Here is a 57671-nt window from a genome sequence, read left to right on the forward strand (position 1 = left end):
GAGGTCTCAAAAACGCAAATGATAATTTTATACGCTTATGCACTGAATATATTGAAATAATGATTCGATGGATTGACATCCAAATATCCTATAATCAGATAGTTACAAAATATCTTCGGCTTTAGTAATAGCCAAGTACATCGTTTATAAAGAAACGCTCGTTGATTCGGTAGAAAATTTTTGGTCATTTGCCGGCGCTTTTTTGGGGGTAGGCCTGATCGCTTTTCTACAAAGCGCCCTCTCCGAAACGGACAATTTGTTTTTAATTGGCTCGTTTGGGGCGTCTGCGGTACTCATTTTCGGTGCCATCCAAAGTCCGTTGGCCCAACCCCGCAATCTGGTGGGCGGGCATCTCATTTCGGCGTTGTTGGGGGTCACCATCTACCAACTTTTCCCCAATATCATCTGGCTTACGGCTCCGCTTGCGGTAGGGCTGTCTATCATCAGTATGCAAATCACCAAGACGTTGCACCCGCCTGGTGGGGCTACGGCGTTGATCGCAGTCATTGGTTCAGAAAAAGTAAAAGACCTTGGTTATTGGTTTGTGCTGACGCCCGTCGCTTCGGGGGTGTTCATCCTTCTGGTGGTGGCGCTTGTTTTCAACAACCTCACGCCCAACCGAAAATACCCTACCAACCGCCGATATTCAAGAACATTCAAATGGGCCATCATTCCAACCAAAAGGATATTGAAAAGGGTGCGAGGCAAGCGATACGTCATTGCAAGCATTTTGCAACACCGGCAAAGCAAATAACGGTAAGCCCTGAGGTCTGTTAGCAGTCGTCACGGCTCGGGCGATTCCGTATTCAGAGCCAAGCGACTGCGGAAAAATAGGACATATACAAATTTGTATATATACAAACTTGTATATACTTTGATAAAAACAAAAGGAAGTCGGCTGCGTTTGTAGCCGACTTCTCAGGGAAAAGAACCAAACTTTTACATTTAAAATTTTACATTCAAACTTTTTCGGTTCTAATAAGTCCTTACTTCAATCCACCCACCATATCTTCAGGACGAACCCATTCGTCAAACTGCTCGGACGTCATGTGTGTGAAATCCAAGCCTTTCAATTCAAATTCGAGAGAAGCCTGTTTGAGCGTAATGCCGCGCTTGTGCGCGTCTTGGGCAATTGCGGCCGCGTTGTAATATCCGATTTTGGGGTTCAGTGCCGTTACCAACATCAGTGAATTATTGACGTGTTTGCGGATATTTTCGGTCAATGGCTCGATACCTACCGCACATTTGTCATTGAACGCCACGCACACATCGCCGATCAAACGGGCCGAGTGCAGGAAGTTATAGATCATCACCGGCTTGAACACGTTCAACTCAAAGTGACCGTTGGAGCCGCCGATGTTGATGGCTACGTCGTTGCCCATCACCTGACAGGCCACCATGGTCATGGCTTCGCACTGCGTGGGGTTTACTTTGCCCGGCATGATAGAGCTGCCCGGTTCGTTGTCGGGAATGTGAATTTCGCCGATACCCGCACGCGGGCCCGACGAGAGCATCCGAACGTCATTGGCGATTTTCATCAAACTTACCGCCACGGTTTTCAAGGCACCGTGCGCTTCAACGATGGCATCGTGGGCAGCAAGGGCTTCAAATTTGTTCTCAGCCGTAATGAAAGGCAAGCCCGTCAACGCCGCAATATGTGCCGCTACATTTTCTGAATAACCTTTGGGTGTATTGATACCCGTACCAACCGCCGTACCGCCCAACGCCAACTCCGACAAGTGAGCTAAGGTGTTTTTAATGGCACGAAGTCCGTGGTTCAATTGTGACACATAGCCCGAAAATTCCTGACCGAGGGTCAGCGGTGTAGCGTCCATAAAGTGGGTACGACCGATTTTTACGACATCTTTGAAAGCTTCCGACTTGGCTTGGAGCGTATCACGAAGTTTTTCAATGCCCGGAATGGTGATTTCGCTCAAAATCTGATACGCCGCAATGTGCATCGCGGTTGGGAAAGTATCATTCGACGATTGCGATTTGTTGACGTCGTCGTTGGGGTTCAAGTATTTCTTTTCATCCAAAAGCGACCCGCCATTGATGACGTGTGCGCGGTAGGCAATCACCTCATTACAGTTCATGTTGGACTGAGTTCCGGAGCCAGTTTGCCACACCACCAACGGAAATTGGTCGTTGAGTTTACCGTCCAAAATTTCGTCACATACTTTGGCAATCAAGTTTTTCTTGTCTTCGGGAAGGATTCCTGCCTCAAAATTGGTGATGGCGGCGGCTTTTTTCAGGTATGCAAACGCCCGAATGATTTCTTTGGGCATTTTGTTAATATCTTGCGCAATCGGGAAATTCATGATAGAGCGCTGGGTTTGCGCGCCCCAATACACGTGAGCCGGTACTTCTACCTTGCCCATGGTGTCTTTTTCGATACGGTATTCCATTATTGTGATTGGATTTGAGATTATGGGAATCTTACATCAAGATTGGTAGCGCAAAAGTAAACACAAAACGCTGAATCGCTTTTGATAGAAGTCATAATCTCTCTAAATTTACCAAAAAAACAAAAGGCAATGGCTGCAACAGCAACTCTCCGAAAACAACGTCTTATGCTGGACATTGAAGTCACATTAAAACAAAAGAAGGCTTTGATGAGTGTACTTAAAGCATTGGATATTGAAATAAAGCAACGCGAGCTTACGGAAGAAGAAGAGGATACTGCCCTGTATTTGGCAATGGAGGAGGGAAAGAAAGAAGGGCGAGCTACTGAGAAAGAGAAAGAAGACTTTGAAAAATGGCTTTTTCAGAAATAACCGCATGAAATACGACTATGAGAATGCCTATTTGAGAGATGCCCAAAAGTTGCCTGAAGCCCTAAGATTATTGCTTCAAGAAGTGGTATTGTCAGTCAGAGAAGCCAAAACACTTCAAAATATCCCCAATCTCAAAAAACTTTCGGGTTATAAAAATGCCTACAGAATCCGGATAGGTGACTACCGCATTGGCCTTTATTTTGAAGGTGATGTACTCGTATTTGCCCGAATTTTACCCCGAAAAGAGATTTATCGCTTTTTCCCATAACTTATTTGATATGTTACATAAAGTCTTAAAAGTAAACTCCAACGATAACGTTATTGTGGCCCTGCGCGATTTGCCGGCGGGAGAAGTCGTTGATTTTGAGGGCGAAAGCTACCTGTTACCCTATACCGTTTACGCCAAACATAAATTTGTTACCCAAGACCTAGCCATCGGCGATGCCGTCATGATGTATGGTGTGTTGGTGGGTCGTGCTTCGCAACCCATCAAGCGCGGGGAACCCGTTACGACTTATAATTTAAAACATGATTCCGAGCCTTACAGTACAGCCAAGCGCCAACCTTACAGTTGGACTCCGCCTGATGTGAGCAAGTGGGTAGGCAGGACGTTTAAAGGCTACCGTCGTTCGGATGGCAAAGTGGGGACGTATAATTATTGGTTAGTAATACCGCTGGTATTTTGCGAGAACCGCAACGTGTTGACGCTGAAAGATGCTTTTGAACGCGAATTGGGCTATGCCCAACCCGATCTTTACCGCGATCAGGTGCGGGAATTTTTGCATTTGTACCAAAACGGGCAAATGGATGTCCTAAAGAAAATTGAGCCTTTTGTTAGCGTTGCTGCTCCAAGTACAGATGCCTCTGGCATGACAAAAAGACCTTTCAAAAACGTCGATGGCATCAAATTCCTTACGCACGAAGGCGGTTGCGGTGGTACGCGGCAGGATGCGCATACCCTGTGCTCGTTGTTTGCATCATATGCGGTGCACCCCAATGTGGCTGGAATTACGGTGTTGAGTTTGGGTTGTCAAAACTCCGAAGAGAAGATTTTGATGGACGAAATTCACAAGCGCAGCCCTTATTTTGATAAACCGTTGTACATTTTTGAACAACAGCAGGGCACCGAAGCACAGATGATGTCGATGGCCATAAAACAGACGTTTTTGGGCCTCATCAAAGCCGACAAACACGAGCGCGAAGACGTGCCCATTACCGAGCTGGTCGTGGGTTTGAAATGCGGCGGCTCGGACGGTTTCTCGGGCATTTCGGCCAATCCCGTTTTAGGTCAAGTCTCGGATATTTTGGTGGCCTTGGGTGGAAAAACGTTACTGGCTGAGTTTCCTGAACTCCACGGCGTGGAGCAGGAGTTGTTAAACCGTTGCGTTACGGAAGAAAAAGCGGCCAAGTTTGAAAGACTTATGCGCGATTATTCGGGCAAGGCCGATGCGGTCGGGTCGGCATTTGCGTTCAATCCTTCGCCCGGCAATATCAAAGATGGGCTCATTACCGATGCCATCAAATCAGCGGGTGCGGCCAAAAAAGGCGGCTCGGCCCCGATTCAGGACGTGACCAATTATACCGAAATATCATCCGAAAAAGGACTGCAACTTGTTTGCACGCCCGGCAATGACGTTGAAGCCACCACTGGTAAAACAGCCGCCGGCGCCACCGTAATTTTGTTTACGACCGGTTTGGGAACTCCCACGGGCAACCCGATTTGTCCCGTCATGAAAGTGTCTACCAACTCTACTTTGGCCCAAAAAATGTCAGATGTGATTGATTTTGACTGCGGCCCCGTCGTGACGGGCGAACAAACCATTGCCCAAAATGCCGATGCGTTGTTGGAAGAAATCATTCAGGTAGCGAGTGGCAAACTTACCCACGCCCAACGTTTGGCTCAAGATGATTTTATCCCCTGGAAACGAGGCGTTTCGTTGTAGCGTTCTGCTATCCGTCTGACGGAGTGGCCGTTTCCGTTCAAAACCGTCGGACGGGTATAGATTTATGCTAATCCCATTATTTTAATTGCATTTAAGCCGATGTTGGTGGAAAAACACCAACATCCCTTCGCTGGTCAGACTTCGCGGTTGTGCTGTTTGGTGTTTTCACCAAACAGGGCAGCAGCAACAGATTTTTAACGGTCAGTCGGTTTTAAATCTGCTGACCGTTAACTTTGCCGCATTATGTTACAGAAAACAGCCACACTTTATCGAAATGCCTACGGCGGTATCTCCCGCGAAATCTGGCTTTTGGCCTTTGTGATGTTCATCAATCGTTCGGGTACGATGGTGATTCCCTTCATGAGCGTATACTTGACCCAAGCCCTTCATTTCAGCCTGCCCAATGCCGGTTTGGTAGTGAGTTGTGCGGGGGCTGGTGGGATATTGGGGACGTATTTCGGCGGTAAACTGACCGATAAAGTAGGGCATTACTACGTTCAAATGGCAAGTTTGGCGTTGGGCGGTTTGATGTTTTTTGTGCTGATGCAAATGCGTACGCTGCCCGCTTTATGCGTCTCTACGTTTTGTTTGAGTCTGGTGGGAGAAGCTTTTCGCCCCGCCAATTCTACTTCTATTGCCTTTTACAGCACGCCCGAAAATCGCACGCGGGCGTATGCCATCAACCGTTTGGCCATCAATATCGGTTGGGCCATTGGGCCGGCGCTGGGTGGTTTTTTTGCTACCATTGGCTACAAATATTTATTCATCGCTGATGGCATTACCAATATTTCGGCGGCAGTGGTGCTGGCTTTATTGGTTAAAAATCGGGACAAAACCCACGCTGCCGAGTACGACAAAGATGCCGTAACGGTACCGGCTCAATCGGCTTTTCGGGATGGTATTTATATGCGTTTTGCGGTGTTTACCATTCTGTTTGCTATTGGATTTATGCAGTTTTTCAGCATTGTACCTGTATTTTGGAAGACAGAACTGCACGTCAACGAATTTTACATTGGCTTGCTTCTCGGGGCCAACGGACTGCTGGTAGCGGCCTTTGAAATGATTTTGATTTACTACATTGAGCCGTTACGTCCTAAACTCACCTTTATCAGTTGGGGGGTGCTTTTTTGCGGGTTTAGCTATTTGTTATTCATTGTTTTTCAAGGTTTTGTCTGGATTTTGCCGATTGCTGTAATGATCATCACACTCAGCGAAATGTTGGCTATGCCGTTCATGAACTCTTTCACAATGGAGCGCTCTACCCCGCAAAACAGAGGGCAGTATTCGGCATTGTATTCCATGTGCTACGCCATTGCCCAAGTGGCTGCTCCGGTGTTGGGCGGGCAAATTGCCGCCACTTACGGCTATTATGCCCTTTGGTGTGTTATTATTGGGTGTATGCTGGCGGCTTTTGTGGGCTTTCGTTGGGTACAGACCCTGATTGAGCAGGAGAAGCAGTAGTGCAGGCGGGTTCTCAAACCCGCTTTTGGCTCGGGATGTGAGTATCCCTTGGCACAAAAAAAATGCCGACCCTCTCCAAAGTCGGCATTCATTTGCAAACACTGTTTCACTTCAACCCCTAGATACGAATCACGCTCGTATCCGTTGATTCTTTAATGGCGGTCGGCAGTACTGCCCATAAAATGATGTAAATCATGACAGTAGGAAAGCCTGCGGTAAAGAAAAAAGCCAGCACAAACAGGATGCGTACCAGTGCGCGGTCTATCCCGAAATGATGCGCCATTCCAGCAGCAACTCCCCCGATAACTGATTGATTAGTAATGCGATATAATCTGTTTGTTTCCATGGCTATTTCAGTATTTTAATGCTTTGTTGATTATTCTTGGCTGTTTTGATGGGTCAAATGTAGGGGTGCTGTTGAAACTTGCCAAGGGGATTATAACCAACGGAAAAGGGGCTTGATGAATGGATGTTTTTGAAGATGGCCCGACTGATGGCCCGCAGAAATCAGTCAAATATGGCGGCCAATTCAATCTCAAAATCAGGAAAAACGCGTGAGATAAGTGTATCTTCGTCGGTGAGAGGGTGTAGGCCAATGTAAATCCCTTCTTCGTTTAATACGTACTGAAAAACGTTACGGTCGTCGGGCTGAACGAGCCAATATTCTTTAACCCCTGCTTCTTGGTAGGCATCAAATTTTTGCTTCATTTCTTTTTTTGTATTGCCTGGCGAAAGAATCTCTACCACCAAATCGGGGGCACCTACGCAGCCACGGTCGTCGAGCTTTTCGAGGTCGCAAATAACACACAGGTCGGGTTGTACTACCGTAAAGGTTTGCTTATCGCTGATTGCCCCTTTTTTTGGTAAGCGCACATCAAAAGGTGCCTGATATACTTTGCAGGGTCCTTTTTTGAATTTCTCCCAAAAAATACCCGATACATTCCAGACTATCTGTTGATGCTTTCGTGCTGGGGCGGGCGACATTTTGTAAACATAGCCCTTGATTAGTTCCAAACGCTCCTGAAACTGCCACGTCAGATAATCGGCGTAGCTGTATTGCTGGGTTAGGTCTAAGTCTTCAAATTTGGTAATCATGGTTTTTGCTTTTTAGGTGCTGCAAAGATACAGATTAAACCTCACCTGTTTTGAAAACCTGTGAGGTTTAGCGCGCCCCTCTACCACCGCTATCTCCTCCACCGACAGCCCGTAGAGGGCATACACGAGTGCGTCTATCTCAGCCTCTCACGCACTCGTATCCTCGCCGTTTTTCTTGCCTTCAATGATTCTTTTTCCTTGGGCTGTATATTCGGCAATCCACTCATAGACTTTCTTATTTTGGTTTTCGTTGTCTAAAAGCATAAAACGAGACTTTGATAAATAAAGGCTTCCTTTCAAATATAGGCAAACTTCAACCCAATCGTGTTTCAATATTTTAATTCAAATAACAGTAATTCAAAATTTAGTTTTCTTTTAAAGAAAAGCCATTACACCATTAGTTTATGTCTTACTTTAACATAGATTCCATCAAAGAACGCACCGGTGCGACGAATCGCTTCGACGCCATCGTCATCGGTACCGGTATCAGCGGAGGCTGGGCCGCCAAAGAACTGACCGGAAAAGGATTGCGCACGCTCGTTTTGGAGCGTGGGCGCGATGTAAAGCACATTACAGATTATCCAACGGCGATGAAAAATCCGTGGGAATTTCCGCATTTGGGTCAAGTGCCGCTTGAATTGAAACAAAAAAGCCCCGCGTCGAGCGGTCATTATATATTTAAAGAAGAAACGCTGCACTTTGTGGTGAAAGATTTTGAGCACCCGTTTGTGCAAGAGAAACCGTTTTCGTGGATGCGCGGCTATCAAGTGGGCGGACGCTCGTTGCTGTGGGCGAGGCAAACACAGCGCTGGTCGGATTTTGATTTTGAAGGCCCCGCTCGTGACGGTTTTGCGGTGGACTGGCCCATTCGCTACGATGACATTGCGCCTTGGTACAGCTACGTTGAGAAATTTGCGGGTATTTCGGGCAACAAAGACGGTTTGCCTAACCTACCCGACGGGGAGTTTTTGACGCCGCACGAAATGAGTTGTGTCGAAAAACATTTTAGTCAACAGGTCGCTAAAAACTACACCGACCGTCATATCATCATCGGTCGTACGGCCAATCTCACCGATCCCAAGCCGATTCATTACCAACAAGGCCGGGCTAAGTGCCAACACCGGGTGCTTTGTGAGCGCGGTTGCCCGTACGGCGGGTATTTTAGCACCAATGCGTCTACTTTGCCGTGGGCGGAGCGAACAGGCAAAATGACCCTGAAAACGCATTCGGTGGTGCATTCAATCATTTACGATGAACAAAAACAACGGGCAACGGGGGTGCGGGTAATAGATGCCAACACGAAGGAGATGACCGAATACTACGCCAAAATCATCTTTCTGAATGCCTCGGCGCTGAACTCCAATTTGATTCTGCTTAATTCAACCTCGAATCGTTTTCCTAATGGTTTCGGCAACGACAGCGGCGTGTTGGGAAAATACATTGGATTCCATAACTACCGTGGTCGAGTTTCTGCCGAATACGACGGTTTTCACGATACCACCACCGAGGGCAAACGGCCAAACGGTGCTTATGTGCCGCGTTTTAGGAATGTCTATAAACAAGAAACGGACTTTTTGAGGGGCTATGCGGCTTCGATGGGCTCGTCTAAATTGGGTGTTCCGACCGATGGAATGTTTGGGGAGGAACTCAAAGACCAGCTGTCCAAACCCTCCGAAGAGGGCTGGAATATCAGTGCCAATATGATGGGTGAGGTGCTGGCCAAAGAAAGCAATCATGTACGCCTTGACCCGAATCTGAAAGACGATTGGGGTATTCCGCAGTTGCGTATGTCGGTCGATTTTGATGACAATGACATGAAAATGGTAAAGGATTTTTACGAGCAATTTACCGAAATGTTCACCAAAGCAGGCTTCACCAATATCAAAACGATAGACACGAAGCGCGTGCCAGGCAACGAAAACCACGAAATGGGTGGTATCCGGATGGGCAAAGACCCCAAGACGTCGATGCTCAATAAATGGAACCAAATGCACGCCTGCAAAAATGTATTCGTGACCGACGGCGGTTGTATGACTTCAACAGCCACCCAAAATCCATCCCTGACCTACATGGCCCTGACGGCCCGGGCGGTCGATTATGCCGTGAAGGAAATGCGGAAGGGGAATATATAAATAATTTTGAATGTGGATAAAGAGGAATCGAAAACATTTTAGTCATTCTTCGCCCCTTGCAAAATCCATTTTTGGACTACTAATAATTGGCAATCCGTCAATTTTCCAGTCGGGGGCATGGGTGAGTAGCCTTGTTGCGAACTCATTGTGCCAAAAAGTCGTTGGTTGTCAACGTAAATTTTTACCCCTGTATAACTGTCTAATAGTACACTTCCTGAGGCAGCACCTGTTTTGTGGCAACCCACACAATAGGTGTCCAACAGGGGCTTCACTGATTTTGAGAAGGTTACATTGGTCGTATCCACGCTTACATTGCAGATTGTTTCCTTCGCGCCTTGTTGAATCCATTTAAGAAACAAGTCGGTTTGGGCCTTGGAGAGAGGCGCAGAAGGGGGCATTCGGTCTTTTCCTGTATCAATCATTACTTGGTATAGCTTGCTGCTGAGGGGCTTGCTGATATTGATGCCTTTGCTAGTGATGGTTTTATAGCTCGTTAATTCATATCCGTCTTCCTTACTTTTGGCATCATGGCAGCCGCTTGTGGCGCAATTGCTCACAATCAGCGGAAGGATTTGGGTATTGAAACAGACTTGGTCACTTGCCGTCGTGTTTGGAACAATCGTGCAGGTCAGGGCGATACCCGTAGCAGTATTTGTACCATTTGAGGGATTGGCCGGGTCGGGTGTAGTGGTTGACGTGGTTTCGGGGGTAGGTTTTTCGTAAAGGCAGGAGCCAAGCACCCCGATAATGCCAATAAAGAGGAGAAATTTAAGTGGTTCCATGGCTTTATTTTTTTTGGGTAAAGACAAAATGGTTTTTGACGGTCAGCGACTCGGCGATTTTGGCCATCACCAACGTCGGGATTTCTATTTTATGGTCAGCAAGTTTTACGTCGAAGTTACCGACAAAGGTTAATTGCTCTTTTCCAACCGTTAGTTTCCCCTTAATGACTCGTTCTTGTTTTACCCCGTGCATCTCTAAAATGCCCTTGGCAGATACATCATATACCCCTTCTTTTTTGAAATCAATCACTTCTTGAATCTTCCCTTTAAACGTCGAATTGGGATATTTTTCAGATTCCATGTAATTTTCATTGAAGTGCTCTTCCATGAGCTTATTGGGAAAGTGAAACGCTACATTCTGAATTCTCACGGCCACTTCCGACGTCGAAGTGTTGATAATTGCCGCCACCTGTTTATTAAGGGCAGAAATATTCTCTAAAGGGGTTTCGGAAAAAAAACTCGTTTCGCCCCCCTGCGTCATAAACAATTGCGCCTTTGCCTGAAAAGCAATAAAGTGTATGATAATCAATGAAATAACAAGCCTTGTTTTCATGATTGTTTGATTTTTGGAATACAATTATTTGTGTGTTTTCTTGGCGCTTTTATCAAAACTGAAGACCCTTGATACATTGAATCCGTAGAAGATATCACCGTTTTGCCACATTCCTTCGGTTTGGCCGATGAGGTATTTTTCGGTCATTCCCTTGGAGTTGGTGAAATGCAGTTGGAATACGTGGCCGCCCGTTTCGATGTCGAAGCCGATGGAAAGGGCATTTTTAAACTGTGGGTCACGTAGGGAAATTTCACCGGCCGAGGTAGGAGTGTAGTAATATTCTACGTTGAAAGACGTTCGGCGCGTCAATTTGAAGCGGCCGCCCATGCCCAAGCTATACAAAGTGTTGGCGTCGTTTTCGGTTTCTACTTTGTTGCGGTGTAGTATCGAAGGAGAAAGCTGCAACGAAACCCGCTCCCCAAATTTTCGGGCAATCAACAATTGCCCACAATAAGTTTGGCGTTCTAAATTGTTAAAAAAACGGGCATTGGGCTGAGAGGGCATCGTATTGGTGTAGGCCGCCGCCAACAATGCCACGGTGACGGGCATTACTTTGGCTCCTGAGGCTTGCCGCAACAGTTTGTACTTGGCATAATAATCATAGGTTTTTTGGTAGCTGTTACGCCCTACGCCAACTGTGAGGCGGTCAGTAAGGCCAAATTCAAATCCTAACCGAATTTGAGATTGATCCAGACCAAACAATTCCTGATACCCCGAATTCAACGCACCGAATCGGTGTGAGATTCTGAAGTCAAGGTGCTTAGCCGCGACGGTTTCAATCGAATGCCCCGATACGATACGGCTTGACTTGAAGGTAGCCGAGGTATAGTTCACAACTGGCTTTTGAATTTTATTGAGCTCATCCAACAAATCGTCTTGGGCGTGTGCCACAATCGCAACAAAGCTAATCAGTAGAAGAAGTGGGTATTTTTTCATTTTAAGGCGTTAGAGAAGTGTCAGGCTGAACGCCTGCATGATAGTTAAGCGGCTTTTACCGTAAGTGTGGTGCCATTGAGCGCAGTGGGATAAACAGTCAGCCCTTTTTTACCTTCAGTGTTCAGTCCTTTTCCTGTATTGTCGAAACGGGCTCCGTGAGCAGTGCAATAAAACTCCCCTGACCTATAGGTGATTTCGCGCCTTTGTTCGTGGCTACAGATGAGCGTTACAGCTACATAAGTGTCGGTACCTGTACGAGCTACCACTACATTTTGGGAGGAAAGTACCACATAACCATTATTGGCTTTGAGGGCGGAGTATTTGCTGTCGCTCAGGTCAAGTATAATATCTGCCGCTAAGGGAGTTACTGCTGAATCATTTTGGCAACTTGTGAGGCTATTTCCAGCACAATAGACAGCTACAAGAGCGGCCCCTTTTAATCCTAAATTCTTCAAAAATGCATGACGGTTGATTTTTTCTTGGTCAATCATTTTAAAATTCTGGTTACGTGGGATTGCATGTTTTCGTCAGTAAGAGGGTAATTTTGAAGAAAAGGTGGGGTGATCCACAAAAAAAAGTGCCGAACATTGTTGGTCGGCACTTTTTAAAAGAGGGATTTTTCTTTTGGAGGTGTTTTTTACCTGCAAACGTATTGGCGGTGATAAAACCACCAATGGCGTACTTTTTAAAGAGAAGGATTTCTTATTTTTTCAATTGATATTTTAGCCCAAAACGGCATCCAAATCCGCCCACAAACGTCCGGAGAGGCAAATTTTGAACCATACTTTTAATTCCGGTTTGATAGTAGGGTTCTCCAAATACACTCCAATGTTGACCATAACGTATTTCTGCTCCTAACCCAACATTCAACCCAATATTTGCGCTTGTATTTTGGAAATGGGTAAGTGTTGTATAAAAATCGTGGCCGTCTGGCTCATATATTTCAACTTTCATTTGCTGCTTTGTGGGGGTGGCCCAGTAGCCACCAACAAGGGCATAGAGTTTTAAATTGGTGTTTCTTTGCTCAAACCAGTGCAGTTTCTGACGGTAAAAATCATAACTGAATGCCAACGGAATGCGTAAAAATTGCACAAAATTATCTTCGTCACTTTCAAGCACTACTCTACTGCCTACCGCTGGGTTGGAAGTGTAGGAATCTCCAGGGATTTGGGCAATGCCAAAGACCGTTTTTTTGAAAAATGTGGGCTGACCGTTTATATCCTGAGCAATCAAGGTTTCTTTACTCAGTCCAGAATGTTCAAAGCGGATGGTTTGGTGTTCCAGACCCGTTAACAGGTTTAGTTTGTCGGATAGTTTAATGCCAACACGCATACCAGCCACTTGGGTGCTTGTAATACTTTCGTGACCAAACTCAAAAGCATCAATATTGTCTCTTCTTAGATTAAGTTTATTGAGCTCTGGGGCATAATAAGCCGATAACGAAAGCCGCTCACTGAAAGGCTGACGAGGTTTTTTAGGTTTTGCAGTTGATTGATTCTTAGATTTATAATGAATTTTGGGAATGTTCAGGTGCGGTACATTTGAATAATTCAACGGCTCTAAGAAATCAAGATTCAGTAAGTTGTTTTCTGCACCCATTAACGCCTCGGGCGTATATTTTAGGTCGGCTGTCGGTGGCACGATGTTTTCGGTCAGGGCTTGGTTTTTAGCCATATTTTGGCCGTAAGATTCAACTTTGCCAGCCTGTTTTCGGCGATTTAGGTTTTGGGAGAGAGGTTGGCTATTGAAAATGCTGTGTTTAGGGTTGTCAGATTCATTATTTTTAACAATATTTTTTGAATCGAATGACCTATTTTTATGAACTCCGATTTTAGGATGTAAAGTAGCGGTTTCTTCATTCGGTAAAGTTTTAGGATTTTTGTTAGTATTAAATTGATTATCAGGTTCTTCGTGATGATTTTGAGCTAAATCAGGGCCGTCGTCGATGGATTCAGGAATGGGCACCCGAATGTAAACCCGCTCCGTTCGGGTAATATAAACGGTGTCGGTTTGTTTGACTTTTAGTATCTGCTGAACTACCGACTTCTGCTGTACGGGGGCGTTTTCTTTTAGCAATACATAGCCCGTGCTGCCCAACAGCAGCATGACTATGCCCAAGGCGGCTTTAAGCCAACCATTTTCTGTTTGGAGTCGGCCCAACTGCATTTGGAGCACATTGGCCCGCATGGTATCCAAATTGGTTGTGGGTGGTTCGAACGACATCCGTTCAATCATCGTACGAAAGGTTTCGTCTAGTTTGTGTGGTTCTTGCTCGCTCATATCGAACGGGTTTTAGCTTCTTTGTTCATCATCAAAATCTTCTTCTGTAGCAGTCGGCGGGCATCTTGCAAGTTTGATTTAGAGGTGCCTTCGCCAATACCCAATTGCTTAGCGATTTCCTGGTGTTTGAATCCCTCAAAAACGTATAAGTTGAACACCATCCGGTAGGACGGGGGCAAGCTTTGTACCAAAAGTAATAATTCGTCGGCTGAAAGCTGGCTTTCAATATCTTCGTCGGCAATGGGTTGGGAATGTTCGTTCAACAGCGAAATATCATCCAATTGACGACTTGGCTTGACATTCTTTTTATAATGTTCAAGTGAAACATTGACCATTATGCGTCGTATCCAACCTTCAAACGACCCCTCATTGCGGAAGCGGTGCAATTCCTGAAAAACTTTCATAAACCCTTCTTGCAAAAGATCTTTGGCGTCTTCATAATCACTCACATACCGTTTGCATACCACCATCATTTTGGGGGCATACCGTTGATAGAGGCGTTCATAAGCAAATGATTCTCCTCGCAAACAGGCTTTTATGAGCTGACTTTCCGGCAAAATATTATAAGGTTTAGTGATAAATCATATGAACATATCATCTATTCGGAGAGTCTTATTTTTATCATAGGAGTCGGTATTTAGGAATGAATATTGTTCTCAATCCGTCTATCTCAAACAAGATGACAAAAGGCTCAAAAGGGTGGGGCGACCCATAAAATATAGTTGGATTTTGCACGGATTTGTGCAAAATCCAACGGACAGCAAGTCGGATTTAATTACTCCTCCGACTTATTTTTAAGACTCATCAGCAAGGCATACGCTCCTTTTATCACAAAGGTTTGATTGGTTTTATCGGGGTTGACCAGTTCCGTAAAACCATTTTCATTGTTGCCGATTTGCACTTCTTTCATCTCAAATTCATTGGTGGCCTTCTTGATAAAAGCATAGTGTTTGCCTTCGTAGCGTACAATGGCGTCTTCGGGCAGTACGTAGGCGCTGTTGTTTTTGACTTCTACTTCGGCATTCATATAAGTGCCTGGAATAAGGGCTTTGTCGTAGTTTTTGAAATGGCACTGCACTTCGCTCACTCGGTCGGCGGTAAGGTCTTTGCCAATCATAATCACTTCCGAAACATACTTTTTATCAGGGCGGGTGTTGGTAAAAGTCAGGATTTTTTGCCCGATAAAAAGCTTATCTACGTCTTTTTCAAACACTTTCAACGCTAGGTGAATATCGGTCGGATTGATGAGTTCAAACATTACTTCGGTCGGTGAGACGTACTTACCGATGTTGCTGTTGATTTTAGACACATAGCCGCTGATGGGCGAATAGATAGTGACGGTGCGAGAAATGTTGTTTTCGCTCAACTTCTCGGGGTTAATACCCGCCAATTTCAATTTTTCGGACAAGGCACTCAACAATACCCGCTGCCCTCTAAACTCCGCTTCAGATTGCTGATAGACCTTGTCGCTGCTGGCTTTGCTCAGGTTGAGGTCTTTTTGGCGCAGGTACTCGTTTTCCAGAAAATTGATTTTGGATTTGGCGGTCAAATAGTCTTGCTGAAGCTGAATGTATTGTTGGTCTTCCATCACGGCCAAAAGCTGCCCTTTGCGCACGTTCATTCCCACCAACAAATCTGTGTTTTTCAAATAACCGCCCATCGGTACGCTGATGGAAATCACATTTTGCGGTGGCACTTCAATCTTCCCGTTGACTTTCAGCACCGACGAGATTTGCTTTTGCTCTAAACTGCCCGTCACAATTCCCGCATTTTTGATTTGAATATCGGTGAGTTTGATGGCGTTTTCGTTGGTTGACACCGCCGCCGTTTGTTCTTCGGTCGTTTTGCTGCCGCAAGCGGTCAATAGTCCAAGAATTAGGATGAATATGAGTGTATTTTTCATGGTGATTGTCTATTTATTGTTGAAATAATTGAGTTGAATAACGGCCTCATTCAGGTTCCGAATGGCTTCTACGTAGTCGTTTCTGACGGTGGTGGCCTGATTTACCAATTGCACCCATTCGAGGTAATTGATATTTCCCGCAAACAACTGTTGGTTGGCCGTGGTCGTAATCAAACGGGCGTTGGCCAAGGCCGTATTTTCAAAATAAGCCACCGTTTGAGAGAATTTATTGTGCTGATTTTGAGCCGTTTTATACTCAGTATCCAATGATTGAAAACCCACCGAATAATTACTTTCAGCCACGAGTTGCAGCACTTTGGCACTGTTGATTTGGGCTTTTTGGGCCGTCGTAAAAATAGGAATCCCAACCCCCAACTGCACCGACTGAAATCGGTGAAGGCCCGAATAGGTTTTATTGTCAGCCCCCACGCCCCGAATGCTGCCGTTGTTGTACATCACCGAAAGGTTGGGAAGAAATCGTGCTTTTTCGACCTCAACCGAAGCCGCCGCAATGGCTCGTTGTTGTTTCAATAATTGTATGAATGGATGTTCGTTTAACGACAATTCAGTGGCCGTTCGGGCAAGTTTGAAGTTATTGGCAGAAGGGGTAAAAGTAGTGGACGTATTGAGCAACAACTGAAACTGCAACTGCATCATGTCGATATCCTGCAAAAGCTGATTGAGTTGCGTCGTAATTTGTCCCAATTGGGTTTCTGCGGTTGCTTTTTCCAGCACGTTGCTTTCGCCTTTCGACAAACGCAACTCGGCCCTTTTGAAAAAATCGGTGTAAAGCGTGTCGGCAAATTGCAGCAATTGTTGCTTTTGCTGTAAATACAGTAATCCGTAAAAAACCTGCGTCACCTGTTTTTTTAACAAAACTTCTCGTACGTTGACCGCCAGAATGCTTCGTTTCCATTCTTCGTTCAACAGATTTTTTTTTGTGTTATAGACTTTCGGAAAACTGAACGCCTGTCCGATGCCGATTTTTGAGTCCACATACGCACTGTTGATTTGCCCAATTTCGGCGGTGGCATTGGCCTGCGGTAAGTTCCTGGCCGTTTTCAGCAACGCCTGTTGGTAGGTCGAAATCAGTTTTTCATTTTTTACCAACAGGTTGTTTTTCAAGGCTGTATCAATGGCCGCTTGCAAGGTAATGGGCATTTGGGCTTGGGTATGATTGCTCCAAAGGGAGAATCCTAAAAGCAGAATGGTTGTGGCCGTTGCTATTTTAGGAGGTTTTACCCCCACTTTTTCAAAAACCATGTACAAAACGGGCAGCACAAACAGCGTCAAAAACGTAGCAATTAGCAGCCCGCCAATCACGACCGTAGCCAAGGGGCGTTGTACTTCGGCCCCTGCGCCGTTGCTGAGGGCCATCGGCAAAAAGCCTAAGGACGCCACAAAAGCCGTCATCAAAACGGGACGAAGCCGCACTTTTGTGCCATCCAAAATAATGCTTTTTGTATCTTCCAATCCGCTTGCTTTGAGACGATTAAACTCAGCAATCAGTACAATGCCGTTCAAAACCGCCACGCCAAACAAAGCAATAAACCCTACCCCTGCACTGATGCTGAACGGCATCCCCCGCATCGCCAAAAACAAAATACCGCCAATGGCCGACAGCGGAATAGCCGAGTAAATCAGTAGGCCTTGCTTGACGGAATTGAAGGCAAAAAAGAGCAATAAAAATATCAATATCAGCGACACGGGTACGGCAATCATCAGGCGTTCTTTGGCGGCGTTGAGGTTTTCAAATGCTCCGCCGTAGGTCACATAATAGCCGGTAGGAAAGCGCAATTGCTTATCTACCTTGGCTTGCAGTTCGGTCACAATCGTCTGCACGTCGCGGCCACGAACGTTGAACCCTACAACAATTCGTCGTTTGGCATCTTCGCGTTGAATTTGATTGGGTCCTTCTTTGATTTGAACATCAGCCAATTGATACAGCGGAATTTGTGTGCCTTGTGGCGTAGGAATCAGCAGGTTTTGCACTGCGGTCACGTCCTTTTTCTGCTCGCCGCTGAGGCGTACGACCAAATCAAACCGCTTTTCACCCTCAAAAACCATCCCGCTGCTTTGCCCCGCAAAAGCCGTATTGACCACTCGGTTGATGTCGGCAATGTTGAGATTGTATTGAGCAATGGCATTTCGGTTGTACTGAATAATGATTTGCGGCATTCCCGATACTGCCTCTACATACAAGTTTTTTGCCCCTTCCACGGTATTGATGAGACCGCCCAGTTTATGGGCATAAGCCGCCAAGGTATCCAAATCTTCCCCAAAAATCTTGCAAACCACGTCTTGCCGCGCCCCCGTCATCAGTTCGTTGAAACGCATCTGAACAGGATACTGAAAACCTGCTGTCACGCCGGGGATTTCGGCCAAGGCCGTTCCCATTTTTTCGGCCAATTCGTTAAAGGTTTTCGCCGAGGTCCACTCGTTTTTGTCCTTTAAAATCACCATCATATCGCTGGCTTCCATTGGCATAGGGTCGGTGGGAACTTCTCCGCTACCTATTTTGGTCACCACTTTTTCCACTTCGGGGAAACGGCTTTTGAGAATGTGGGCCGCTTTTTGGGTATTGGCAATGGTTGTGGTCAAGTTGCTTCCTGTCAGCACCCGCGTGTCCACCGCAAAATCGCCTTCTTCCAAGGCAGGAATGAACTCGCCGCCCAAGGTTGAGAAAACAAAAAGAGCCAAAACAAAAAGGGAAATGGTAGCGATTAAGACCGTTTTAGGAAAATCAACGACTTTATTCAGCGCATTTTGATAGGCATTTTCTACCTTGGCCATGAGTCGGTCTGAGAAGTTGAGGTCGTGTTTGATTTTCTTGCTCAAAAACACCGAACTCATCATGGGAATGTAGGTCAGCGACAGGATAAACGCTCCCAATAACGCAAACGCCACCGTCTGCGCCATGGGTTTAAACATCTTTCCTTCGATACCTTGCAGCGTAAAAATGGGCAGATACACCACCAAAATGATGATTTGACCAAATACCGCACTGTTCATCATCTTGCTGGCCGATTGGTTTACCTCAATATCCATTTGAGTTTGGCTAATCTGAGAAATGCCGCTAAATTTCTTGTTATGAGACAGTTGGTGCATGACGGCTTCGACAATAATCACCGTCCCATCCACAATCAACCCAAAATCTAGCGCCCCCAAGCTCATCAAATTGCCACTGACGCCGAAGAGATTCATCATGATGATGGCAAACAACATTGCCAACGGAATGACCGATGCTACCAAAAGTCCTGCACGAAAATTTCCGAGAAACAGCACCAAGACAAAAATGACAATCAGCGCCCCTTCCAACAGGTTTTTTTCGACGGTGCTAATGGCGTTGTTCACCATTTTGGTTCTGTCCAAAAACGGTTCAATCACTACGCCTTCGGGCAGGGTTTTCTGAATTTGGGCAATGCGCTCTTTCACTACTTTAATCACTTCGCTGCTGTTAGCACCTTTCAACATCATCACCACCGCACCCGCTACTTCGCCTTGGTCGTTGTAGGTCATGGCCCCAAAACGAGTGGTAAAGCCGATTTTTACGTCGGCTACATCGCCGATGAACAGGGGCGTGCCACCACTGAGGCTTTTGATGGAAATGTTTTTAATGTCGTCCATGCCACCCACTAAACCTTCGCTGCGGATATACAAAACGGTGGAAGCTTTTTCGATGTACGAGCCGCCCGTATTTTGGTTGTTGTTTTCGAGGGCTTTGAAAACGTCGTTGATGGTGATGTTGTTGGCTTGTAATTTGGCGGGGTCCACTTCGATGGAATACTGTTTGAGCTTTCCGCCAAAACTGCTGACTTCGGCCACGCCTTTGACGCCCAACAATTGCCGACGCACAATCCAATCCTGAATGGTGCGCAGGTCGGTTTCGTTGTATTTGCCTTCGTAGCCGTCTTTGGGACGCACCACGTATTGGTAAATTTCACCCAAACCCGTCGTAACAGGGCCTAATTCTGGCACACCAACACCTTGAGGAATAACGGATTGTACTTTTTGCAAACGCTCGGCCACTTGTTGGCGTGCCCAGTAAATATCAGTTGCATCGTCAAACACAATGGTAACAAGCGACAGCCCAAATCGGGAAAAACTTCGGATTTCGTGCATTCCTGATATGTTGCTGTTGGCCTGCTCAATGGGAAACGTAACGAGACGTTCAATATCGGTAGCCCCAAAAGACGGAGCAATGGTAATGACCTGAACCTGATTGTTGGTAATGTCGGGAACGGCGTCAATGGGCAGTTTGGTAACTTCGTAGGTACCATAGCCGAGGAGGGCAATGACAAACAGCCCGATGATGAGTTTATTCCTGACGGAAAACTCGATGATTGAATTTAACATAAAAATAGAATTTAATGAAACAACGGAACACCTTCATCGCACTTGATGAAGGATAAATAAGGAGACATACATCTCAAAAATGTTTCATTAAATGAATCGAGGTGGCTGCCAAATGGTAGAGAGGTGGGCGGCCAAAATATGTGCAGAGGTGTAATAAGAAGGATTTCCTTCTTTGATAATCGTAATGCTTGGTGATAAAGGCGTAAAACTCAAAAAGAAGTAAAAAGGGGATTGAAACGAACTGGAGTGGTCGTTTGACTGAAAAGGGAGTTGACTATCTCTCTCAGCATCGCCATCGTCTGCGTGATTGATGGCGTAGTGATTATGGAGGAATTGAAAAAATGAAATGGAAGAGTTCTTTTGCTGATGTTCCTGAAAATGCATCACAAGCACCGGTAACTTCAACAACTGGTTGAGTTCCGTTGCTGAAAAGAGGTAGATGATTAACAAAAATCTTGAGATAAGCATTTTCACGGTGCAAAAGTAGCATTTTATAAAGATAGTTTTTGTGCTAACGCCAGAAAATGACTTAAGTCATTATGTGTATAGAGAAGCATAAAGACCGATTCCCTCCCACAGATGCGTTTTCGGGATAATCGTTGGTTGGTATTATAGAGTAAAAATTTAACAAAACAATTGCGCGAACAACCTGTTCATCAATCGTAGTATCATTTTATACTATTGACAAAACTAAAAACCAACAATGAAATCAGTTAAAAACACCATTTTCGCTTTTGCATTAAGTCTGATTGCCGTAAGTGCCATGGCGCAGAACAAAAAAGACATCGTTGACATTGCCATTGGCTCAGCTGACCATACCACGCTGGTAGCCGCGGTAAAAGCTGCCGATTTGGTAGCCACACTCAAGGGAGCGGGGCCTTTTACCGTATTTGCACCAACCAACGCCACATTTGCTAAGTTGCCTGCTGGCACGGTAGAGACTTTGCTGAAGCCTGAAAACAAAGCAACTTTGGCGGGAATTCTTACCTACCACGTAGTAGCTGGAAATCTTGATGCTACCAAAGTAATGGCGGCAATCAAAGAAGGTATGGGAAAAGTTGTATTGACAACCGTAGCAGGTGGTAAACTGACTGCTTCGATTGTGGGTGGAAAAGTGATTTTGACCGACGAAAAAGGCGGAAAAGCAACCGTAACGGCTACTGATTTGAAAGGTAGTAACGGCGTGATTCACGTGATTGATACGGTAGTAATGCCTAAGTAAACAAACACGGATTAGCAGTCCACATCATTGGGCGACAGGCATGGATAATTTATCCGTGAATGTCGCCCGTTTTTGTTAGGGTCGGTTTGTGGCGTGATAGGTGTATTTTCGTCTTATTTTTCTATTTTTACCATTGACTCTTTCATCAACGAATTTCTGCTTCCTCATGCTTCTCAACAAACGCCAATTTCTCCAATCGCTGACCGGGTTAGCGGCCTTGCCTTCCATCACCATTGATGCGCTGTTGCCTGCCATTGCTTCCCAAACCCCCGAGCAAGTGGCTCAAAACGAGGAATTTTGGTCAGAATTACGAAAAGGATTTACCGTAACAAAAGACTTTATTCACCTCGAAAACGGCTATTATGTGTTGGCGTCCAATCAAGTACTGGAATCGTATATTCAACACATTCGAGACATTAATCCCATTTCGTCGTATTATATGCGGACGCGGCAGTTTGATGATAAATTGGCGGTGCGCAAACAATTGGCGGAATTGGTCGGTGCGTCGCACGAAGAAGTGATTATCACCCGAAATACCACTGAATCCTTGGATACCATTATTTCGGGAATCGACTGGAAAGCGGGCGATGAAGTGGTGATGGCGGTGCAGGATTACGGAGCCATGTTGGATATGTTCAAACAACAGGCGCGTCGTTATGGCATTGTCAACAAAATCATTTCGGTGCCCAATCACCCCAAATCGGATGAAGAAATTGTAGAACTGTACGCGCAGGCCATTACGCCCAAAACGCGGCTGTTGATGGTGTGCCACATCATTAATATTACGGGACAGATTTTGCCAGTGCAAAAAATCGCCGATATGGCCCACGCCAAAGGCGTAGAAGTAATGGTGGATGGAGCGCATGCCGTAGGTCATTTTGATTTTAAGATTCCCGACCTACACTGCGATTATTACGGCAGCAGTCTGCACAAGTGGCTGGGGTGTCCGCTGGGCGCGGGTTTGTTGTACGTCAAAAAAGATAAAATCAAGCAGATTTGGCCTTTAATTGGCGAAACAGGCTACGCCGACGATGACATTCGCAAGCTCAATCACACTGGTACGCACCCTGTCCATACAGACTTAGCATTGGCGGATGCCATCAAATTCCACCAAAAAATCGGTATACAACGCAAAGAGGCACGCCTTCGCTATCTGCAAAGCTACTGGACGGCACAGGTCAGAAACCATCCGGGCATTGTGGTCAATACGCCCGCCGACCCCAAACGTCATGGAGCCATTGCCAACGTGGGCGTGACCAAGCTCAAACCCGCCGACCTCGCCAAAACGCTCATGGAAAAATACAAAATTTGGACCGTCGCCATTGACTACGCCAACGTCCACGGTGTACGCGTGACCCCGCACGTGTTCACCACTACCGAGGAATTGGATACGTTTGTGAAGGTGTTGAAGGAGTTGGCGTAGGTGGCTTGGCTTTCTATTTCACCTCAAAAAAGTGCCCCTTTTTCCAAGCCGGGCGCGCGGGATTTTGGGCAATCAGACCCAATCAAGAAATTAAGTTGGGCGTATTTGTGGCTAGCCGACCAGCAAAACGTGGAGGCTGTCCAAAAAACATTTGGACAGCCTCCACGTTTATATTTACTGAGAATTATAATCCCGCAATCAGCTTCTGGTTCAGAACCACGTAATCGTCGTTTTTGGCTTGTTTTGCCATTTCCATCGACTTCATGGCGGTGGCTTTTGCGCCGGCTTTGTCGCCTGCTTTTGCCTGAACTTTTGCTTTCAGGTGCATTACCCAATACGCCGTAGGTTGTGCTTCAACGGCTTTGTTGGCCCATTCCAGCGCTTTGTTGATGTCTTTGCCGTTGTCAAAATAATAGCTGGCGGCTTGGAAATACGGGCGGCTGTCTAGGGTCATGGCCGAGTTGATTTGCGCCATGATTTTAGTGTCGATGTCGGCCACTACTGGGATTTGTACGGCGGTATTTTCCCACAGGATTTGAATGTCGGCAGAAGATGCGGTTAGGTTGCCCAAAATGATGGTAAAATTCTCAATCATCATCGGCAATTTCATCGACTCTACTTTAAAGCGAGCCACATCGTCTTCTGTTTTATAGCCCGTCAAGCCACTGTTGTTGGCACCTTTGTTGATGATAATTTCCCATTCGTTGGCGGTTGGTACGGAATAAATAGCGTACGAACCTGCTTTTACGGGCACTCCCCCCACTTTTACATCTTCTCCGAAGGTCACTTTGGTGGCGGCGTTGGCACCTGTTCTCCAGATTTTACCAAATGGCACCAAATCACCAAAAATTTTGCGGCCTTTCGCGGCGGGGCGAGAATAAGTGATTTCGATGGAAGAAAGCGCAAAGTCCTGCTTGAGGGTTTGGGTTGGACTAGGAGCGGGTGTCTTGATTCCCTGGGCCGATGCGCCTACTGAAAATAGAACAAAAAGAAGTACAACAACTTTTTTCATTTGATTTTTGAGGGTTTTGTTTTGATAAGTAATGTGCGTAGTCTATCGACTGTTAGCAGAAGTGTAAACTCAATTATCAGCCAAATAATTCAAAAAAATGAAGTTAAAGTGAAGCATTTGCTTGAATAACGCAAGTGAGTACTGATTTATATCATCATTTTCATGGGGAGAAATGTCGATTTTTGAAGGGTTGGGAATGCGTTTATATCCCTTCGTCGAATCATTTATTAAAACACTGTTTTCCACATGTCAACACAACATACATTTCATATTCCCGTCATGGGGCTGGGATTTACGATGGAATCGCCCATAAAAGTGGCAAGGTTTGGGATTTCGTCGGTTATTTCTATTATTGAAGACGAACTGATGGAGCGCCTCCGCGAGTTGTACAGCCCGTGGGTAAATGAGACCTTTGTTCCGATCACAGAGCAGGTGGAGGATTGGCGCGCCAAACGAATTCACTCCTACCTCAATCTGGTCAATCGGATTGTGATGCAACAGGTAGAAAAGCTCCGAAATCTGCCGTTTGCGATGGGCACCGAAATTGTAAAATACTTCGAACTCCTCCCCGACAATTCGTCGGTCAAGGCGCTTTATCAAAACATGATGTCGTTGGAGGAAGGCGAGGCCAAAGCGCAGTTGCAGGAAAAATTGCGGGGTGAAATCAAACCGGGGGCCATTGATGTCAACATCATGGCGAAGGTAGACCGAAATAATTACACCAAAGAGGGAGAAATGTTGCCCAAAGAGTTTTCGGACGCCCTTTCCAGTTTACGGGGATTCGCCCAGAGTGATTTGGAATCTTCAGTGGTTTTCTCGGCGGGATACAACCCGCGTTTGTACGCATATATTGACACTTTCAGTGACTTTTTTCCCGATGAAAAAGGCTACCTAAAAAAGAAGATTGTATTGAAAGTAAGCGATTATCGCTCGGCTTTGACCCAAGGAAAAATATTGGCCAAAAAAGGTTTGTGGGTGTCAGAATTCAGAATTGAATCGGGATTGAACTGCGGCGGCCACGCTTTTGCGACTGATGGCTTGTTGTTGGGACCAATCATGGAGGAATTTAAAGCCAATCGAGAAGCACTGGCCGCAGAGCTGTGGACGATGTGCAACCAAGCCTTGACGGCCAAAGGTGTACCTACGTTTGAAACCCAACCTGTGCTTCGTGTCACGGTGCAGGGAGGCATTGGAACGGCCAACGAAAATGCCTTTTTGCTCGACTATTATCAGGCCGATGCCACGGGTTGGGGCAGTCCATTTTTGTTGGTTCCCGAAGCCACGAGTGTCGACGAAAACACGCTTCAAGCACTGGCTACGGCCAAGCCCGATGATTATTATTTGAGCCATGCCTCGCCGCTGGGGATTCCGTTCAATAACTTTCGGAAAAGTACCGCCCAGCATCAGTTGGCGGCACGGATTGCGAAGAATCGCCCAGGAAGTCCTTGCTATAAAAAGTTTTTGGTGGCCAATACCGAGTTTACCGAGATTCCGATTTGTGCGGCTTCGCGCCAATACCAGCATCTGAAAATCAATCAGTTGAAAGAACAAAACCTTTCGCCGGAAGTTTACGAAGCGCAGTTGGCAGAAGTAACGGAAAAGGATTGCCTTTGCGAAGGACTGGGCGCGTCGGCGTTGTTGAGTGAAGGGCTCAAACCGGCGCACAACCTCAACGCAGTGACGATTTGTCCGGGCCCCAATTTGGCGTATTTCTCGGGGGTGTTTACGTTGCAGCAGATGGTTGACCACATTTATGGCCGCCTGAATTTGCTCAACTCCGTGAAGCGTTCCAACCTGTTTGTGAATGAATTAAGAATGTACGTAAAGTACTTTGACGATGAGTTGAAGAAAAGTGCGGACCATCTAACCACCAAGAAGGTACGCTATCTGCAACTGTTTCAAAACAATCTTTTGCAAGGCGTCGCTTATTACAAAGAACTCATTCCTTCACTCAAAAACGAAGCGGAACGTTATCTGGAAGAGATGAAGGAGGAGTTAAATCAGTTTGAAAACACGATAAGAAATAAGACGGTGCCCGTTCCAGTAAGTGCCTAAACGTAGGATATTTTTTTAGTGGGTTTAATTGTTTCTAGTGGTCCGCAAGTTTTGCTGACCACTTTTTTGTTTAAAACTGTAGAAAAAGGCTGTGTCTCCACAGCCCCAAAGATTAGTTTACTTCTTCTGCTTCTTTGCCAGTTTTTCTTCTAACACTTTCATATAATATCCTCCCACTACCGAGCGGGCGGTAAAACCTACACGCTTGGCATTGGGGGTTTCGTGCCAATCGGTAAGGGGCGTGCGGGGTTGGGTTTCGTTGGCAAACTTCCACACCGGCTGCATCAGGGATTGAAAATCAGCGGGCGATTGCGCCAGTACGGCCGTCCACAAAATCCAGTCAGATTTGGTATAGGTCTTGCGACTGTCGAGCGGCAGGCCGTAGGGTTGCTGTATTTTGAGGTAATATTTGATTTCTTTTTCCGCCACCGACGGAGGGAAAACGTTAAATTTCAACAGCTTGTCCCAAACCAAATTGTACTTCTGTGACCATGTATTGCCCTTGTCGAACGTCAAGGCGTAGTGGTCGCCCACATCGGCCATCGTTTGCCAACGCGAGGCTAGGCTGCGGGCCAAGTCGAGGTATTTCTTGCCAGTAGCCGAGTCTCCGATTTTCTGAGCAAGCTGTCCGTAAGCGGCAATCCCCAAGATAGCTTTGATGGAAAGGTTGGCGTTACGGGCCAAATGTCCCGCAAAATCGTCGGTACAAAGCTGATTGGCGGGGTCGAAACCATCCCTTTCGAGAAATTCCACCCAAGTAGAGAGCGTTTTCCAGTGTTGTTTGGCAAAATCTGCGTTCCCTTCGGCGGCGGCGACGGCGGCCGTGAGTAGGAGCATATTGCCACCTTCTTCTACGGGCATGTCTTCGGGGTAAGTTTGTCCGTTGGCTAGTGGATAGGTTCCTACGTCGTGTGCGGGGAATGGTTTGGTCCATTGGCCGCTTTCGCTGTAATCAAAGATGGGCCGCAACATTCCTTTCATCAACTCGATATTGTACGCCAAAAACAACGGTGCCGAAGGGTACGTCACATCTACGGTGCCGATAGAGCCGTTGGAAAAGTTTTCTTTTGAGAAAAACAACAGCTCGCCGTTGGGTTTGGCCACTATTTTGTGGGCGGCAATGGCTTGGCGATAGGCTAGGTTGCAAAGTTCGGCGTATTGTTTACCTCCGACTTTGAATGCGTCGTTTTCAATGGTTTTATCAAATGCGGCACATTTTATTTGAATAGCGGGATACTCTTTTTCGGCCATCGCCAAGAGTTGTTCGATGGTCACTTTACCCGTCCGATTCCACCACGGGCGCAAGTTTGTGCCAAAATACTGAACCGAGTATACGTCATCGTATGCCACGAGCAAATGACTTGTTTTAAGCGTGTTTTCTACTTTTCCAACGTTAACCACCGCACTCAAGGCCATGTCGGCAGCCGCACCTGCAGCAACCGCCGTCGATGAGGTTTGATTGCTAACAAAGTTTTGTTTCAAGGCCCTAAATGCACCGCTTGCGAGTTGGGTTTGGGCGTTTTGAGGAACGGCTAGGTAGGCATAACCCCAATCAATGCGTACATCATCGCCTTTTTTCTTGAGCAACGGTTGCTCTTTGGTGCCGATAGCCAGCCAGTTCAGGTTGGTTGCTTTACCGTTGTTTGTCACTACTTCTTGATTGGGTAAGTTGGTGGCAACGGTGCCCGCTATTCCCGTAAACAATTGTACATCATGGGGTTTGGCGTCGTTGGATTTCACCGAATAAGTGATGTAGCTGACGGGCCGAGCCGTTACTTCAAGGTCGTTTAATAAAAGAGGGGACAAAAAGCTGACGCTCAAATTGACACCGCCCGCTTTGAAAGTATACGTTGTTTTGGTGGCGGTAAGTTCTGCCTTGGTTTGCTCGGCCAACTGAAGCGGCTCGGCTTTAATTTCTTGGGCAAGGCCCGCGTCAATAAAGGCATTTCCGCTGGTGTGCAACGCATAGATTGTCAACAGGTTTTGGCCTTTTTTCAATGTTTGCAGTGCTTTGGCAGGAATGGGATACGGCCGATAATCTTCGGCTACGCTGTGGTGTTCATAGAGGGGAATCCCGTTGAGAAATACTTCCACTTCGTCGTTGAAGGCCAGCATAAGTCTAAGGGCGCTTGGGTCGGTTTGGCCGTCCCAATCAAACGTGCGCCGAATCCAAACTCCGCCTTTGGTCCAAGAAAGGTGGCTGCGGTCGGTGTGTGAACCAAACGGAAGCCGCCCCGTTTGCCATTTAGCATCGTCAAAATTGCTCTCTTTCCAGCTTTCGCTTGGCTTCTCAAAGGTATATCTGACCGAAACGTTGGCATCGGCACCCGTGGATAAAACTGATTTATATTGAATGGGTGTTGCACCCATAAATTGATAGGCTTTGCCATCTACGCGCACAATTCCTTCCATGGATTGCGGCTTGCTGGTCCAGTGGGTGGTAGCCACATCCGTCAGGCGGTCGCCCTCCGACCAAATACTAAAATAAGGGTCGTGGGTAATGAGCGGATAGGCTGGTGGGCGGAGGGTTTGGGCTTGGAGGGTGAGGGAGAAAAGCGCAATGAGGCAAAGCGAATAGCCAAATGCGGCATTTGCGTAAATTCGTTGTTGCATGGGTTTTGGGTTGCTTTTTGGATTCTAAGATATGGCGTTAGATTATAAAAACATTTGTTTGATGGTTATACTCAATTAAAAATGAGCGGCCTTTACAATTGAGCTAAGATTTTGCAAGTATCTTGGGGTATATGCATGATACGCAACCATGAAAATCAAGTTTCCAATTTTCATGGTTGTGCTCCAAAGAAATGGGTATTTGTAATTGGTTTGATACATAGATTGTAATTTATTTGTTAAAGCAACTATTGCCTTAGCACTTTTATTTTGTAATTTAGCGCATACTTTTTTGTATCTTATCGAGAAAAGCCATGCCTATTTATCATAAACTCGGCAAAATTCCCCCCAAACGGCACACCCAATTTGAGAAGCCTGACGGGGGATTATACTACGAACAACTGTTTGGCACCGTCGGCTTCGACGGCATGTCGTCGTTGATGTACCATGTGCATCGGCCTACGATGGTCAAAGAGATTTTGTCAGAAACGGATGTTTCGCCTAAAATCGCCGTCGAAAAGGGAATAAAAGCGCGGCTACTGAAAGGCTTTGACGTACCGCCGAAAGAAGATTTTTTAGAAAGCAGAACGCGGCTGTTGGTCAACAGTGATGTGCATATCAGTCTGGCGGCACCGCGCCAATCGTTGACCTCGTATTTTTACAAAAATGCCGACGCCGACGAGCTGTTGTTTATCCACCGAGGTTCGGGGAAACTGCGCACCCAACTCGGAAATATTCCGTTTGAATACGGTGATTATCTGGTTATTCCAAGGGGTATCATATATCAAATCGAGTTTGATTCTGAAGATAATCGACTGCTGATTACGGAGTCGTTTCATCCGATTTATACGCCCAAGCGGTACCGAAATTGGTTTGGACAGTTGCTCGAACAGTCGCCCTATTGTGAGCGTGATTACAAACTTCCCGAAGAACTCGAAACCCACGATGAAGCGGGAGATTTTGTGATGAAAATCAAAAAACAGGGCAAAATTTACGAAATGCTTTATCCTACGCATCCGTTTGACGTGGTCGGGTGGGACGGCTACAATTTCCCCTACGGTTTTTCGATTCATAATTTTGAGCCTATTACGGGGCGCATTCATCAACCGCCGCCTGTACACCAGACCTTTGAGACGAGCGCGTTTGTGGTGTGTTCGTTTTGCCCGCGCTTGTATGACTACCATCCCAAGGCCATTCCCGCGCCCTACAATCACTCCAATATCGACTCCGATGAGGTGATTTATTACGTAGACGGTGATTTTATGAGTCGAAACAACATTGAGCAGGGGCACATCACACTCCATCCGGGCGGTATTCCGCACGGCCCCGCGCCGGGTGCGTACGAGCGGAGTATTGGCAAAAAAGAAACCATTGAGCTCGCCGTCATGATTGATACCTTCAGGCCGCTGATGGTAACCGAAGATGCCCTCAAAATTGACGATGGAAAGTATTACCAGAGTTGGTTAGCCTAATTTTTGGCCATTTTTATCTTTATTCACCCTTTCAAGACCATACTTTATGTGGCTTTCCATTGATAAAAACTCCGATTTTTCGATTCATAATTTGCCTTTCGGTATTTTTTCAACGCCTAAAACCCCAAAAAGAGTCGGGGTGGCGCTTGGCCCTTGGATTATTGATATGACCAAACTGGCCGATTTGGGCGCTTTTGGCGGCGTTGAGTTTGATAAAAACGTTTTTCAAAAGGAGTTTCTCAACGACTTTATGGCGGCGGGTAAAGCCGTTCGGGTGGGAGTGCGGCAGGTGTTACAGCAAATTTTTGAAGACCCGTGTAGCCCTTTCAAAGGCTTTGCCTCCGATTTTTTGGTTCCACAAAAAGACGCCATTTTGCATCTGCCAGTTAAGGTGGGTGATTACACCGATTTTTATTCAAGTGAGCAACATGCCTTCAACGTTGGGGCCATGTTTCGCGACCCACAAAATGCGTTATTGCCCAATTGGAAACATTTGCCAGTGGCGTACCACGGTCGGGCGTCGTCGATTTTTGTGTCGGGGACCCACTTCCACCGTCCTAAAGGACAGACTTGCCCCGACGAGACGCAACCGCCGATTTTCGGTCCGACCAAACGTCTTGATATTGAATTGGAAATGGCTACCATTATCGGCATGGGTAATGAAATCGGTGACTGCATTTCGGTCAATGAAGCAGAGGAGCACGTTTTTGGGTTTTTGTTATTCAACGACTGGTCAGCGCGCGATATTCAGAAATGGGAATACGTGCCACTGGGGCCGTTTTTGGCAAAAAACTTTTTTTCTTCGGTTTCTCCTTGGGTCGTTACGATGGAGGCCCTCGCCCCATTTCGGGTGCCTACACCTGCGCAAATCCCCGCTGTTTTGCCGTATTTAAAAGGGCAACATCTTCAAAACTTTGATGTAACACTGGAGGTGTACATTCAACCAGCAGAGGATAAAGAGCAATCTGAGTTTTTGCTTTGCCGTTCCAATTTCAAAAATATGTACTGGACCGTAGCGCAGCAGATTGCGCATCATACCGTTAATGGCTGTAACCTGAACGTGGGAGATATGCTTGCTTCGGGTACGATTTCGGGCAAAGAACCCGACAGTTTCGGGTCGTTGTTGGAATTGACGTGGGGAGGGAAAAATCCGATTCCGCTACCCAATGGTTTGGTACGTAAGTTTGTAGAAGATTACGACACGCTTATCATTCGGGGTTTTGCGCAAAAAGGTGAAATTAGGGTAGGGTTTGGAGAAGTAAAAACAACTATCTTGCCAGCAAAATAACCTTCATCACCATGCTTACCATCAATCCGAAAGACGTGTCCGTTCCCGTCATTCATCATTATTTGCAAGGCGCAGTGGCACCGCGCCCGATTGCTTTTGCGAGTACGGTCGATAAAGACGGCAACGTTAATTTAAGTCCCTTTAGTTTTTTCAATTTATTCGGTACTAAGCCCCCTACGCTTATTTTTTCGCCCAATCGCCGCGTGCGCGATGCCACCAATAAACATACCCTCGAAAACGTACAAGAAGTAGACGAAGTGGTGATTAACATGGTGGATTATGCCATGGTTGAGCAGATGTCGCTGGCGAGTTGTGAGTATCCAAAAGGCACCAACGAGTTTGTGAAAGCGGGTTTTACAGAAGTTCCATCCCAACTGGTAAAACCACCTCGGGTGGGGGAGTCGAAAGCCGTTTTTGAGTGTAAAGTCAAGCAAATTATTTCGTTGGGTGAAGAAGGTGGTGCAGCCAACCTGATTATTTGTGAAGTGATTTTAGCGCATTTTTCGGAAGATATTCTGGACGAAAACGGCCGCATTGACCAACGAAAAACCGACTGGGTAGCCCGCATGGGCGGCGATTGGTACGCCCGTGCTTCGGGTGATGCCTTATTTGAGATACCGAAGCCCAGTATCCAAAAAGGCATTGGTGTTGATTCCATTCCTGACTTTATAAAAACAAATCCACTGTTTACTGGAAATGAATTGGGACGTTTGGGGAATATTGAAAAATTGCCGCAGGCTGAGGAAGTAGAGGGTTTTAAAAATGAAAATTTGGAGAAAGACTTCATTCAATTGGCAAAAAAAATGCTTGTAGAAGGCAAAGTAAAAGACGCTTGGTTGGCGCTGTTGGCAAGGCAAGGATAGGGTGGAGGCTTTTAATTTATTAGTCTGAAAAAATCCCCTTTTTAAGCCATTTAACTTATAATGAAACAGTTGTTGAATAAAATAAATATAAAATATTTTTATTTTTATTTATCTAAACTAACAAGTACTCACAACTTTGTTAGGTACGCCAAAAAGGTAAAAAAGTTAACAAAAATACCTGCAATTGGAATTTATTAGTTAAAATTGCATGGTTTTTCACACCAGAAACTCCAATTCAACATCACTTTATCACCTAACTAAATCACAATGAGAAAAGCTTTACTGCTGTTTCTCCTCCTTTGGGGGGGGATAGCGGGCAATTCCGTAATTGCCCAAGAAAAATCAATCACAGGAAAAGTCACTGCCGATGATGGTTCTTCCCTGCCAGGCGTGAACGTTATTATCAAAGGCACCACGCGCGGAACAAACACCGATGCTGAAGGAAATTTTAAAATAAATGTTCCTGTCAATGCACGCTTGTTGTTCAGTTATGTTGGGTTTACTGGACAGGAAATAATCGTCGGTAACCAAACTACTCTCAACGTAAAATTGTTGCCCGATGCGTCAAACCTAGAAGAGGTGGTTGTGACTACATTCGGTACGGCCAAAAAGACGTCTTTTACGGGTTCGGCTGCCAAAATTGACGCCGAAAAATTGGGGCCTCGCCCGATCAATAACGTTGGACAAGCCCTTGCGGGTTCGTCGGCTGGGGTACAGGCTACGGCAGGTAGCGGTCAGCCGGGCGCGGCACCAGATATTCGTATCCGGGGTTTTGGCTCCATTTCTTCTTCAAACGCCCCGCTTTACGTAGTGGATGGTATTCCTTACAGTGCCGACATTGCCAACATTAGCACCGATGATATCGAAACCATCACTATTCTCAAAGATGCCGCGTCGACGGCACTCTACGGAGCGCGAGCGGCCAATGGGGTGGTGATGATTACGACCAAAAAAGGCCAAAAAGGCCAGAATACCATCAATGTAAAATATACCAAAGGGTTTAGTACCAGGGCATTACCTGAATACGACCGCGTTGGGCCAGCCGATTACTATCCTTTGATGTGGGAAGCAAACCGTAACAACTTTGCGTATCGGGCGGCCAATCCTATTCCGATGGCTACGGCCAGTGCCAATGCTTCTTCGGGCTTGGGGGCAGTTGTTGGTTACAATGTATATAACGTACCCTTTGCACAATTGGTAGGCACAGATGGGAAACTCAATCCAAGTGCGTCGATGATTTACAGCGCCGATGATTTGAACTGGGAAAAACCTCTAATGCGTCAAGGAAATCGGGATGAAATAAGCCTTAATTTCTCTGGTTCGGGTACTACATCAGACTATTTCCTTTCTTTATCGTATTTGAGCGACAAAGGGTTTTTGATTCGTTCTGATTATGAGCGCTATACGGCGCGTCTGAGCGTTAATAACCAAATGAAGCCTTGGTTTAAAACAGGTGCTAACCTCGCCGCTACCATCACCAAGTCTAACTTGGCAGATGCCGATGGCAACACATCGTTTGTAAACCCTTTCTTTTTCTCAAGAGGAATGGCTCCTATTTATCCTATTTACGCTTTTGACCCTGCAAATCCCTCGTCTTTCTTAACCCTTGAAAATGGCAACAGAAGATGGGATTACGGTAACCTGAGCTCATTGGGCCTGCCAAACCGTCCACAAAACGGTGGTCGTCACGCCATTTCTGAAACCTTGTTAAACCAGAACTACTTCCGCCGGAATGTACTAGGCGGTCGGGCGTATGCGGAATTGTCCTTCTTGAAAAATTTCAAATTTACGGCCAATATAGGAGCGGACATCACCAACCGAAATAACGTAACTTTTGGAAACCCTGAAATTGGAGATGGTGCCCCTGCGGGTAGAGCTACTCATGAGTTTGAGAACGTTACGAGCTATAACCTGTCGCAATTGTTGAATTACACCAAAACGTTTGGAAGTCATGGCATTGAAGCATTGGTAGGACACGAAAACTACAACGCAACTGACAACAACCTGACGGGTTCACGTTCGCAGCAAATTTTGGATGGTAATTATGAGCTCGTAAACTTTACGACAACTACCAACCTGAACTCACAGTATAACATTCGTAGAGTTGAAGGCTTTTTCTCAAGGGTAAATTACGATTATAACCAAAAGTATTTCTTGTCGGTTTCGGCCCGGAGAGATGGTTCTAGTAAGTTTTATAAGGATGTTCGTTGGGGTACTTTTTACTCAGTTAGTGGTGCGTGGCGTTTAGACCAAGAAGATTTTATCAAGGCTATTCCTGCGTTGAGTATGCTCAAGCTGAGAGGGTCTTATGGCCAAACGGGTAACGACGGGGGGATCAGTAACTATGCATGGCAGCCCCTATATGCACTTGGTTGGAACAACGCAACCGAGGCGGGGATTCTTCAGTCAAGCTTAGGCAATACCCAACTTGAGTGGGAATCTAGCAATGCATTTGACGTAGCTTTGGAATTTGGCTTGTTGAAAAACCGCATTTCGGGTACCATTGAGTACTTTGACCGCCGTTCTTCTAACCTAATTTTTGATGTGCCGTTGCCTTTATCGTCGGGTATTACAACCGTAACCAGAAACATCGGTACCATGTACAACAAAGGTATTGAGGTAGAATTGAGCTTGGTTCCTTTCAGAAGTAAAGATTTTTCATGGACGATTGACCTAAACGCCACTAGCCTGAAAAACCAAATTACCAAAATGCCGACCGAAAGCCCCGAAATCATTGACGGTACGAAGAAACTCAAAGAAGGAAAATCACTTTATGATTTTTGGTTGAGAGAGTACATGGGTGTGAATTCGACCACTGGTGAAGCCCTTTACAGAGCGGTAAGTTTCCAAGCGGCCAACTCTAGCATTACAGAAAAAGGCGACACTGTGACGACCAACGTAAACAATGCACGCTTTGGTTATCATGGTAGTTCTATTCCTAAACTGACGGGTGGTTTTACTAATACAATTAAATATAAAGGCTTTTCACTGTCGGCGTTGGTGGTGTATCAAATCGGTGGTAAAATCTACGACGATGCCTACGCTAGTTTGATGGGTTCGGGTTATCATAATGCCAAACACATTGACATTTTGAAAAGATGGCAAAATCCAGGCGATGTGACTGATGTTCCAAGAATGGACGCTGGTCGTACCGTTGATTTTAACGCCGCCTCTAGCCGGTGGCTGATTGATGCCAGTTACCTCAATATCCGCTCGGTAACCCTTGCATATACAATACCAAAACTGTTTGCCCAGAAACTGTATATTCAAAACGCGCAGGTTTATGTGAGCGGCGAAAACTTCTTTATTAGATCTCGCCGGAGCGGTATGAACGTTCAACAAAACTTTGGCGGTACCACCAGCAACGTTTATAGTACGGCAAAATCGCTGGTAATGGGTATTTCATTCTCAATTTAACATCAACACACTCATGAAAAATAGATTTTTAATCGTATTAGTAGCCGTTTTCAGCATGTTTGCTACATCGTGCGAAAACACCTATTTAGACACTGCTCCCACGGCCAGCGTTGATGCGGCCTCGGCGTATGCCACCACCAAAAACGCCGCTGCGGCCGTTAATGGTATCTATCGGGCACTTATTGTCAGATATTTGAGTTCACAAGGCCACTCTGGGCATCCTGCCATGATGATCATTTTGGATCACATGGGAGAAGACATGGTCATTGGAACAACCGCGGCCAGTTGGCACGTTGGAGAAACTCGCTGGACCGCTCATCGCTCTGATGTCAACACGGTGACTCGTTTCCCTTATGAAATGTATTATCGGGTCATTGGCAATGCCAACATCGCCATTGCCAATATTGACAACTCGGTTGGCCCCCAGGCTGACAAAGATCGGTTGAAGGGAGAAGCATTGGCGCTTCGCGGATGGGCTTATTTTAATTTGGTACAGCTCTACGGCAAGCGTTACGATGCAGCCGCAAAACCCAATAGTCAGCCAGGGGTTGCGTTGGTATTGACGCCCACCACTGAAGGCCTGCCAAGAGCTACCGTTGAAGAAGTATACACCCAAATCAACAAAGACTTGACAGATGCAGCGGCATTGCTTCCATCGGCCAGAAGTTTTAAGTCGCATATCAATTTGGAAGTAGCAAAAGGAATTTTGGCGAGAGTGGCGCTTACCCAGCAAAACTGGGCTGCTGCTGCTAAATACGCCGCAGAAGCCAGAGCGGGCTTTACGCTGATGTCACAAACACAATATCAGGACGGGTTTCAGGACATCAGCAACCCTGAGTGGATGTGGGGTTTTGACCACCTTGAAGACCAGTCAGAGTTTTTTGGCGGATACCATTCTTACATTTCCTGCAATTATAATTCAACGGTTATCAGAACGTATCCCAAAGCGGTTAATAATTTGCTTTATGATAAGATTCCTGCCACGGATATAAGAGCTAAAATGTGGGTGAAAGCACCTACTGCCGCAAATTCTATCGTTCCTCCGGGTGGAGTGAGAGTACCTTACATCAACCAGAAATTCAGGTTGCCAGGAACTCCTTCGACCAGTGCGATGGGAGATACCCCTTACATGAGAGCCGCCGAAATGTACTTAATTGAGGCAGAAGCAAAGGCTAAATTGGGCAACGACGCTGACGCTGCTAAAGTATTGTTTGATTTGGTAAGCAAAAGAGATGCATCATATACACTTTCAACCAGCACGGGTGCTAAGCTGTTGGACGAAATATACTTCAACCGAAGAATCGAATTATGGGGTGAAGGTTTTAGATTTTTAGATTTAAAACGATTGAATCAACCCCTCAACCGGAACGGAACCAATCATATTGCTTCCATCGCTGTGCTTTTTGACATGCCAGCGGGTGATAAGCAGTGGGAGTTTTTGCTTCCGAGAAGAGAATTGGATGCCAACAAGGCAATGGTACAAAATCCGCTCTAATTGCTTGAATATTAACTAAAAAAAACACCCTTCAGGTTTTTTGGAGGGTGTTTTTTTATATAAAACATTCCAAGTTCATTTTCAGATTTGGAAAATCTAGGGTCAAACGGCCGTTTTTCCCTGCAACACTGGGCGCTTGTCTTTGGCTCCCGTCATGCGATTGATGCTGTTGTCAAAATTTACTTTGACAGTGTCTCCCTCAAAATGGCAAATAATGTAATTGCGGTGCGGCGATTCGTAATAGCGAAGCGTTATTTCGAACGTATTGGGGTCTTTCCACGTACCAGCGGCGGCAATCTTGGCGATACGCTCAAATTTTAATTTTTGAGAAGTAACCAAATTAGGCCGGGCAAGGTCCGTTTCACCAAAAGCCCATTTTTCGAGTCCGCATATTACCCTATGAACACCCTCTTGGTCTTTCAGTACAAATTGGTAGCTATCACCCTCACGGTATGCTAGCGAAACACTTTCAACGTTGAGGGCATTGGGCTCAATCTGAAATAATTTCCCCGATATTTTGGCGGCATTGGTACGCAATTCTCCTCCCTTTGGAGGCAGCAGCGCCAAGGCGGCCATTTGTTGTTTTAATACTTTATTGGCCGCTGTATTGGCGGGTAGGGCCTGTGGTTTCATAGCGGGCAACAAATGCTCCCAAACCAAATCTAAGACTCCCTGCATGTTGGAGGTCTCGCTGGTGATGGCAATAACGGCATCTTGGTCAGGCATCACAATGGTGTATTGGCCGTAGGCACCGTCGCCCCGGTAGGCATTGTGTCGACAGCGCCAAAACTGGTAACAATACCCCTGCAACCAGTCGTTTTGGTCATTCGGGCGGGTTGGATTGGCGGGAGCGGGTTGTTGGATTTTAAAGGTTGTTGCCTCTTCCACCCATGCTTTCGGAATCAGTTGTTTGCCGTTCCACACCCCTTCTTGTAAGTATAATTGACCAAATTTCGCTAAGTCTTCGGTTCGTACACGAAGGCCCCAGCCGCCTGTGTTAATGCCTTGCGAATCTTCTTCCCAATCGGCGCCTTCAATTCCCAACGGGTCAAACAAACGAGGTTTGAGGTAGTCGATGATTTTTTGCCCCGTTACTTTCTGCACAATGGCCGAGCACATATAAGTAGCGATGCTGTTGTACAAAAACACGCTGCCGGGTTTGTATTTGATGGGGGTGGCCAGAAACGCTTTCGCCCAATTGTCTTCGTTTCTGACCATCGGCTCGGTCTCCTGACCAACCGACATGCTGAGTAGGTCTTTTACGGTCAGCTTGGCCAAGTTTTCGCTGATTGTAGCTGGCAAGTCATTGGGGAAAAATGACACCACCAAATCACTTGTTTTGAGTCTCCCTTCGTTGACGGCAAACCCCACCGCCGTGGAAGTAAAACTTTTGCTCATCGAATACAACGTATGCTTCAATTCGGCACGATAAGGTGCCCACCAACCTTCGGCCACGACCTGCCCGTGCCGGAGAATCATCAGGCTGTGAAACTCATGCTTGCTTTGGGCTATGGCATTTATAAAGGCGGTAATCCCCGCAGAGTCTACACCCTGAGCTTCGGGAGTGCTTCGCGGCAGGCTTAGTTTTGATTTAGCAAACGAATCAAAAGGGAGACTGGCCCCAAGGGCGATTCCCGTACTAGCAAAGCCCAATTGTTGAATAAACTGGCGACGAGTGGTTTGCATGGATTATTTATATTTTTTCGTTAGAAATGGGAGAAGGACTTTGGTATATTCGCGGTAGCCTTGTGTGTTGAGGTGCAGGCTGTCTTGGGTATACAGCTCACCTTTGACGGTGCCGTTGGGGTTGAAAAGTACGGGGTTGATATCTACGTACGATAGGTATTTACCCGTACTGAAGGCTTTTACCATGGCATTCCCTTTTTTGACCGTTTCCCAATGTTTACGACGCGAAGGGGAGAGTTTCATGGATACAAAACAAATCTTGGTTTTGGGTAAACGATTTTGAATTATGGAAATAAACTGTCGATAGGAATCAAACATTTGCTCGGCAGATTTGTACTTTTTACCCGTCAAATCATTTTCTCCACCGTAAATGACCAATACTTTGGGTTTGTGAGGAATCACAGTACGTTCTGTATAGTGAATGAGTTCAGGAATCGTTGAGCCACCAAAGCCGCGATTCAGTACGGGCAAAGGAGCTAAATCGGATTTCATGTCTTTCCAAATTCGCCAGCTTGAACTACCATAAAACAATATCCCACCTTTTTTTATGCCTTTTTCGGTGTCTTCTTTTTCAAAATTCTTAATCTCATTTTCAAAGCGATTAAGTTGATAATCAGGCTCGAAGGCTTCCGCAATGGGCTGATAGTTTATACTGCTGCGTTTACAGGAAAAAGAGGCTCCAAGCAATGCTATCACCAGAATCAATGTAGTTGTAGGGGTAGAGTGTTTCATCATAAGAAGTTGTTTCCCTTCAAAGTAAAATAGAAACAAAATTTACGGCTTCAAACCCAATAAAAAAGGTTACCCCTATGAGGCAACCTTTTTATTGATAAAGAATTGACTAGTTTTCCAACAATCCATCGGCTTGCCATTGCTTTAATAGGGCGATGGTTGCGGCCGGAAGTTGGGCGGTACCGTTACGTGGCATAAATCCTGTTGTCCCAGGCGTCCGTTGTGTACGGTCAAGGATGTTAATGATTTTAGATTTGGCGGTAGCATAATCATCCCACTTGTTTGGATTTGCCCCGCCTGCCAAGTGGCAGGGTGTACAATTGGCGACAAAAATAGCCTTAATGTCTTTGTTGTACGAAACTTTTGCGGGCTCGGGAGTGTCATCCGTTTTGGTACAACTGATTAGAAAGGACATAGCAATGCTTGCTACCCCCAGGTGGAGGAGGAGACGTTTTACATTCATGGAAATCAGGAGTTTAAGTGAAATAATGCTGTTAGAGAGTACACTTATACACACGTGATTTTTTCCTAGAAGGTTGCGTCAACGTCTTTTTTTTCTTCAAATACCATTCCTTGATACTCTACACTTACTTTGATAATCTTTTTTTGTTCGTTGCGCACAAAGGTGAAATTTGGGTACGTTATGCAGCGTTTTAAACCATTTACGCAATACAACATACCTAATAGTTAAAATCCAGCCTCCCAATGAGAAGCTGGATTCCTGCCATACCTAAACCTTTTCTCTACTACTGTAAGAGCAAACTAAATAAAAACTTGATATTGGATGGTCACGGCGCCGCGTCGTCCGTTGGATTTTAAAAGGCCGTCGGAGGCATTCTGATAGACTGGGCGATTTTGAAAATCCAATGATATTTTGGAGTTATGGCCTTTAAGTAACCAGTTAAGTCCTACGTTATAAATACCCGCGACATTGGTAAGGCGTTGGTAGTCGGCCAGTTGCGCAGAAGCATAAGGCATGAGTGTGCCATTTTTGCCTAATAAATCAGCCGCGCACAGATACCCCAATTGACTGTAAATCACACTTCCAGTACCAAACATCGGAAAGGAGTTTCCCTGAATTCCTGATACTCCCGAAAGCGACTGGGTGGTTCCGTTGGCGGGGTTCATGATGCCATTGAAACGCAGGTAGTTGGTGCCATAATCGGTATGGAAATAGCCCAAATAAGCTGAAATAGCGGTTCCTTTGGCTTTATTGACGGGCATATCGGCAAACATCGCCAACGACCACAAATTGACGGCATTGAACACCGTATCGCGGCCCGCGTTTTGGGTGCGCCACGTGGCCGCTTTTTGGCTGATGAAACCTGCTTCGATGTTCAGTACCTTCTTTTTGCCCAAATAAGTACCCGTCATATAAGGGGTTTGGTGGGCTTCTTTGTCAAAGAAATTATAAATCAAAAAGCCTTGGTATTGCTTATGATGGCCTTTGGCGGCAAAGGTAGAATTGGTAGAAATGGCGGGAACGGGGTTTCCGCTCGTGCCGATGGGGAACGGATCGGTTAAGCCCAAACGGTAGTCCCATTTACCCACTTGGCCGCGCGCGTAGAGCGTGAGTTTACGCGAAAATTCGTCGGTTTGATCAACGGTCGCCTGAGCAAAAACGGGGACATCCATGGTCATAATGCTGGTTACGCTGGGTTGACTAAAGCGAGAAAGGCCGTTGAGGATAGTCAGTCCTCCGCCTATTTTGAGCCAGTCTTTATGGGGAAATGCCGAATATTCGACCACTGCATCGTGAACAAAAAAGGCAATTTTACGATTAGAAGGCACTCCCTGTGCATTGCCTAAGGCGGGGAAACCATTTAAAAAGTTAAAATTGTTCATCCCCAATTGAAAGTAGACAAAGGTACGGTCGGTGATTTGTCCGAACAATTGCATGCGCGTACGGCGGAGGCCCAAATCCAGCGTTTGGGGGGCGGCTTCGCCGAGAACAGTAGTACCGGGATTGCTGTTGTTGAAACGAAACCACGTTTGATTTAAAAATGTAGCTTTAAAAAAATGGGAGCCTGAAGTATTGAGGTTGTACTTCAATTCGTTTTTTTCGGGAATTGTTTTGAGAGAATCTTGCGCTTGGGAAGTGAGGGCGCATACTAAAAAAATCCAACTGAGGTGCTTCATGGTGCGAGCTTATTTTTTTCGAGACAAAGCACCATTTAAAAGATTAATACCGTCTAAAAAACAAATTAAAAAGCAGTTAAAGCATTCTTTTATTTTTCACTTCCCTAAGTTTATCCTAAATTAGTGTTTTCAAAAACCCACAAAATCAACGGTTTACCCCCTACTTTTAGCGTTTTGGGCATGAAAAACTCGCTCATTTTATGGATTTTCTTTTTACCGCTGTTCCAAACAGCAGGGCAGGTGCCGCGTATTGACCATACCCGAAATTATAACCGAGTCTACAAAGACAGCCTAAAAACCGTAGCAAAAAGGCTATTGGCAGAGGTTGAGAGGCAGCCGGGAGATTCCAAACAGCTTCTGAAAAAAATGCAGGTACTTAACCTGCTGGGAACTTTGTATCTGGAAGGGGATTATAAAGAGCTAGATACGAGTATGGCCTACAACGACCGCCTTTTTGAGTTGGCCAAACAACAGGACGATAAAGAAATGATGATTGATGCGCTGCTGCGCCGGGAGGTGAAGTACCGGCGTGGTCACGATTACGTGAGGTCGCTTGAAATCAGTCTTGAAGCGCTTAAACTTTGCGATGTATTGGGTGGGGACTGTCGTAAGGCGTGGATGATTCAGCAAAATTTGGGGTTAAGTTTTCTTCGTTCTTCCGATAATCCAAAAGCTGAAAAATATTTTAAAACGGCCTTGGCGCAGTTGGAAAGCACGCCCGATGACGATAGACCGCTTAAACTTAAACACATCTTGGGGCTTTACAGTATGCTCAGTACCCTTTATCAACAATGGGGAAAGGATAAATTGGTCCTCGAAATGTTTGACCGCCAACTTGCCGTGGCGCAGGAGCTGAACAATAAGATTTCGTTGGCCGGTACCTACGAAGAGATGGGCGATTATTACAATAAAATCGGGCGAGCGGGTAAGGCATTGCCGTTGTTGAGTAAAGCTTATGCTCTTTTTGAAGAAGTCAACCATACTCGTGGTATTGCCTCGGTCACCAACAGCCTCGGAGAATCTTTTTTAGCGTTGAAGGATTATACCAAAGCGCAAAGCTACGCCGAAAAAGCGCTGGCCATGGCCAATCAGTACAATTATGCCTCTCTCAAGCCTTTTGCGTATCATACACTCACCGAGGCCTACGATAAACTTGGCAACGAGATAGCTTCCCTGCGTGCCTACCAGCAGGAGGCCACCCTGCGCGACAGCCTGGGCATAGCGCGCCGGTTGGTGGCCTTGGCCGATATGCGTCGGGCGTATGAGGTAGATGGTACCCGGCTAGAACAGCAGATTGCGCTGCAAACACGGACGCGTAATTTCCTGCTCATTGTAGTGCTCCTTTTGAGTGCAATCGGAATAGGACTGATTTTTCACAGCCGGACATTACGCCAGAAGAACTATGAACTGGCCCGTAAAAAACGGGAAATAGAACAAGCTTTTCTGAAAGGCCAAACAACGGAAAGAAAACGCGTAGCTTCGGAGTTGCACGATAATTTGGGCGGTCTTTTGTCGGCGGCCAAGCTCAGCTTACAAATTCTTGACCCTTCGCAACTTGACCGCCATGAACGCGAGATTTATGACAATGTGGTAGAAATGATGATTGATGCGTGCCGTCAGGTGCGCACGCTCTCGCATAATATGCTCCCAGAGGATTTGGAACGTGAAGGACTTTTGCCCGTATTTGACCGTTTAATTTACAAACTAAACTCTGCGGGAACGACGCAGTTTAGCCTCCAAACGGGGGGAGATTTGCCAGCGCGACTCACGCCTGAAATCGAGTTTAATCTTTACTTGATTGGTTTTGAATTATGCAATAACGTGCTAAAACACGCCAAAGCCACCAAAACCTTTGTGACGCTGCAACGACAAGGAAATCGGGTGATTTTGACCGTAGCCGACAACGGAAAGGGCATTCCAACACAACGGGTGGAAGAAGGAATGGGCTTGCAGAATATCCGTCAGCGAACGTTGGACATTCGCGGTACACTCTCTATCGAAAGTCAACCCAACGGTGGTACCGTCATCATTATCAGTATTCCGTATGAAGAAACAAGGCAATTCCTTGCTTCAGAGGTTGTTATAGACAACTGATTTTTTCGGCTTCAAAAATTCGGTACTTAAAATGATGACCGTTGAGCCTGTCGCGGTAGTTCATCAAAAACTGAGTAGGCGTTTTCTGAATTTGGGTAGTGCTGACGGTTCGTAATTGACCGTTGCGGTTCATCACCAAATCGTTTGCTTTGTCGCCATTTCCGCCCAAGTTGTGAAAATCAAGTACATCTTTTGCTTCAAAAACAGGGTGTTGTCGCTGCCAATCTTGCCACCAACGTTCTCGCTCCCGCACCACGGCGTCAGCATAAAGCGTCACCGATGACCAAGCGTAGGACTGCTCCGCATTCAGTGCTTTGAGGTGCAATTGTGCCCCATCCCAGCGAAGCTCCGAAAGCGCAGGCTCACTACCTTCCTCTACTACCACCAGCGTAAACGGCTCAATGCCCGTAAAATCGTATTGGCTGGCAAAATCGGCTAGGTGCGCATACGTAAAAAAATCAAGGACTACTTTTCCCCGACTCATCCGATAGGGAGGTTTATGATGATGTATTACAAATGCTCCGTTGAGCAAGCAAACGGTCGCCTTGGGCGAAGCCGCAATCCAAGTGCCTCCTGCCAGTCCGTCTTGTGGATAAAAGACGGGCGTGGAATCAATGAGGTACTTTTTGGGCGGCAAAGCTTTTGGGCGACCTACGCTCTCATCGCGGTTAGAAGTCAGGATAAAGCCTTGTTGGTGTGGAATATAGGTTACAAAGCACATAGTTTGCCGGTTTATGTTCTGCCGAAACAGAAGACGAATTGAAAGATTATTTGATGATTTTCACCCAACGCCCTTGCGAGGCGCGTATCAGGCCGGTGCGACTTCCCGGTACTTGATGGTTGAATACGCCACGCCAAAATGTATTGGTACTGCTATTTCGGGGAATTGCTCCCTAAGCGCAATTTTTATAATGGCAAAATGATGAATAGCGTGCTCGGCCATGTATACCAGCTCGCGAGCCCAAGTCGTTTGAATTTCTTCGGTGTCATTTTCCAAAAACGAAGCTTTCAGGATAATCTGAGTGGTGGGAATCGTTTTTTCTAAGGCTTCGACCAATTGCTCCACCCTGGTGATGCTGAATGCTGGGTCATTTTCCAACCGTAGGTCTCGACGACGGGCATCATAGTCGACAAAACCGTGCGGTGCCTGTTCAAAAAGACATTGGTAAAACTCCAAGGTATGCCTCACGTGTTGGCCTACGCTGCTTCCATGCAGCAGGGGCAACGGGTCGGAATACGCCGCTGGTGAAATAATTTTGAGCAAATCTTTCAGTTGCAATAAAACGTCCAGATTGGTTCGTTGGAGCAAGGTCATTTTGAAATCGCGTTAACAGTTAGACGGATAGTGACATCATCAGACATGCCGAAGGTGTTGCCTCCGATGGCCCAATCATTACGGTTGATTTTAAAGGTTCCGCTGAAAGTAGCTTTATTGTTGGTTTCTGAAAATGTAAACGGCACTTTGACATTTTTAGTGATGGCTTTGATGGTCATGTCAAAGTACCCGATGTAGCCGTTGGTTCCTTTTTCTATTTTGGTGGATTTTAGGCTGATTTTTGGGTACTTAGCAACCTCAAAAAAGTCTTCTTTTTCGCGTAAATGGCGATTTCGAAGTGTATTTTCGGTTTCAATCGTTACCGCATCAACGCTGGCAGCAATACTGCCAGTGGTGGGGGCTTCGGGGTTGAATTTCAAGGTGGCGGTCAATCCTTTAAATGACCCATCGACCGTTACCCCTAACATTTTGACCGAAAAACCGATGGCTGATGAAACGGGCTGCCAGACTTGACTCACAGCAGTTCCCGACATACCTACGCAAAGTACTAAAATTAAGATTTTTTTCATAGGGTCGAAATAGCATTTCGCAGTTATAATTTGAAAGAAATCGCCACAAAAGGCATCAGAATCTTGTTGCGGAAGCGGTCATTTTCAAAAGTTAGATTTTGGGAAGTGGTATATTCCGTAAACTGAAAACTTGCCCCGAGTCGTATCCCTGTTTTGGGACTGAACCAATAGCGCGCATACAACTCAGAATTCAAACTGCCCAAGTCGTTGTCGCTGACCAATAATAAATTGAAAACCGTAGGTTTGGCAGATTGTTGCGTACCGCTCAAACGGGAGTCGGTAGATTTGGCCAAAAATGTCCCTGTTTGCTCGGCACCAAAAGTAGCGCCGATGGCGTCGATGTTGAAGCCTACGTCTAGTTTGCGAAAGCTGTATTCTAAATGAATGGCCAAATTGAGGGCGTTGGTTTGTGAGCGCGGCAACTTGAGCGTGTCGAGATTGGACAGTACATTCTCGACAAACAACACCTGCGGTCCCGTTTCTCCCGAAGTAAGTCGGGCAGGTGCGGTGATGTAGTCTAGGTCTTTACCAACAAATGATGTCAAGCGAACGCCCCAACCCACTTTGAAGCGCTTGGCTTTGCCGATGCCGTAGAGCTGTTGGTACGACAGCGCCCCCGAAAACCCTCCGATGGCCGACAGCGCCACGTCGGCCGTAGTTATTTTTTTTGGGTAACTAAATTGGGCATGACTGCCCGTAAAAACCGCTAAAGCGAACAATACCAAGAATGCTTTTTTCATGGAATCAATAAATAGGGTGTAATTGTTAAGTAAATAGTTTTTGAACGGCCAGATGATGCCGCCGACTCGTGACTGATTTTTGAAAAAAAACTATTGCTTGAGTTCGGCATTGCCAAACAGCACGGAGAATGGTTTGCACCAAATCAGGATGTACTTTTGGGTTTTGAGGTCGGGAGCTGAAGGCAATTCAATGAAAAAATTGCCGAGATTTACACCTTTGCTGATTTCCACAAACCGAGAAGCAACGCGGTCTTCGGAGAGATAAATCCGTAAATCTGGCCCACTGTCGGTTTTGAAGTCGTTGAAAACAAGGGAATATTTATCCCCTTTTTGGTACAGCTTTACCCCACCCGAAGTCTGATGGACGTTGGACATAAACATCCCCTGCGCCACTAATTTTTGTCCAGTAGTATCAAATGACGTAATGGGCTTATTGGTTCCAGTACCTACATTGCCCGTAGGGGAAACAGGCGAAACGGGTTGGAGTTCTTCGTTTTTTTGACAGGCGATTCCTCCCAGCGCCAAACAAATCATTAACAGTGCCTTTTTCATAGATTTTAAAGTTTGTTTTCTATGACAAAGGTGTTTGTTTTTGTCCTGTCGGAATGTCGGCTTGCTGACGTTTCTGGGATATTTATGCGGTTAATTTTCGTAGCTGCTTCACATCAGGAATAACAATACTGCTGCGGTTGTAATCAATGAGCCCGCTGTGCTTCAATTCACTGAAGAGTTGTGTTACGGTTTGGCGCGTACTGCAAATCAAGCTGGCCAGGTCTTGGTGCGTCAGGTAGTTTTTGAGTGTAATTCCCTCGGGTGTAGGGGTTCCTTCTTTTTCAGCCCATTCTTCCAAAAAAAGCAGGAGCCGCGTACGAACGTCCTTAAACATGAGGTTGGAGTAGCGGTTTTCCAATCGGCGAAAACGCAACCCAATCAGTTTGGTAAATTTGACGGCGAGGCTAGGGTTTTGTTGGATGACAGTTTCAAAATCTTCTATTTTGAAACTGCAAACTGTCACGTAGTCAGATAATGCCACCGCAAACTCGTCCATGTCGGTCGCATCAAGGGTTATCTGGCCAAAAAGGTCTCCTTTTTGAATCACTTCCTTGACCGTTTCGTTGCCTTCGGCATCGAGTTCTACAATCTTGATAACGCCTTTTTTGAGAAGATAAACCCGGTTGGTTTCGTCGTGGGCAAAATAGATAATCTCGCTTTTCTTGGCTGATTTAAAGTTGGTAATCAGGCAGATTTGCCTGAGTTCTGCCGAGTTGAGGTGCCTGAATAGCTGATGGTCGCGGAGGTACCAGTAGCGGGTTTCTAGGGGAAATTGCGGAGTCATCCTACAAGGTGATTAGAGTAAACAGGCATTAATACCAGTAAATATACGAACTATTTACTCAAATAGATGCAGTTCAAAGTTGACCGCTCATGGCAAAAAATTCGCGGGAAGTTTGTAAGAGTTTACCCAACGGTGTAGGTTTTACCCCTAAGCGAATATTGGCGGCGCTGATGTCGGCCACGATTCGCATGTTGTGCATAATATCCCGATAGGCTTTCCAAAGCGTATAGCTAGGGTCATACACGTGTCCAGGCTCCGATGTGGCTCCGTTTAGTTCCATGATTTTGATGTTACGGCCCGCGTAGAAGTCTTCTAAGTTGCTTACTTTGAGGTCAAAACGCCCGTAATAAAATCCTTCAATCGGCAAGGCAATTTGGTCAAAAACGCTTTCTAGCCGTTGATTAATGAGGTGATTAGCATTCAAAAACTTGGTGCCCAAACAATGATTGCCAATGGGCTGAATGTAGCGGCGCTCACCTTTCGGTACTACGCTATTCCAGTCGTTTTTTACGCGTTCCTGCAATTCCTGCATTGCAAAACGGGCGCGGGTGTTTTGGGTTAGTAGTTGGCCCACCGTTGAATGACCGTCGCCCACTACGCTCAAAAATTCCTTTTGCGTGATAGAAGTAATTTTACCTTTGGATTCTTCGGGCAAACGGGCATACATCACCCCAAATTCCAATTCATAATCAACGTATTCTTGAATAATAACAGGTTGTGGTGTCTGTTTTAAGTAGCGTTGCAGTTGGTCGGCTTCATCTATTTTGTGCACCCGAAACCCTCGACCTCCTACGTCGGGTTTGACGATGAGCGGGAACGCAATGCTCGCTTTTTTGAGCTTTTCCACCACCACTTCCCATACTTCTCCTTGTGGAATAAAAATCCCCGCAGGCAAAAATGGGGAAGCAATTTGAGCGAGAATATCGTTTTTAGATTCACCGAAAACTCCGCCGTCTGGAATACACGTGTTGACGGTAGTAAAATACGTAAGCGACCGATTACGTATGGCTAAATAAAGCCAATAGGGTGTAAGTGGCAGGAAAAACACCCACCAGGTCCAATACTCATAATTCACTAATTTAACGAGCCAAAGTGGGGAACGAAGGGTTGAAAGCATACGAAAAATAAGAGAATATTAACACTAAAAGCAAGTTAAAAGGTAAAATGTTCAAGAAAAAGGGTGGTGCCTCAATGGGCAGGAAGTAATCCACGAATGGTTGAAATGACTTTTGACCAATGTAATATCACGACGAGTGCACAGCATTTGAAGGTTATCAGTGCCAAAGCAAATAACTGCCCCCCATCGCCTAGTACATCAATTCCCAGTACCGTAAGGTGCGACAAAATAGCGCCCGCCATGGTGCCCAGACCCAAGATAGCGCCAATCCAGCAATAACGAGGCGTGAGCAAAAGAATACCAGCGATTAATTCAATAACGCCCGTGCCAATTCGGCCGTAAGGCTCCACGCCAAGTTTTGAGAAAATGTAGACACTTTCTTCGGCTCCCGTAAATTTAAAAAAAAGTGTTTGTAACAAAATGACAGCCGCTACGATTTGAACGAGCCAGGAGAGGGTGTTTTTGGTTTTCATGGATTGAAGTGTTTTTCAGTGAGGAAGGGGGTAGGGTACATTATTGAGCAGAAACACGCTGCCAGTTTTTGTCGGCTTTTATTTTCAAATGGACCTCATCTTTGTTCCAATCCGATAAAGTGTTGTTGAACAGTTTGTTGTAAAAAAGATACAGCTTGCCGTTGATGATTTTGTAGGTTTCGGGATTTATCTCGACTTTTTCACCGTTGGCCGCGCCCATCGCGTATGCACACCAACCGCCATATTGCGGCTCGTAAGCGGCGGGGTTCTTTTTAAATGTTTCGGCATTGGCCGCGGAGAAAAATTGATACGTAACTCCCTCATGTACGACTACATACGACTTTGAGCCCTTTGTTGGATTTTTTTGAAAATAACTAACTGGGTCGTAACCAGAGAGCGCGAGGCCTTTTTCTAAATTATATTGTTTTTGACGGAGCGCAGGGGACTGCGCTAAAATAATTTCTGTCAGGAGAAGAAGCGTGGCCAAAAAGATTGTTTTCATGACTTTATTCGGAATTGATAGTTTGATGATACAAAAATGACACATCAAGCCTTAACCGAATGTCGGCCAAATGACAAAACCTTGAAAATAGTTATTTGTTAAAAGATAAAATGCGGTTCAATCACAAGTCGCTAGTTTACTGAGTTTTGCCGAAAGCCCATTTTAGAAAATCTGGCATGGCCGCCGACCACGTTGTCTGGTCGTGGTGCCCGCCTTTGACTTCGGCGTAGCAAACGTCTTTGCCCCAACGATAGCCTTTGCGTTCAAGTTCGGCAATCAAATCAAGGGTGTCTTCAATAGAATCAATGACACCGTTGTTGTTGCGGTCGTCTCGTTCGTCTTCTGAGCCTGTTTGTAACCAAAATTGCGGATGTTGCATGGAAGTAGAGGCGGTTTCGCGTACCAAACGGTGCATGATTCGGTCGTTGTGGTCGTCGTAATGATTTTCGTAAGCGCGTTGTCGCCACCAAAACGAGCCCGAAAATACGCCCGCCTTGCCGAAGCGCTCAGGATGGTGCCAAGTAATATCAAATGCAGATAGCCCACTCAGGGAAAAACCGCAAATGACCGTGTTTTGGGGACCAGAGAGGACGCGGTAGTGTTGTTGGATGTAAGGCATCAACTCTTCCAACACAAACGAGGTATAAGAACCAGCCTTTGCGCCGCGTTGTTTATAATCAGGTTGAGAAGCAGTGCCGTATTCCTGAATTCGTTCGCCGCAATGAATAGCTATGAGAATAAATGGCTCAATGGAAGATGCCGTTTTTTGGATGACTTGTTGCATTTGTAAGCGTTCCAAGTCCTGCCCATCGTTCATGTAGAGTACTTTATACGCACGATTTGAATGGGTGTAGCCTTCGGGCAGGAGAATGTCAAGGGATACTTGCCGATGCAGATGGGTTGAGTGAAACTTGGTGTCGTGCAAAACGGTCATTTTGGGGAGGGAGTCAATGTGTTTCAATAAGGTAAAAGTGTTAGTAGGAAACAAAAATACAAATAACCCATATTGGGGTATAAATTTCAAATAATTCATTCTTCCAAACTTTTTTCTATCAATTTTACGTTTATTTACGAAAGTTTAAAGAAACTTTTGATTTTTTGAATTCTGCTTAGTTTTAATTGTGAAAGCGACCCCAATTTTCAAAGAATCTACTAAAACCAATCCAAATTTGTTTATCTAATGAAGTATCTAGCTTGCACTGTCTCTGTATTGTTGATTTCAACGGTTGTTACATTTTCACAAACCAAAAAAGTACCTGCCAAACCTGCTGCTAAACCCGCAACTGCTGCCAAACCCGCCCCTAACAAAGCAACGCCTGCTAAACCAGCAAGTACCGCTAAAATGACCACTGAAATAGACTCGGTAGCGTACAGCATCGGGATGAACATAGCCCAAAACCTAAAAGGACAAGGCCTTGACAAAATCAACGTTAATTTACTGGCTAAAGGAATTCAGGATGTTTTGAAAGGCGGCAAATCAGATTTGGACGACAACCAGGCGCAAATGATTTTAGGAAATTATTTTAATAAGCTCCAAACCCAGCGCCAATCAGAAGATGCCAAGAAGTTTGAAGGAAATAAATTGGATGGAGAAAAATTCCTCGAAGAGAATAAGAAGAAGGCTGGTATCGTTACTCTTCCCAGTGGCTTGCAGTACGAGGTCATGAAAGCGGGGGAAGGCCCGAAACCGACTATCAACAACACGGTCAAGACCCATTACCACGGAACCTTAGTGAATGGAACGGTTTTTGACAGTTCAGTAGATAGAGGTCAGCCAGCGGAATTTCCGGTAGGTGGAGTGATTCAGGGTTGGGTAGAAGCGTTGCAGCTGATGCCCGTAGGTTCTAAATGGAAACTGTATGTACCCTACAATCTCGCTTACGGAGAGCGCGCCGCAGGCCCACAAATTAAGCCATATTCCGCATTAGTATTTGAAGTAGAGTTATTGGAAATCGTAAAATGATTTTGGCGGATGTTGGAGGTTTTTCCAACCATTTCAATCTCCAACATCCCGGGGCCGAAATCAATTAAATCAGTGTATGAAAATGAAAAGCTTTTTAATCGCCTTAGCTCCGGTGTTGCTGCTGAGTCTGCAACCCGACGACTCGCGTTCGCGGGTAGTATCTTCTCGTCCCTTCGCTGTTGCGGATGATGACCTCAAACCTACCCTTACGCAAGAGAAAGTGGAGGCGTACGTGACTAAAATCTTTTCGGGGTATCATTACCGCAAATTTAATGTCAACGACTCATTGTCGACAAAAATGTACGATAACTACCTCAACGACATTGACCGCGGCAAACTGTATTTTCTTGCTTCGGACATTCAGTATTTTGATAAATACCGTAACCAACTCGATGAAGCCCTCAACAACGGCGATTTGACGGCGGCGTATGATATTTATAATACCTTCCGCAAACGCTACCGTGAGCGGAGTAATTACATCACCAAAGCGTTGGCCAATCCTAAATTTGATTTCTCGGTAGAGGAGTCTTTCAATACCGACCGTGAAAAAGCTACTTGGGCTAAAAATACGGAAGAGTTGGACGAAATCTGGCGCAAATTGCTTAAAAACGAAGCACTTGAACTGAAACTATCGGGCAAAGCCGATACGTCGGTGGTAACGCTTCTGAGAGATCGTTACAAAAACCGCGAACGTAACTTAGGTCGTTTCCGTAGCGAGCAGGTATTTCAGATGTACATGAATGCGTTCTGCGAAGTGCTTGACCCACACACCCGGTATTTTTCACCCGCCGATTCTGACCGTTTCAAGCAGGATATGTATCAAGCCCTCGAAGGAATCGGGGCGGTATTGCGTGAAGATGGAAACTACATCAAAGTAGTGGAAGTGGTTCCTGGCGGACCTGCTTTTAAGGACAAGCGTCTCAAAAAAGACGACCGCATTATCGGTGTAGCACAGGGAGATGAAGGAAAAGTGGAAGATATTGTGGGTTGGTACGTAGACGATGCCGTGAAGAAAATCAAAGGAACGAAAGGAACAATTGTTCGTTTGCAAGTATTGGCTTCTGACGCACTGCCCAACGACCCTCCAAAAGAAATCCGTCTTGTACGTGAGAAAGTAAATTTGCAGACTTCTCGTGCCAAGAAAGAAATCGTGACCATCAATCAAAATAAGCATGATTACAAAATCGGTATTATCAACATTCCGTCTTTTTATCGGGACTTTGAAGGGGCTGGAAAGCGTGATAAAGACTTCGCTAGTACCACCCGCGACGTGCAGAAAATCATCGATTCGCTCAAGGCTGAAAATGTCGAAGGAATTGTAATCGACTTGCGCAACAACGGCGGTGGGTCATTAACAGAAGCGATTTCACTGACGGGTTTATTTATTTCAAAAGGTCCAGTAGTACAGGTACGTGAATCAACGGGTGATACGGAAGTACAAACTGACCCTGACCCAAATGTGACGTATGATGGGCCAATTGCGGTTTTAATCAACCGTTTTAGTGCCTCGGCTTCTGAAATTTTTGCGGCCGCTATTCAGGACTACAAACGTGGGATTGTGTTGGGTGAGCAAACCTATGGCAAAGGCACGGTTCAAACCATGGTTGATTTAAACCAGTGGATCAAAGATTCTGATAAATTGGGCCAAATCAACATCACTGTTGCGAAATTCTACCGCATCAATGGTAGCAGTACCCAGCGAAAAGGGGTGTCGCCAGATATTGAATTCCCATCAGCATTCAGCGCGGAAGAATACGGAGAAAGCTCACAACCAACGGCTTTGCCTTGGGATCAGATTGCAACGGCGCGTTTTGACGTGACCAAATCGTTGAACGAAAAACAAGTAGCAAAGCTGCGCGAGAAGTACCAGCAACGTCTTAAGTCGGAAGTAGAGATGAAAACGTTTGTAGACGAATTGGAGTTGTTCCGTAAAGCGCGCGAAAATACCGTCGTATCATTGCAGGAAACCAAACGGAAGAAAGAGCGTGAAGAAGCCGAGAAAAAGCGGGCTGCCCTTAAAAAGCTAGAAACGGATGATGAAGTGGATGAAGATGAAACTCCCGCAACCGCCAAAGCGACCGACAAGAAGAAAAAGGACATTTACATGAATGAAACCAGTCGGATTTTGGCAGATTACATTACGCTTTCTAAAGCACCTTCGGTAGCTAAGCGATAAAATTTGTTACCTTCAAACGTTGGACGTTGGGTCATGGGCGCTATCTTTAGTCCCTAATCCGACGTCCAACGTCTATTTTTAATCCATTCTAATTGATTTATGAAATACAAAAAACACGTTTTTATTTGCACCAATCAAAAAGACGGTGGCAAAAAATGCTGCGGAGCCGAGCACGGCGCAGCATTGGTTGATGCATTCAAAACATCTCTGAAAGAGAAAAATTTACATATTGATATCCGTGCCCAAAAATCAGGCTGTTTAGACGTATGTGCCTTCGGCCCCGCGTTGGTGGTGTATCCAGAAGGTGTTTTCTACGGCAAAGTAGAACTGGCTGACGTTGAAGAAATCATCGAAAGTCATTTGATAAACGATGTTCCTGTGGAGCGTCTGGCGTTAAAATTCTAGGAACGCGCTTATTTTACCCCTTATTTGTCAACGCTGAACGTAAATTCCCGAAAGGGTCTTTGCATTCAGCGTTGACATTTTTATTTTTACCAAAACTGCCAATTTCTATGCTCCAACGCTACTTTTCCCTCGACCAAAACGGTACAACAGTGCGTACCGAAGTCATTGCGGGGCTTTCTTCTTTTCTGGCTACGATGTACATTATTGTAGTGAACCCTGCCATTTTGAGTCAATCGGGGATGCCTTTCGGCGGTGTGCTAACGGCTACAGTGTTGCTCTCTTTCTTTTGCAGTTTGATGATGGGGCTGTATGCGCGTAACCCACTTCTTGTAGCACCGGGTATGGGCCTGAATGCCTTTTTTACATTCGCCGTTGTGAAAGGAATGGGTGTGGCATGGCAAACGGCCTTGGGTGCGGTATTTTGGGCGGGAATCGTTTTTCTGATATTATCAATCTTCAACATTCGGACCTACATTGTACAGGCCATTCCAAAGCCCTTGCGCTACGCGATTTCGTCGGGAATTGGGCTTTTTATCACGTTGATTGGTCTGACCAACGCCAAGTTTATCGTGAGTAACCCCGCTACCTTGGTCGGTATCGGCAATTTAAAAGACCCGATTCTACTGACGTTTTTGTTGGGGTTGGTCATTACGGCGGTATTGGTGGTCAAAAAAGTGCAAGGCGGCATCGTCATAGGCATTGTGTTGACCACATTGGCGGCGATTCCCGTCGGCCGTTGGTGGGGCGATGCTTCAGCGGTTAACTTCGGACAGGCTACACTGGTCAATTGGAGTGGACTTTGGGCGGCTCCCGATTTTAGCCTTTTGTTTCAATTGGACTTGACTGGCTCATTGACCTTGGCGCTTTGGCCTGTCATTTTTGCCTTTGCGTTTACCGATTTATTTGACAGTCTTTCAACCATCGTTGGCGTTGCCGAAGCGGCCAATCTTTACGACGAAAACGGCGACCCGCGCCATATTCGGCAATCGCTGCTTACCGATGCCGTTGCCACCACAATGGCGGGTTTGTTGGGCACTAGCCCCGGAACCGCCTACATTGAGTCGGCGGTGGGAATCGAGCAAGGTGGTCGCACGGGGCTCACGGCGGTAGTGGCGGCATTTTTGTTTTTGCCGTTTATGTTTTTATCTCCTTTGCTCTCGGTCATTCCGAGCATTGCCACTGCTCCTGCGTTGATTTTGGTGGGGGCGTTTATGATGAAACCCATCACCAAGATTGCTTGGACCCGTATGGACGAAGCCATTCCGTGTTTGTTGGCGTTGGTGTTGATTCCTTTCAGCTATTCCATTACGCAAGGAATTATTTTTGGTTTTTTGAGTTGGACCATCCTCAAAACCGCCGTTGGAAAAGGGAAAGAAATATCATTCACCCTCTGGATGATTGATGTTTTTGCCGTGATGTCTTTGATGTGGGGGCATTGATGGCATAGTCCTCTGCCAGTGAAAATCTTTCATATAAAATTCATCGCAATACGATAGGTTTTGCCAAGGGAAAAGTAAAAAAGAGCGTCTGACGGTTTTTGAACCTTCGGACGCTCTTTTTTGATGTGAGGTATTACAACTAAATGTACTGATTCAGAATATTCTCAAACAGCTCTTGCTTGCCGCTGATTTGTTTTGGTGCACCAGCTGCCACTGCAAAGCTATGCAAATCTTCCAATGTCAATTTGCCATTTTCAAAATCCTTGCCCGCACCGCTGTCAAACGAAGCGTAGCGCTCGACACGCAGTTTTTTGTAAGCGGATTTCTCCAGAATATCATTTGAAATAACAAGTGCACGCGCAAAAGCATCCATTCCGCCAATGTGCGCAATGAAAATATCGTCGAGGTCGGTTGAGTTGCGACGGGTTTTTGCATCAAAGTTGATACCTCCTGCTGTGATACCACCTGCTTCGAGAATTACCAACATCGCCTCGGTCAATTCACTCAAATTAATCGGGAATTGGTCGGTATCCCAGCCATTTTGGTAGTCGCCCCGGTTGGCGTCGATGCTGCCCAACATGCCTGCATCGGCCGCTACCTGCAATTCGTGCTGGAACGTGTGCCCCGCCAAGGTGGCGTGGTTTACTTCTATATTTAATTGAAAATCTTTGTCTAAGCCGTACTGACGCAGAAACCCAATAACCGTTGCCGAATCATAATCGTACTGATGCTTGGTAGGCTCGCAGGGCTTAGGTTCAATAAAGAACTTACCTTTAAAACCATTTTTGCGGGCATAATCACGGGCTACGGTCAAGAATTGCCCCAAGTGGTCAAGTTCGCGCTTCATGTTGGTATTCAACAAAGTCATGTAGCCTTCGCGACCACCCCAGAATACGTAATTTTCGCCATTGAGCGCAATCGTTGCATCCAGAGCGTTCTTCACCTGCACCCCAGCATGAGCTACTACGTTGAAATCAGGGTTGGTCGAAGCACCGTTCATGTAGCGGGGATTGGAGAATACATTGGCCGTACCCCACAATAATTTTACGCCGCTTTCGGCTTGTTTGGCTTTTGCATAATCAACAATGGCCTGCATACGACGCTCGTATTCGGTGATGCTGGGGCCTTCATCGACCAAATCTACATCGTGAAAGCAATAGTAAGGAACGCCCAGTTTAGTAATAAATTCAAAAGCGGCATCCATTTTATCTTTGGCGCGTTGAACCGCGTCATTGTTTGCATCCCATGCAAAATCTTTCGTCCCAGGCCCGAATGGATCGGCACCCGTGCCGCAGAATGTATGCCAGTAGGCAACTGCAAAACGTAAATGCTCTTTCATTGTTTTTCCACCCACCAGACGATTTTCGTCGTACCACTTGAATGCCAGCGGGTTGTCGGATTCACGGCCTTCAAACTGAATTTTGGAGATGCCTTTGAAATATTCGGTATTTCCGAGTGTTAGGGACATAAAATAGATTGTTTTGAGGTTAGTCTTAAAGAACGATTATTACTAAAAGAGAGAAATATAAATTCTTACTTGTGCAAAGAAAAAGAATAATTGTCAAATTGACAATTTTATTTCTGTTAAGCTTTTTTAGATATTGTATAGGTTGTTTTCTAATCACTTGTGCCTAAACATTGTAACTTTAAAATAGTCTTTTCGACCAAAAACATAGTAATACTAAAGCTACACCTAAACTTAAATTGAAAACGCCCGTATGATAAAAATGGATTAATCAATTGATGAGACTTTATCGAACCAAGCAAGGCTTTTATGCTGAATTTCAGGAAGAGTATTACCAACTTTCCTGCCCCGATTGGGATACGCTGATTAACAGGGATGATCTACACTCGTATGTTCTGACCCAAATAGCGGGTTTAGCCCCCGTGTTGGACTTTGAATCCAAAGACCTTTTGCCGCCCGCCGTAAGCCAGGAAGTATGGGCCTC

At 45.8% G+C, this 57671-nt stretch carries 49 protein-coding genes (1 of these 49 running past the window's edge); 20 read left to right on the plus strand and 29 right to left on the minus strand.

The genetic code is table 11. The features are described from left to right. Positions 1–127 precede the first annotated feature (127 nt). Positions 128–754, plus strand: coding sequence for an HPP family protein (locus DVG78_RS27450; protein ID WP_229598334.1), 627 nt, complete (start codon positions 128–130; stop codon positions 752–754). A 232-nt stretch (positions 755–986) separates the two neighbouring features. Here DVG78_RS27450 and fumC read toward each other — a convergent pair whose 3' ends face one another. Then, positions 987–2408 (minus strand): class II fumarate hydratase, encoded by a 1422-nt coding sequence (fumC, locus tag DVG78_RS27455; RefSeq protein WP_114464218.1) that lies wholly within the window; start codon positions 2406–2408, stop codon positions 987–989. Between the two features lie 81 nt (positions 2409–2489). On the opposite strand from fumC, the gene DVG78_RS27460 reads away from it, so the two are divergent. The 4 genes from DVG78_RS27460 to DVG78_RS27475 all read left to right on the plus strand — a co-directional run bounded on the left by DVG78_RS27460 (position 2490) and on the right by DVG78_RS27475 (position 6181). Then, complete coding sequence (locus tag DVG78_RS27460) at positions 2490–2777, plus strand: hypothetical protein (protein ID WP_147277189.1); 288 nt, start codon at positions 2490–2492, stop codon at positions 2775–2777. Positions 2778–2781: 4 nt separating this feature from the next. Then, positions 2782–3045 carry a type II toxin-antitoxin system RelE family toxin gene (locus tag DVG78_RS27465; RefSeq protein ID WP_114464220.1) on the plus strand — a complete coding sequence of 88 codons (264 nt, stop codon included), beginning with the start codon at positions 2782–2784 and terminating at the stop codon, positions 3043–3045. Between the two features lie 10 nt (positions 3046–3055). Beyond that, complete coding sequence (locus DVG78_RS27470; RefSeq protein WP_114464221.1) at positions 3056–4720, plus strand: UxaA family hydrolase; 1665 nt, start codon at positions 3056–3058, stop codon at positions 4718–4720. A 243-nt stretch (positions 4721–4963) separates the two neighbouring features. Next, the gene (locus DVG78_RS27475; protein WP_114464222.1) at positions 4964–6181 is read left to right on the plus strand and encodes an MDR family MFS transporter; all 1218 of its coding nucleotides are present in this window, start codon (positions 4964–4966) and stop codon (positions 6179–6181) included. Positions 6182–6299: 118 nt separating this feature from the next. Here DVG78_RS27475 and DVG78_RS27480 read toward each other — a convergent pair whose 3' ends face one another. Together DVG78_RS27480 and DVG78_RS27485 are read right to left on the minus strand one after the other, a co-directional pair. Then, entirely contained in the window at positions 6300–6527 is a 228-nt protein-coding gene (locus DVG78_RS27480) for a PspC domain-containing protein (protein ID WP_114067049.1), read from the minus strand. A 161-nt stretch (positions 6528–6688) separates the two neighbouring features. Then, positions 6689–7276, minus strand: coding sequence for a Uma2 family endonuclease (locus DVG78_RS27485; protein ID WP_114464223.1), 588 nt, complete (start codon positions 7274–7276; stop codon positions 6689–6691). A gap of 404 nt (positions 7277–7680) precedes the next feature. On the opposite strand from DVG78_RS27485, the gene DVG78_RS27495 reads away from it, so the two are divergent. Beyond that, positions 7681–9408, plus strand: a complete 1728-nt coding sequence (locus tag DVG78_RS27495) for a GMC oxidoreductase (protein ID WP_114464225.1) — start codon at positions 7681–7683, stop codon at positions 9406–9408. 38 nt (positions 9409–9446) lie between these two features. Here DVG78_RS27495 and DVG78_RS27500 read toward each other — a convergent pair whose 3' ends face one another. The 9 genes from DVG78_RS27500 to DVG78_RS27540 all read right to left on the minus strand — a co-directional run bounded on the left by DVG78_RS27500 (position 9447) and on the right by DVG78_RS27540 (position 20668). Beyond that, complete coding sequence (locus tag DVG78_RS27500; protein ID WP_114464226.1) at positions 9447–10190, minus strand: hypothetical protein; 744 nt, start codon at positions 10188–10190, stop codon at positions 9447–9449. A 4-nt stretch (positions 10191–10194) separates the two neighbouring features. Continuing rightward, positions 10195–10743 carry a YceI family protein gene (locus DVG78_RS27505; RefSeq protein ID WP_114464266.1) on the minus strand — a complete coding sequence of 183 codons (549 nt, stop codon included), beginning with the start codon at positions 10741–10743 and terminating at the stop codon, positions 10195–10197. Positions 10744–10767: 24 nt separating this feature from the next. After that, positions 10768–11679: a DUF5777 family beta-barrel protein gene (locus tag DVG78_RS27510; RefSeq protein WP_114464227.1), complete on the minus strand. Its 912-nt coding sequence runs from the start codon at positions 11677–11679 to the stop codon at positions 10768–10770. Between the two features lie 44 nt (positions 11680–11723). Next, on the minus strand, positions 11724–12170 hold the full coding sequence (locus tag DVG78_RS27515) for a QcrA and Rieske domain-containing protein (protein ID WP_114464228.1): 447 nt from the start codon (positions 12168–12170) through the stop codon (positions 11724–11726). Between the two features lie 211 nt (positions 12171–12381). Beyond that, positions 12382–13959, minus strand: a complete 1578-nt coding sequence (locus tag DVG78_RS27520; RefSeq protein WP_114464229.1) for a putative outer membrane beta-barrel protein — start codon at positions 13957–13959, stop codon at positions 12382–12384. Then, on the minus strand, positions 13956–14516 hold the full coding sequence (locus tag DVG78_RS27525) for an RNA polymerase sigma factor (protein ID WP_114464230.1): 561 nt from the start codon (positions 14514–14516) through the stop codon (positions 13956–13958). The genes DVG78_RS27520 and DVG78_RS27525 overlap by 4 nt, the downstream gene beginning before the upstream one ends. Positions 14517–14734: 218 nt before the next feature. Further along, positions 14735–15862, minus strand: coding sequence for an efflux RND transporter periplasmic adaptor subunit (locus tag DVG78_RS27530; protein WP_114464231.1), 1128 nt, complete (start codon positions 15860–15862; stop codon positions 14735–14737). Between the two features lie 9 nt (positions 15863–15871). Further along, a complete protein-coding gene (locus DVG78_RS27535) occupies positions 15872–20218 on the minus strand; it encodes a CusA/CzcA family heavy metal efflux RND transporter (RefSeq protein WP_114464232.1) in 4347 nt (1448 codons plus the stop codon). A gap of 87 nt (positions 20219–20305) precedes the next feature. Next, complete coding sequence (locus DVG78_RS27540; RefSeq protein WP_147277190.1) at positions 20306–20668, minus strand: hypothetical protein; 363 nt, start codon at positions 20666–20668, stop codon at positions 20306–20308. A gap of 253 nt (positions 20669–20921) precedes the next feature. Between DVG78_RS27540 and DVG78_RS27545 the strand changes: the two genes are divergently transcribed. Next, positions 20922–21440, plus strand: coding sequence for a fasciclin domain-containing protein (locus tag DVG78_RS27545; RefSeq protein WP_114464234.1), 519 nt, complete (start codon positions 20922–20924; stop codon positions 21438–21440). 166 nt (positions 21441–21606) lie between these two features. Then, positions 21607–22863: an aminotransferase class V-fold PLP-dependent enzyme gene (locus tag DVG78_RS27550; RefSeq protein ID WP_114464235.1), complete on the plus strand. Its 1257-nt coding sequence runs from the start codon at positions 21607–21609 to the stop codon at positions 22861–22863. A 184-nt stretch (positions 22864–23047) separates the two neighbouring features. Here DVG78_RS27550 and DVG78_RS27555 read toward each other — a convergent pair whose 3' ends face one another. Continuing rightward, positions 23048–23875, minus strand: coding sequence for a DUF2911 domain-containing protein (locus DVG78_RS27555; protein ID WP_114464236.1), 828 nt, complete (start codon positions 23873–23875; stop codon positions 23048–23050). A 246-nt stretch (positions 23876–24121) separates the two neighbouring features. Between DVG78_RS27555 and DVG78_RS27560 the strand changes: the two genes are divergently transcribed. Beyond that, the gene (locus DVG78_RS27560; protein WP_114464237.1) at positions 24122–25930 is read left to right on the plus strand and encodes a hypothetical protein; all 1809 of its coding nucleotides are present in this window, start codon (positions 24122–24124) and stop codon (positions 25928–25930) included. 117 nt (positions 25931–26047) lie between these two features. On the opposite strand, the gene DVG78_RS27565 is transcribed toward DVG78_RS27560, so the two are convergent. Beyond that, the gene (locus DVG78_RS27565) at positions 26048–28543 is read right to left on the minus strand and encodes a glutaminase family protein (RefSeq protein WP_114464238.1); all 2496 of its coding nucleotides are present in this window, start codon (positions 28541–28543) and stop codon (positions 26048–26050) included. A 311-nt stretch (positions 28544–28854) separates the two neighbouring features. On the opposite strand from DVG78_RS27565, the gene DVG78_RS27570 reads away from it, so the two are divergent. The 5 genes from DVG78_RS27570 to DVG78_RS27590 all read left to right on the plus strand — a co-directional run bounded on the left by DVG78_RS27570 (position 28855) and on the right by DVG78_RS27590 (position 37075). Beyond that, on the plus strand, positions 28855–30012 hold the full coding sequence (locus DVG78_RS27570; protein WP_114464239.1) for a homogentisate 1,2-dioxygenase: 1158 nt from the start codon (positions 28855–28857) through the stop codon (positions 30010–30012). 46 nt (positions 30013–30058) lie between these two features. Further along, a complete protein-coding gene (fahA, locus tag DVG78_RS27575) occupies positions 30059–31300 on the plus strand; it encodes a fumarylacetoacetase (protein ID WP_114464240.1) in 1242 nt (413 codons plus the stop codon). 11 nt (positions 31301–31311) lie between these two features. Next, positions 31312–32163, plus strand: coding sequence for a flavin reductase family protein (locus tag DVG78_RS27580; RefSeq protein ID WP_114464241.1), 852 nt, complete (start codon positions 31312–31314; stop codon positions 32161–32163). A gap of 267 nt (positions 32164–32430) precedes the next feature. After that, the gene (locus DVG78_RS27585) at positions 32431–35580 is read left to right on the plus strand and encodes a SusC/RagA family TonB-linked outer membrane protein (RefSeq protein WP_114464242.1); all 3150 of its coding nucleotides are present in this window, start codon (positions 32431–32433) and stop codon (positions 35578–35580) included. A gap of 13 nt (positions 35581–35593) precedes the next feature. Continuing rightward, positions 35594–37075 carry a RagB/SusD family nutrient uptake outer membrane protein gene (locus DVG78_RS27590; protein ID WP_114464243.1) on the plus strand — a complete coding sequence of 494 codons (1482 nt, stop codon included), beginning with the start codon at positions 35594–35596 and terminating at the stop codon, positions 37073–37075. 102 nt (positions 37076–37177) lie between these two features. Here DVG78_RS27590 and DVG78_RS27595 read toward each other — a convergent pair whose 3' ends face one another. From DVG78_RS27595 to DVG78_RS27610, 4 genes are all read right to left on the minus strand, one after another. Continuing rightward, complete coding sequence (locus DVG78_RS27595) at positions 37178–38761, minus strand: serine hydrolase domain-containing protein (protein WP_114464244.1); 1584 nt, start codon at positions 38759–38761, stop codon at positions 37178–37180. A gap of 3 nt (positions 38762–38764) precedes the next feature. Next, a complete protein-coding gene (locus tag DVG78_RS27600; protein ID WP_114464245.1) occupies positions 38765–39496 on the minus strand; it encodes a GDSL-type esterase/lipase family protein in 732 nt (243 codons plus the stop codon). A gap of 106 nt (positions 39497–39602) precedes the next feature. After that, on the minus strand, positions 39603–39956 hold the full coding sequence (locus DVG78_RS27605) for a c-type cytochrome (protein ID WP_114464246.1): 354 nt from the start codon (positions 39954–39956) through the stop codon (positions 39603–39605). A 299-nt stretch (positions 39957–40255) separates the two neighbouring features. Beyond that, positions 40256–41632, minus strand: coding sequence for a hypothetical protein (locus DVG78_RS27610; RefSeq protein WP_114464247.1), 1377 nt, complete (start codon positions 41630–41632; stop codon positions 40256–40258). Positions 41633–41812: 180 nt separating this feature from the next. Between DVG78_RS27610 and DVG78_RS27615 the strand changes: the two genes are divergently transcribed. Beyond that, positions 41813–43726 carry a tetratricopeptide repeat-containing sensor histidine kinase gene (locus DVG78_RS27615; protein WP_147277191.1) on the plus strand — a complete coding sequence of 638 codons (1914 nt, stop codon included), beginning with the start codon at positions 41813–41815 and terminating at the stop codon, positions 43724–43726. Here DVG78_RS27615 and DVG78_RS27620 read toward each other — a convergent pair. From DVG78_RS27620 to DVG78_RS27665, 10 genes are all read right to left on the minus strand, one after another. Further along, the gene (locus DVG78_RS27620; RefSeq protein WP_114464249.1) at positions 43713–44447 is read right to left on the minus strand and encodes an NRDE family protein; all 735 of its coding nucleotides are present in this window, start codon (positions 44445–44447) and stop codon (positions 43713–43715) included. The genes DVG78_RS27615 and DVG78_RS27620 overlap by 14 nt on opposite strands. A gap of 87 nt (positions 44448–44534) precedes the next feature. Beyond that, positions 44535–45041 (minus strand): hypothetical protein, encoded by a 507-nt coding sequence (locus DVG78_RS27625; RefSeq protein WP_114464250.1) that lies wholly within the window; start codon positions 45039–45041, stop codon positions 44535–44537. Next, a complete protein-coding gene (locus DVG78_RS27630; protein ID WP_114464251.1) occupies positions 45038–45571 on the minus strand; it encodes a YceI family protein in 534 nt (177 codons plus the stop codon). Before DVG78_RS27630 ends, DVG78_RS27625 begins: the two co-directional genes overlap by 4 nt. Before the next feature lie 23 nt (positions 45572–45594). Then, the gene (locus tag DVG78_RS27635) at positions 45595–46311 is read right to left on the minus strand and encodes a hypothetical protein (RefSeq protein WP_114464252.1); all 717 of its coding nucleotides are present in this window, start codon (positions 46309–46311) and stop codon (positions 45595–45597) included. A gap of 90 nt (positions 46312–46401) precedes the next feature. After that, on the minus strand, positions 46402–46863 hold the full coding sequence (locus DVG78_RS27640) for a DM13 domain-containing protein (protein WP_114464253.1): 462 nt from the start codon (positions 46861–46863) through the stop codon (positions 46402–46404). Between the two features lie 82 nt (positions 46864–46945). Then, positions 46946–47647: a Crp/Fnr family transcriptional regulator gene (locus tag DVG78_RS27645; RefSeq protein WP_114464254.1), complete on the minus strand. Its 702-nt coding sequence runs from the start codon at positions 47645–47647 to the stop codon at positions 46946–46948. 73 nt (positions 47648–47720) lie between these two features. Continuing rightward, entirely contained in the window at positions 47721–48764 is a 1044-nt protein-coding gene (locus DVG78_RS27650) for an ATP-grasp domain-containing protein (protein ID WP_114464255.1), read from the minus strand. A gap of 71 nt (positions 48765–48835) precedes the next feature. Next, positions 48836–49237, minus strand: a complete 402-nt coding sequence (locus DVG78_RS27655) for a DoxX family protein (RefSeq protein WP_114464256.1) — start codon at positions 49235–49237, stop codon at positions 48836–48838. 40 nt (positions 49238–49277) lie between these two features. Beyond that, positions 49278–49739: a YHS domain-containing (seleno)protein gene (locus DVG78_RS27660; protein WP_199563305.1), complete on the minus strand. Its 462-nt coding sequence runs from the start codon at positions 49737–49739 to the stop codon at positions 49278–49280. A 136-nt stretch (positions 49740–49875) separates the two neighbouring features. After that, entirely contained in the window at positions 49876–50772 is an 897-nt protein-coding gene (locus DVG78_RS27665; protein WP_114464258.1) for an alpha/beta hydrolase, read from the minus strand. Between the two features lie 147 nt (positions 50773–50919). On the opposite strand from DVG78_RS27665, the gene bamJ reads away from it, so the two are divergent. The 4 genes from bamJ to DVG78_RS27685 all read left to right on the plus strand — a co-directional run bounded on the left by bamJ (position 50920) and on the right by DVG78_RS27685 (position 55722). Continuing rightward, positions 50920–51702 (plus strand): BamJ family beta-barrel-assembly machinery protein, encoded by a 783-nt coding sequence (bamJ, locus tag DVG78_RS27670; protein WP_114464259.1) that lies wholly within the window; start codon positions 50920–50922, stop codon positions 51700–51702. Positions 51703–51784: 82 nt separating this feature from the next. Then, complete coding sequence (locus DVG78_RS27675) at positions 51785–53878, plus strand: carboxy terminal-processing peptidase (protein WP_114464267.1); 2094 nt, start codon at positions 51785–51787, stop codon at positions 53876–53878. A gap of 99 nt (positions 53879–53977) precedes the next feature. Next, complete coding sequence (locus DVG78_RS27680) at positions 53978–54283, plus strand: (2Fe-2S) ferredoxin domain-containing protein (RefSeq protein WP_013928646.1); 306 nt, start codon at positions 53978–53980, stop codon at positions 54281–54283. A 107-nt stretch (positions 54284–54390) separates the two neighbouring features. Continuing rightward, positions 54391–55722, plus strand: coding sequence for an NCS2 family permease (locus DVG78_RS27685; protein WP_114464260.1), 1332 nt, complete (start codon positions 54391–54393; stop codon positions 55720–55722). A gap of 139 nt (positions 55723–55861) precedes the next feature. Here the strand turns inward: DVG78_RS27685 and xylA are convergent, their stop codons facing one another. Continuing rightward, positions 55862–57190, minus strand: coding sequence for a xylose isomerase (gene xylA, locus DVG78_RS27690; RefSeq protein ID WP_114464261.1), 1329 nt, complete (start codon positions 57188–57190; stop codon positions 55862–55864). Between the two features lie 275 nt (positions 57191–57465). Here xylA and DVG78_RS27695 point away from each other — a divergent pair, with 275 nt between their 5' ends. Beyond that, on the plus strand, positions 57466–57671 hold the 5' portion of the coding sequence (locus DVG78_RS27695; protein WP_114464262.1) for a fumarylacetoacetate hydrolase family protein. Its footprint extends 634 nt past the window's final position; 206 of the gene's 840 nt are visible here — the first part of the coding sequence; it begins with the start codon at positions 57466–57468; its stop codon lies off the right edge, out of view.

The organism is Runella aurantiaca (genome assembly GCF_003339505.1).
Classification (GTDB): Bacteria; Bacteroidota; Bacteroidia; order Cytophagales; family Spirosomataceae; genus Runella; species Runella aurantiaca.

What these genes read in the sequence shown, in the direction of transcription:
- fahA (WP_114464240.1), top strand. Translation starts at nt 30,059, where the DNA reads ATGTGGCTTTCCATTGATAAAAACTCCGATTTTTCGATTCATAATTTG.
- DVG78_RS27655 (WP_114464256.1), bottom strand. Translation starts at nt 49,237, where the DNA reads ATGAAAACCAAAAACACCCTCTCCTGGCTCGTTCAAATCGTAGCGGCT.
- fumC (WP_114464218.1), bottom strand. Translation starts at nt 2,408, where the DNA reads ATGGAATACCGTATCGAAAAAGACACCATGGGCAAGGTAGAAGTACCG.
- DVG78_RS27485 (WP_114464223.1), bottom strand. Translation starts at nt 7,276, where the DNA reads ATGATTACCAAATTTGAAGACTTAGACCTAACCCAGCAATACAGCTAC.
- DVG78_RS27470 (WP_114464221.1), top strand. Translation starts at nt 3,056, where the DNA reads ATGTTACATAAAGTCTTAAAAGTAAACTCCAACGATAACGTTATTGTG.
- DVG78_RS27675 (WP_114464267.1), top strand. Translation starts at nt 51,785, where the DNA reads ATGAAAAGCTTTTTAATCGCCTTAGCTCCGGTGTTGCTGCTGAGTCTG.
- DVG78_RS27515 (WP_114464228.1), bottom strand. Translation starts at nt 12,170, where the DNA reads ATGATTGACCAAGAAAAAATCAACCGTCATGCATTTTTGAAGAATTTA.
- DVG78_RS27630 (WP_114464251.1), bottom strand. Translation starts at nt 45,571, where the DNA reads ATGAAAAAAATCTTAATTTTAGTACTTTGCGTAGGTATGTCGGGAACT.
- DVG78_RS27615 (WP_147277191.1), top strand. Translation starts at nt 41,813, where the DNA reads ATGAAAAACTCGCTCATTTTATGGATTTTCTTTTTACCGCTGTTCCAA.
- DVG78_RS27640 (WP_114464253.1), bottom strand. Translation starts at nt 46,863, where the DNA reads ATGAAAAAGGCACTGTTAATGATTTGTTTGGCGCTGGGAGGAATCGCC.
- DVG78_RS27550 (WP_114464235.1), top strand. Translation starts at nt 21,607, where the DNA reads ATGCTTCTCAACAAACGCCAATTTCTCCAATCGCTGACCGGGTTAGCG.
- DVG78_RS27560 (WP_114464237.1), top strand. Translation starts at nt 24,122, where the DNA reads ATGTCAACACAACATACATTTCATATTCCCGTCATGGGGCTGGGATTT.
- DVG78_RS27590 (WP_114464243.1), top strand. Translation starts at nt 35,594, where the DNA reads ATGAAAAATAGATTTTTAATCGTATTAGTAGCCGTTTTCAGCATGTTT.
- DVG78_RS27635 (WP_114464252.1), bottom strand. Translation starts at nt 46,311, where the DNA reads ATGAAAAAAGCATTCTTGGTATTGTTCGCTTTAGCGGTTTTTACGGGC.
- DVG78_RS27660 (WP_199563305.1), bottom strand. Translation starts at nt 49,739, where the DNA reads ATGAAAACAATCTTTTTGGCCACGCTTCTTCTCCTGACAGAAATTATT.
- DVG78_RS27595 (WP_114464244.1), bottom strand. Translation starts at nt 38,761, where the DNA reads ATGCAAACCACTCGTCGCCAGTTTATTCAACAATTGGGCTTTGCTAGT.
- DVG78_RS27650 (WP_114464255.1), bottom strand. Translation starts at nt 48,764, where the DNA reads ATGCTTTCAACCCTTCGTTCCCCACTTTGGCTCGTTAAATTAGTGAAT.
- DVG78_RS27605 (WP_114464246.1), bottom strand. Translation starts at nt 39,956, where the DNA reads ATGAATGTAAAACGTCTCCTCCTCCACCTGGGGGTAGCAAGCATTGCT.
- DVG78_RS27530 (WP_114464231.1), bottom strand. Translation starts at nt 15,862, where the DNA reads ATGAAAAATACACTCATATTCATCCTAATTCTTGGACTATTGACCGCT.
- DVG78_RS27510 (WP_114464227.1), bottom strand. Translation starts at nt 11,679, where the DNA reads ATGAAAAAATACCCACTTCTTCTACTGATTAGCTTTGTTGCGATTGTG.
- DVG78_RS27685 (WP_114464260.1), top strand. Translation starts at nt 54,391, where the DNA reads ATGCTCCAACGCTACTTTTCCCTCGACCAAAACGGTACAACAGTGCGT.
- DVG78_RS27465 (WP_114464220.1), top strand. Translation starts at nt 2,782, where the DNA reads ATGAAATACGACTATGAGAATGCCTATTTGAGAGATGCCCAAAAGTTG.
- DVG78_RS27570 (WP_114464239.1), top strand. Translation starts at nt 28,855, where the DNA reads ATGCCTATTTATCATAAACTCGGCAAAATTCCCCCCAAACGGCACACC.
- DVG78_RS27680 (WP_013928646.1), top strand. Translation starts at nt 53,978, where the DNA reads ATGAAATACAAAAAACACGTTTTTATTTGCACCAATCAAAAAGACGGT.
- DVG78_RS27555 (WP_114464236.1), bottom strand. Translation starts at nt 23,875, where the DNA reads ATGAAAAAAGTTGTTGTACTTCTTTTTGTTCTATTTTCAGTAGGCGCA.
- DVG78_RS27610 (WP_114464247.1), bottom strand. Translation starts at nt 41,632, where the DNA reads ATGAAGCACCTCAGTTGGATTTTTTTAGTATGCGCCCTCACTTCCCAA.
- DVG78_RS27520 (WP_114464229.1), bottom strand. Translation starts at nt 13,959, where the DNA reads ATGAGCGAGCAAGAACCACACAAACTAGACGAAACCTTTCGTACGATG.
- DVG78_RS27500 (WP_114464226.1), bottom strand. Translation starts at nt 10,190, where the DNA reads ATGGAACCACTTAAATTTCTCCTCTTTATTGGCATTATCGGGGTGCTT.
- DVG78_RS27620 (WP_114464249.1), bottom strand. Translation starts at nt 44,447, where the DNA reads ATGTGCTTTGTAACCTATATTCCACACCAACAAGGCTTTATCCTGACT.
- DVG78_RS27580 (WP_114464241.1), top strand. Translation starts at nt 31,312, where the DNA reads ATGCTTACCATCAATCCGAAAGACGTGTCCGTTCCCGTCATTCATCAT.
- DVG78_RS27475 (WP_114464222.1), top strand. Translation starts at nt 4,964, where the DNA reads ATGTTACAGAAAACAGCCACACTTTATCGAAATGCCTACGGCGGTATC.
- DVG78_RS27495 (WP_114464225.1), top strand. Translation starts at nt 7,681, where the DNA reads ATGTCTTACTTTAACATAGATTCCATCAAAGAACGCACCGGTGCGACG.
- DVG78_RS27600 (WP_114464245.1), bottom strand. Translation starts at nt 39,496, where the DNA reads ATGATGAAACACTCTACCCCTACAACTACATTGATTCTGGTGATAGCA.
- DVG78_RS27565 (WP_114464238.1), bottom strand. Translation starts at nt 28,543, where the DNA reads ATGCAACAACGAATTTACGCAAATGCCGCATTTGGCTATTCGCTTTGC.
- DVG78_RS27545 (WP_114464234.1), top strand. Translation starts at nt 20,922, where the DNA reads ATGAAATCAGTTAAAAACACCATTTTCGCTTTTGCATTAAGTCTGATT.
- bamJ (WP_114464259.1), top strand. Translation starts at nt 50,920, where the DNA reads ATGAAGTATCTAGCTTGCACTGTCTCTGTATTGTTGATTTCAACGGTT.
- DVG78_RS27625 (WP_114464250.1), bottom strand. Translation starts at nt 45,041, where the DNA reads ATGACCTTGCTCCAACGAACCAATCTGGACGTTTTATTGCAACTGAAA.
- DVG78_RS27505 (WP_114464266.1), bottom strand. Translation starts at nt 10,743, where the DNA reads ATGAAAACAAGGCTTGTTATTTCATTGATTATCATACACTTTATTGCT.
- xylA (WP_114464261.1), bottom strand. Translation starts at nt 57,190, where the DNA reads ATGTCCCTAACACTCGGAAATACCGAATATTTCAAAGGCATCTCCAAA.
- DVG78_RS27535 (WP_114464232.1), bottom strand. Translation starts at nt 20,218, where the DNA reads ATGTTAAATTCAATCATCGAGTTTTCCGTCAGGAATAAACTCATCATC.
- DVG78_RS27665 (WP_114464258.1), bottom strand. Translation starts at nt 50,772, where the DNA reads ATGAATTATTTGAAATTTATACCCCAATATGGGTTATTTGTATTTTTG.
- DVG78_RS27585 (WP_114464242.1), top strand. Translation starts at nt 32,431, where the DNA reads ATGAGAAAAGCTTTACTGCTGTTTCTCCTCCTTTGGGGGGGGATAGCG.
- DVG78_RS27645 (WP_114464254.1), bottom strand. Translation starts at nt 47,647, where the DNA reads ATGACTCCGCAATTTCCCCTAGAAACCCGCTACTGGTACCTCCGCGAC.
- DVG78_RS27480 (WP_114067049.1), bottom strand. Translation starts at nt 6,527, where the DNA reads ATGGAAACAAACAGATTATATCGCATTACTAATCAATCAGTTATCGGG.